The organism is Antribacter soli, from assembly GCF_021568775.1.
GTDB classification, from domain to species: Bacteria; Actinomycetota; Actinomycetes; order Actinomycetales; family Cellulomonadaceae; genus Antribacter; species Antribacter soli.
In genome coordinates this window covers 1-57,325 of the sequence record NZ_JAKGSG010000040.1, presented here as the reverse complement: position 1 = coordinate 57,325, position 57,325 = coordinate 1, and the positions used below count along the sequence as shown (strand labels likewise).

At 70.9% G+C, this 57,325-nt stretch carries 54 protein-coding genes and 1 tRNA gene (1 of these 55 cut by a window edge); 26 read left to right on the top strand and 29 right to left on the bottom strand.

Going from position 1 to position 57,325, the window contains the following annotated elements; genetic code table 11:
• From L1785_RS14555 to L1785_RS23405, 4 genes are all read left to right on the top strand, one after another.
• On the top strand, positions 1-645 hold the 3' portion of the coding sequence (locus L1785_RS14555; RefSeq protein WP_236089993.1) for an MBL fold metallo-hydrolase. The gene continues 102 nt to the left of window position 1, outside the view; the window shows 645 of its 747 coding nt (coding positions 103-747); the start codon falls outside the window, past its left edge; the stop codon is at positions 643-645.
• Between the two features lie 334 nt (positions 646-979).
• Positions 980-1,255: a hypothetical protein gene (locus L1785_RS14550; RefSeq protein WP_236089992.1), complete on the top strand. Its 276-nt coding sequence runs from the start codon at positions 980-982 to the stop codon at positions 1,253-1,255.
• A 369-nt stretch (positions 1,256-1,624) separates the two neighbouring features.
• Positions 1,625-2,959, top strand: coding sequence for an AAA family ATPase (locus L1785_RS14545; protein ID WP_236089991.1), 1,335 nt, complete (start codon positions 1,625-1,627; stop codon positions 2,957-2,959).
• Positions 2,959-3,555, top strand: coding sequence for an RloB family protein (locus L1785_RS23405; RefSeq protein ID WP_372461869.1), 597 nt, complete (start codon positions 2,959-2,961; stop codon positions 3,553-3,555). Before L1785_RS14545 ends, L1785_RS23405 begins: the two co-directional genes overlap by 1 nt.
• A 335-nt stretch (positions 3,556-3,890) precedes the next feature.
• On the opposite strand, the gene L1785_RS14540 is transcribed toward L1785_RS23405, so the two are convergent.
• From L1785_RS14540 to L1785_RS14525, 4 genes are all read right to left on the bottom strand, one after another.
• Positions 3,891-5,162: a tetratricopeptide repeat protein gene (locus tag L1785_RS14540; RefSeq protein ID WP_236089990.1), complete on the bottom strand. Its 1,272-nt coding sequence runs from the start codon at positions 5,160-5,162 to the stop codon at positions 3,891-3,893.
• Between the two features lie 275 nt (positions 5,163-5,437).
• A complete protein-coding gene (locus tag L1785_RS14535) occupies positions 5,438-6,502 on the bottom strand; it encodes a protein kinase domain-containing protein (protein WP_236089989.1) in 1,065 nt (354 codons plus the stop codon).
• A gap of 177 nt (positions 6,503-6,679) precedes the next feature.
• The gene (locus tag L1785_RS14530) at positions 6,680-7,201 is read right to left on the bottom strand and encodes a nucleoside/nucleotide kinase family protein (protein WP_236089988.1); all 522 of its coding nucleotides are present in this window, start codon (positions 7,199-7,201) and stop codon (positions 6,680-6,682) included.
• 11 nt (positions 7,202-7,212) lie between these two features.
• Entirely contained in the window at positions 7,213-8,046 is an 834-nt protein-coding gene (locus L1785_RS14525; protein ID WP_268915302.1) for a GntR family transcriptional regulator, read from the bottom strand.
• 183 nt (positions 8,047-8,229) lie between these two features.
• On the opposite strand from L1785_RS14525, the gene L1785_RS23250 reads away from it, so the two are divergent.
• From L1785_RS23250 to L1785_RS14450, 14 genes are all read left to right on the top strand, one after another.
• Positions 8,230-8,508, top strand: a complete 279-nt coding sequence (locus tag L1785_RS23250; RefSeq protein WP_236089987.1) for a DUF6284 family protein — start codon at positions 8,230-8,232, stop codon at positions 8,506-8,508.
• A gap of 15 nt (positions 8,509-8,523) precedes the next feature.
• Complete coding sequence (locus L1785_RS14510) at positions 8,524-8,730, top strand: hypothetical protein (RefSeq protein WP_236089986.1); 207 nt, start codon at positions 8,524-8,526, stop codon at positions 8,728-8,730.
• Positions 8,730-9,113, top strand: coding sequence for a hypothetical protein (locus L1785_RS14505; protein ID WP_236089985.1), 384 nt, complete (start codon positions 8,730-8,732; stop codon positions 9,111-9,113). The genes L1785_RS14510 and L1785_RS14505 overlap by 1 nt, the downstream gene beginning before the upstream one ends.
• On the top strand, positions 9,113-11,350 hold the full coding sequence (locus L1785_RS14500) for an FtsK/SpoIIIE domain-containing protein (RefSeq protein WP_236089984.1): 2,238 nt from the start codon (positions 9,113-9,115) through the stop codon (positions 11,348-11,350). The genes L1785_RS14505 and L1785_RS14500 overlap by 1 nt, the downstream gene beginning before the upstream one ends.
• A 5-nt stretch (positions 11,351-11,355) precedes the next feature.
• Positions 11,356-12,426 carry a hypothetical protein gene (locus L1785_RS14495; RefSeq protein WP_236089983.1) on the top strand — a complete coding sequence of 357 codons (1,071 nt, stop codon included), beginning with the start codon at positions 11,356-11,358 and terminating at the stop codon, positions 12,424-12,426.
• A 258-nt stretch (positions 12,427-12,684) separates the two neighbouring features.
• A complete protein-coding gene (locus L1785_RS14490; RefSeq protein ID WP_236089982.1) occupies positions 12,685-13,668 on the top strand; it encodes a bifunctional DNA primase/polymerase in 984 nt (327 codons plus the stop codon).
• A 13-nt stretch (positions 13,669-13,681) separates the two neighbouring features.
• Positions 13,682-13,960, top strand: coding sequence for a hypothetical protein (locus L1785_RS14485; RefSeq protein WP_236089981.1), 279 nt, complete (start codon positions 13,682-13,684; stop codon positions 13,958-13,960).
• A gap of 16 nt (positions 13,961-13,976) precedes the next feature.
• On the top strand, positions 13,977-14,423 hold the full coding sequence (locus L1785_RS14480; protein ID WP_236089980.1) for a hypothetical protein: 447 nt from the start codon (positions 13,977-13,979) through the stop codon (positions 14,421-14,423).
• A complete protein-coding gene (locus L1785_RS14475; RefSeq protein ID WP_236089979.1) occupies positions 14,420-14,623 on the top strand; it encodes a hypothetical protein in 204 nt (67 codons plus the stop codon). The genes L1785_RS14480 and L1785_RS14475 overlap by 4 nt, the downstream gene beginning before the upstream one ends.
• A 16-nt stretch (positions 14,624-14,639) precedes the next feature.
• On the top strand, positions 14,640-14,858 hold the full coding sequence (locus L1785_RS14470; RefSeq protein WP_236089978.1) for a helix-turn-helix domain-containing protein: 219 nt from the start codon (positions 14,640-14,642) through the stop codon (positions 14,856-14,858).
• Complete coding sequence (locus L1785_RS14465; protein ID WP_236089977.1) at positions 14,855-16,681, top strand: AICE element replication initiation protein; 1,827 nt, start codon at positions 14,855-14,857, stop codon at positions 16,679-16,681. Before L1785_RS14470 ends, L1785_RS14465 begins: the two co-directional genes overlap by 4 nt.
• Positions 16,671-17,894: a tyrosine-type recombinase/integrase gene (locus L1785_RS14460; protein ID WP_236089976.1), complete on the top strand. Its 1,224-nt coding sequence runs from the start codon at positions 16,671-16,673 to the stop codon at positions 17,892-17,894. Before L1785_RS14465 ends, L1785_RS14460 begins: the two co-directional genes overlap by 11 nt.
• Before the next feature lie 438 nt (positions 17,895-18,332).
• On the top strand, positions 18,333-20,249 hold the full coding sequence (locus L1785_RS14455) for a hypothetical protein (protein ID WP_236089975.1): 1,917 nt from the start codon (positions 18,333-18,335) through the stop codon (positions 20,247-20,249).
• Between the two features lie 90 nt (positions 20,250-20,339).
• Positions 20,340-21,323: an HNH endonuclease gene (locus tag L1785_RS14450; protein WP_236089974.1), complete on the top strand. Its 984-nt coding sequence runs from the start codon at positions 20,340-20,342 to the stop codon at positions 21,321-21,323.
• A gap of 75 nt (positions 21,324-21,398) precedes the next feature.
• Here the strand turns inward: L1785_RS14450 and L1785_RS14445 are convergent.
• The 3 genes from L1785_RS14445 to L1785_RS14435 all read right to left on the bottom strand — a co-directional run bounded on the left by L1785_RS14445 (position 21,399) and on the right by L1785_RS14435 (position 24,551).
• Positions 21,399-21,471: transfer RNA gene (locus L1785_RS14445), tRNA-Thr, on the bottom strand.
• Positions 21,472-21,603: 132 nt separating this feature from the next.
• Positions 21,604-22,431 carry a DsbA family protein gene (locus tag L1785_RS14440; protein WP_236089973.1) on the bottom strand — a complete coding sequence of 276 codons (828 nt, stop codon included), beginning with the start codon at positions 22,429-22,431 and terminating at the stop codon, positions 21,604-21,606.
• Between the two features lie 188 nt (positions 22,432-22,619).
• Positions 22,620-24,551, bottom strand: a complete 1,932-nt coding sequence (locus tag L1785_RS14435; RefSeq protein WP_236089972.1) for a protein kinase domain-containing protein — start codon at positions 24,549-24,551, stop codon at positions 22,620-22,622.
• A gap of 194 nt (positions 24,552-24,745) precedes the next feature.
• Here L1785_RS14435 and otsB point away from each other — a divergent pair, with 194 nt between their 5' ends.
• The 3 genes from otsB to L1785_RS14420 all read left to right on the top strand — a co-directional run bounded on the left by otsB (position 24,746) and on the right by L1785_RS14420 (position 29,777).
• Positions 24,746-27,076, top strand: a complete 2,331-nt coding sequence (gene otsB, locus L1785_RS14430) for a trehalose-phosphatase (RefSeq protein WP_236089971.1) — start codon at positions 24,746-24,748, stop codon at positions 27,074-27,076.
• 162 nt (positions 27,077-27,238) lie between these two features.
• Entirely contained in the window at positions 27,239-28,357 is a 1,119-nt protein-coding gene (locus L1785_RS14425; RefSeq protein WP_236089970.1) for an ABC transporter ATP-binding protein, read from the top strand.
• 130 nt (positions 28,358-28,487) lie between these two features.
• A complete protein-coding gene (locus L1785_RS14420; protein WP_236089969.1) occupies positions 28,488-29,777 on the top strand; it encodes a DUF4032 domain-containing protein in 1,290 nt (429 codons plus the stop codon).
• A gap of 62 nt (positions 29,778-29,839) precedes the next feature.
• Here the strand turns inward: L1785_RS14420 and rlmB are convergent, their stop codons facing one another.
• From rlmB to L1785_RS14400, 4 genes are all read right to left on the bottom strand, one after another.
• On the bottom strand, positions 29,840-30,847 hold the full coding sequence (gene rlmB, locus L1785_RS14415; protein WP_236089968.1) for a 23S rRNA (guanosine(2251)-2'-O)-methyltransferase RlmB: 1,008 nt from the start codon (positions 30,845-30,847) through the stop codon (positions 29,840-29,842).
• Positions 30,848-30,942: 95 nt separating this feature from the next.
• On the bottom strand, positions 30,943-32,352 hold the full coding sequence (gene cysS / locus L1785_RS14410; RefSeq protein WP_236089967.1) for a cysteine--tRNA ligase: 1,410 nt from the start codon (positions 32,350-32,352) through the stop codon (positions 30,943-30,945).
• A gap of 63 nt (positions 32,353-32,415) precedes the next feature.
• On the bottom strand, positions 32,416-33,693 hold the full coding sequence (locus L1785_RS14405) for a low temperature requirement protein A (RefSeq protein ID WP_236089966.1): 1,278 nt from the start codon (positions 33,691-33,693) through the stop codon (positions 32,416-32,418).
• A gap of 92 nt (positions 33,694-33,785) precedes the next feature.
• Entirely contained in the window at positions 33,786-34,955 is a 1,170-nt protein-coding gene (locus L1785_RS14400) for an alanine racemase (RefSeq protein ID WP_236090072.1), read from the bottom strand.
• A 190-nt stretch (positions 34,956-35,145) separates the two neighbouring features.
• Between L1785_RS14400 and L1785_RS14395 the strand changes: the two genes are divergently transcribed.
• Positions 35,146-36,591, top strand: coding sequence for a D-arabinono-1,4-lactone oxidase (locus L1785_RS14395; protein ID WP_236089965.1), 1,446 nt, complete (start codon positions 35,146-35,148; stop codon positions 36,589-36,591).
• Here the strand turns inward: L1785_RS14395 and L1785_RS14390 are convergent.
• The 4 genes from L1785_RS14390 to L1785_RS14375 are packed head-to-tail and all read right to left on the bottom strand — an operon-like array spanning position 36,555 to position 38,951.
• Positions 36,555-37,244 (bottom strand): TetR/AcrR family transcriptional regulator, encoded by a 690-nt coding sequence (locus tag L1785_RS14390; protein WP_236089964.1) that lies wholly within the window; start codon positions 37,242-37,244, stop codon positions 36,555-36,557. The genes L1785_RS14395 and L1785_RS14390 overlap by 37 nt on opposite strands.
• Entirely contained in the window at positions 37,241-37,762 is a 522-nt protein-coding gene (ispF, locus tag L1785_RS14385; protein ID WP_236089963.1) for a 2-C-methyl-D-erythritol 2,4-cyclodiphosphate synthase, read from the bottom strand. The genes L1785_RS14390 and ispF overlap by 4 nt, the downstream gene beginning before the upstream one ends.
• Entirely contained in the window at positions 37,759-38,415 is a 657-nt protein-coding gene (gene ispD, locus L1785_RS14380; RefSeq protein ID WP_308113339.1) for a 2-C-methyl-D-erythritol 4-phosphate cytidylyltransferase, read from the bottom strand. The genes ispF and ispD overlap by 4 nt, the downstream gene beginning before the upstream one ends.
• Before the next feature lie 53 nt (positions 38,416-38,468).
• Positions 38,469-38,951: a CarD family transcriptional regulator gene (locus tag L1785_RS14375; protein WP_236089962.1), complete on the bottom strand. Its 483-nt coding sequence runs from the start codon at positions 38,949-38,951 to the stop codon at positions 38,469-38,471.
• 326 nt (positions 38,952-39,277) lie between these two features.
• Between L1785_RS14375 and L1785_RS14370 the strand changes: the two genes are divergently transcribed.
• Complete coding sequence (locus L1785_RS14370) at positions 39,278-39,751, top strand: hypothetical protein (protein ID WP_236089961.1); 474 nt, start codon at positions 39,278-39,280, stop codon at positions 39,749-39,751.
• 207 nt (positions 39,752-39,958) lie between these two features.
• On the opposite strand, the gene pstB is transcribed toward L1785_RS14370, so the two are convergent.
• The 6 genes from pstB to L1785_RS14340 form a co-directional block, all read right to left on the bottom strand.
• The gene (gene pstB, locus L1785_RS14365) at positions 39,959-40,738 is read right to left on the bottom strand and encodes a phosphate ABC transporter ATP-binding protein PstB (protein WP_236089960.1); all 780 of its coding nucleotides are present in this window, start codon (positions 40,736-40,738) and stop codon (positions 39,959-39,961) included.
• A gap of 48 nt (positions 40,739-40,786) precedes the next feature.
• A complete protein-coding gene (gene pstA, locus L1785_RS14360; protein ID WP_236089959.1) occupies positions 40,787-41,740 on the bottom strand; it encodes a phosphate ABC transporter permease PstA in 954 nt (317 codons plus the stop codon).
• Positions 41,740-42,735, bottom strand: a complete 996-nt coding sequence (gene pstC, locus L1785_RS14355; protein ID WP_236089958.1) for a phosphate ABC transporter permease subunit PstC — start codon at positions 42,733-42,735, stop codon at positions 41,740-41,742. The genes pstA and pstC overlap by 1 nt, the downstream gene beginning before the upstream one ends.
• A 259-nt stretch (positions 42,736-42,994) precedes the next feature.
• A complete protein-coding gene (pstS, locus tag L1785_RS14350; RefSeq protein ID WP_236089957.1) occupies positions 42,995-44,107 on the bottom strand; it encodes a phosphate ABC transporter substrate-binding protein PstS in 1,113 nt (370 codons plus the stop codon).
• A 418-nt stretch (positions 44,108-44,525) separates the two neighbouring features.
• Positions 44,526-45,230 carry a response regulator transcription factor gene (locus tag L1785_RS14345; protein ID WP_236089956.1) on the bottom strand — a complete coding sequence of 235 codons (705 nt, stop codon included), beginning with the start codon at positions 45,228-45,230 and terminating at the stop codon, positions 44,526-44,528.
• Positions 45,227-46,441, bottom strand: coding sequence for a sensor histidine kinase (locus tag L1785_RS14340; RefSeq protein ID WP_236089955.1), 1,215 nt, complete (start codon positions 46,439-46,441; stop codon positions 45,227-45,229). The genes L1785_RS14345 and L1785_RS14340 overlap by 4 nt, the downstream gene beginning before the upstream one ends.
• A gap of 176 nt (positions 46,442-46,617) precedes the next feature.
• On the opposite strand from L1785_RS14340, the gene phoU reads away from it, so the two are divergent.
• Positions 46,618-47,274, top strand: a complete 657-nt coding sequence (gene phoU / locus L1785_RS14335; protein WP_236089954.1) for a phosphate signaling complex protein PhoU — start codon at positions 46,618-46,620, stop codon at positions 47,272-47,274.
• Between the two features lie 125 nt (positions 47,275-47,399).
• Here phoU and L1785_RS14330 read toward each other — a convergent pair whose 3' ends face one another.
• From L1785_RS14330 to nadC, 8 genes are all read right to left on the bottom strand, one after another.
• Entirely contained in the window at positions 47,400-48,140 is a 741-nt protein-coding gene (locus tag L1785_RS14330; protein ID WP_236089953.1) for a phosphoglyceromutase, read from the bottom strand.
• A gap of 52 nt (positions 48,141-48,192) precedes the next feature.
• The gene (locus L1785_RS14325; protein WP_236089952.1) at positions 48,193-48,633 is read right to left on the bottom strand and encodes a nitroreductase family deazaflavin-dependent oxidoreductase; all 441 of its coding nucleotides are present in this window, start codon (positions 48,631-48,633) and stop codon (positions 48,193-48,195) included.
• Positions 48,634-48,654: 21 nt separating this feature from the next.
• Positions 48,655-50,070, bottom strand: coding sequence for a glycosyltransferase (locus L1785_RS14320; RefSeq protein ID WP_236090070.1), 1,416 nt, complete (start codon positions 50,068-50,070; stop codon positions 48,655-48,657).
• Positions 50,071-50,132: 62 nt separating this feature from the next.
• Positions 50,133-51,215 carry a lactonase family protein gene (locus L1785_RS14315; protein WP_236089951.1) on the bottom strand — a complete coding sequence of 361 codons (1,083 nt, stop codon included), beginning with the start codon at positions 51,213-51,215 and terminating at the stop codon, positions 50,133-50,135.
• Between the two features lie 124 nt (positions 51,216-51,339).
• The gene (locus L1785_RS14310; RefSeq protein ID WP_236089950.1) at positions 51,340-51,672 is read right to left on the bottom strand and encodes a histone-like nucleoid-structuring protein Lsr2; all 333 of its coding nucleotides are present in this window, start codon (positions 51,670-51,672) and stop codon (positions 51,340-51,342) included.
• A 165-nt stretch (positions 51,673-51,837) separates the two neighbouring features.
• On the bottom strand, positions 51,838-52,065 hold the full coding sequence (locus tag L1785_RS14305; protein ID WP_236089949.1) for a hypothetical protein: 228 nt from the start codon (positions 52,063-52,065) through the stop codon (positions 51,838-51,840).
• Between the two features lie 22 nt (positions 52,066-52,087).
• Positions 52,088-53,623, bottom strand: a complete 1,536-nt coding sequence (gene lysS, locus L1785_RS14300; protein ID WP_236089948.1) for a lysine--tRNA ligase — start codon at positions 53,621-53,623, stop codon at positions 52,088-52,090.
• A gap of 179 nt (positions 53,624-53,802) precedes the next feature.
• Positions 53,803-54,753 (bottom strand): carboxylating nicotinate-nucleotide diphosphorylase, encoded by a 951-nt coding sequence (gene nadC / locus L1785_RS14295; RefSeq protein WP_236089947.1) that lies wholly within the window; start codon positions 54,751-54,753, stop codon positions 53,803-53,805.
• 151 nt (positions 54,754-54,904) lie between these two features.
• Here nadC and L1785_RS14290 point away from each other — a divergent pair, with 151 nt between their 5' ends.
• Both L1785_RS14290 and L1785_RS14285 read left to right on the top strand, forming a co-directional pair.
• Positions 54,905-55,711 carry a LamB/YcsF family protein gene (locus tag L1785_RS14290; RefSeq protein ID WP_236089946.1) on the top strand — a complete coding sequence of 269 codons (807 nt, stop codon included), beginning with the start codon at positions 54,905-54,907 and terminating at the stop codon, positions 55,709-55,711.
• Positions 55,708-57,279, top strand: a complete 1,572-nt coding sequence (locus L1785_RS14285) for a 5-oxoprolinase subunit B/C family protein (RefSeq protein WP_308113334.1) — start codon at positions 55,708-55,710, stop codon at positions 57,277-57,279. Before L1785_RS14290 ends, L1785_RS14285 begins: the two co-directional genes overlap by 4 nt.
• The last annotated feature ends 46 nt before the right edge of the window (positions 57,280-57,325 follow it).

Below are 57,325 nucleotides of genomic sequence, written 5' to 3'. Positions count from 1 at the left end.
GGTTCCGATCTGATCCAGCTCGCCGATGACGTGGACCAGCTCGGCATTCCGGTGGTCGCTGGGTTCTCCACCCATCCCCACTGGGACCACCTGCTCTGGCATTCCCGGTTCGGCGACGTGCAGCGCTACGCCACCCCCGCCGGCGCCCAGGCAGCCAGTGAAGCCCGAGAGCCGGCGCAGAGGATGGCGGCGGACAGCGCATCGGGCATCCCCCTCGAGCTGATCGGGCTCCTCACCCCGCTGCCCGCGGACGGGGGACCCCTGCCGGGCGAGATCGTCGAGCATCAGGCGCACGCCATCGGCCACGCCGCGGTCCTCCTCGCCGACCGTGGCGTCCTGCTCGCCGGCGACATGCTCTCCGACGTCCTGATCCCGCTCCTCGACCCTCGCCGCCCAGATCAGGTGGGCGCCCACGAGACGGCACTCGACCGGCTGGGTGAGGCTGCCCGGCACGTCGATGTCCTGGTCCCGGGCCACGGGGCCGTCGCCGAGGGTCCCGAGGTCGCGGCCCGCCTCGCCGCCGATCATGCCTACATCGACGCGCTGCGGCGAGGAGAGGAACCGGTCGACGCGCGTCTGCGTCAAGGCTGGCTCTCCGGCCCCCACCAGTCGAACCTGGAGCAGGCCCGACACTCATCCGGATGAACTTCGGCGTCATCGCGCCCATGGTCGCCACCCGGAGAGCCTCCGATCGGCGCGCGACGCGGACATCGAAGCGGCAGCACCGAGGCCCGGAATCCGCAGGATTCCGGGCCTCGCTGTCTCGTGTGGAGCCGCCTGTCGGATTCGAACCGACGACCTTCCGTTTCTGGAACGCTTGTTCTCACCCGATTACCGCTGGCGCTCGTCTCGCCTTGTTCGGCGCGGCGGCACGGCTGCGGCCGGTGCCATAGACGCACGTACATGTTCGTTGCGTGCAGACCATTCCGCTGGCTTTCTGCTGGGCCCGCGGACCGCCATGGGCATGGACACTGAGGATGTGACCGACGACGAACCGTTCCAAGGCCTACGGGCGGCGTACGACGTCGACCAGTGGCAGAAGATCCTGAACGCTCACGCTATCCCCGAGCGTCGGCTGCAGACCTCGGGTCACATCCTTGTGCGGGCTCGGATCGCGTGGGAGCACGACGGCGAGCAGTGGATTGACACTGTCGCGTTCGCCTGGACAAGCCGCCTCGTGCTTGTGCAGCTCGTCGACCAGCGCTACCTGTTTCGTGGCGTCTGGCTGGACCCGGGGGACGTCGAGCGCCGCTAGGGCGGTCGGGTCGACCCCTCCAGGGCGGGTTGTGGAATCTCCGAGAAGCCGGCAAGAAGGGTAACCGCGACGACTCCCACAGGCTCCACGCCGCAGAGGCAAGCGCGAGAGGAGAAGGGGCGCCCACCGCCAGGAGTCGAACAAGAAGGGGACGCCCGCGAGGACCGCCCCGAGGGCGGCCAGCGGGAAGCCTCGCGCATTCAAGCGCTGAGCATCCGCGCACCACCCGCACGAGTTGGCAGGGGCTAGTTTCCCCCCGTCAATGGAAGTCATCGGATCGGCCCCCCGGGAACGTCGGATCGGATGCACGCTCACGTCCTGGGCTGTCGAAACTCGACGCATCCGGGCACGAGCGTGCATAATACTTGCATGTTCATGCTCCGGTTCACCGTCCAGAACCATGGGAGCTTCCGTGACGAAGCGGAGCTCAGCCTGGTTCGAAGCAGTCTGCAGACAAGCCTGCCGAAGAACGGATCCTGGGAGCCGTACGTTGCGTCAATTGCGGCGATCTACGGTGCGAACGCCTCGGGAAAGTCACAGTTCGTCGACGCCATCCTCTATTTCAAGACGATCATCGCGGAATCCGCCACTTCGTGGTCTACCAGAAAGACGTTGGGCAGGTCGCACTTTCGACTCGACCACACTTCTGGGAAAGAGCCTTCAACATACGTAATGGACTTCCTGCACAACGGTGTCCGTCACGAATATGGGTTCTCTGTCACGCGTGATGCCGTGATCGAGGAGTGGCTCTACTCGTATCCGACCGGCCGGAAGAGGATCCTCTTCGAGAGGAATGGTCATGACCTCAACTTTGGGCGCGCGCTTGGCGGTGGCGAAGCGCTCTTGCGTCAAGCCCTGGGTCAGAGGGAACTTGTGCTCTCCAAAGGTCGGGTGGTGGGGAACGACCAACTTGGTGACCTTTGCAGCGCAATTGTCGACGGAATCGACGTTGCCAAGTTCGGTGAATCGGATCGCTTCACTCGCTTGCAATCGCTGATTGAAGAGGTCACCACCGGGGACTTTCGTATTGAGGATCTCCGAACGATGCTTAAGGTGGCCGACGTGGGGATCGCCGGTGCACAGGTAAAGGTCAACGAACGGCACCCCAAGGAGCTGCGAGTTCTCCGGGCGGTTTTCGAGGCGGTGCAGGAATCAGAAATCAGCGAGGAGGAGTTGGATAAGATCGCCGCCGAGGCTGCACGTGTGCTGCTCTTTGAGCACATCGGGGCCGACCATGACATCTACTCCCTGCCATCGGATCTGCAAAGTACAGGGACGCTGACGTGGCTCTCCCTCGCAGCCCCCGCGATTTCAGCGATGCGGCGCGGTACTCTATTCGTTGTTGACGAGTTGGACGCCAGCCTTCATCCCCAGCTCGCTCAGGTGATGATCCGAATGTTCGCCGACCCTGAAACCAATCCCCGACGTGCCCAGCTGATATTCACGACGCACGACACGTACTTTCTGTCGCCTACGTCTGAGTTGAACATATCCCCTGAAGAAGTCTTCTTTGTTGAAAAGGGGCGCGACGGTGCAAGTTCGATATTTTCCCTCGCCGACTTCCCACACAGAAGCGACCACAACTACTCGCGTCGGTACCTGCAGGGCCGATATGGGGCGGTTCCGGCAGTTGCGCCAGCATTCCTCGCTTCGCTTATCGAGCGAAATGCAATCCCTGAGGCCGCAACCGGGGAGCGCGGTTGATGGCCGCAAAGCGGGGTCGTAGTATTCAACGGCCGAACCGGCCACGCAAAGAACGGACTCGGATTCTCATTGTCGCCGAGGGACCCGTAACCGAGAGGCAGTATCTCCAGGGCCTAGTTCAACACTTTCGCAGGAGTGGAATCAGCGTCCGCGGACTTGATGTGAAAGGTCTGGGACAGGACCCTGAGAGGATCGTTCAACGTGCTATTGATGACCGCGATCGGGCCATAGGCGCCAATGAGGCCTTCGACGAGGTCTGGGCTGTCGTTGATGTTGACGAACATGCGAGCTTAGACAAGGCAATCGCACTAGCACGGAAACACAAGATTCCGATGGTCATTTCCAATCCCTGCTTTGAGATCTGGCTATTGTGGCATCATGAAGACTGTCGAAGGCATGAGACTCCCAAGTCGCTCAGCCGCCGACTGGAGAACTTCGGAATCGTCGACAAGAGCATTCCGTCAAATTTTCCGTACGGGAAGTTCGGCGACGCGATCCGGCGGGCGGTGGAAGCTGGGAACCCTGGGAGAACGAACATGGGCGGCAACCCTTCGACTTCGATGCCGGACCTGGTTGCCACCCTCCATCGGGAATGAGTCGAAGTCGTCGAGTCCTGTCAAAGCTTTCCAGCGCGTTTCTGGCGCCAAAGACTCTTCTCGTTCGCGAGCGACAGGGCGAAGCATCCCCGTCACGTTGCGTGGTCAACAGCTAGCGATCCGCTAATCTCGCCCGCCTGCCCACCGCCAGGCCGGCCAGATCCTTCGTAGCCCCTCATTCTAGAAGTGGCGGTCTCGTCGCTTTTCCGCCGGGTCTCGACGCCTCTCGTTCGGCGCACTCAGTGGCTGACGCCAGTGCCATAGATGCCCGTACCTGCTCGTTCGATGCTGGGGCATTGCGCTGGGTTTCTGCTGGGTTGGACCCCCGCTACCGCTTAGGTCTCGTCCGCTGTCAACCCGATCCGCTTAGCTACGCGATCGAGCACCGCCTGCGCACCCTTTTCACGGCTGGACTGGACCAGTGAAACGGCGTCCTCTATCACCCCGCGGTCCAAGTGCTCGTTCGCTAAGGACTCCTCTTGCAGCCAGTACGCGGCCGCAAGAGCCGCGAGACTCGTGAGCTTGTGCCCCTGGGCGGACTCCACCGCCTGACGGTACGCGGCTCGGCCCCGATCGATATTGCCAGATCGAAACTCGATCAGGCCTTGAGTGGCAGTGAATGACACGTCGTCTCCCGGTGCGAGTACGAGCAACTGACGAGCGCGTTCCAGGAGTGTGGTGGCCTCAGCCAACTCGCCGAGATTCGCAGCCGCAAATGCCGCGTTGTTCCAGAGGATCGCGTTATCTGGATTGGCAATCAGACCAGATTGCGCGGCCCTCCTGGACGTCTCGAAGTCCTCAAGGCCAACGGACGCCAAATATGACAGGTGCATAGCCGCGTCCGGGTCGAAGAGCTGATCGGCCTGCCACTTTTGTGCCGCGGACGCCGCTGGCTCCCATTCGCCACGGTCAAGGAGATCCAGCGCCTGGGCCTCGTGGCTGCCAGGAACCTCGACCATGGATTCCGGAAGTTCGAAAGCAGATCGCTGAGCCTCGAACTCTGCCTGAGCTACCGCGTTCTCGGTAGGGTTCTCCAGGCCTAGAGTGATCAGCCTTCTCCCGGACTTCCGGTTCCCAGAACTAAATTCAAGGCTCGCGAGACCGCATGCCAGTTCACTTGTGTCGCGCGCAGCATGCGAGCCGTCTAGCAAGCGCCCGGCACGCCGCATGAACGACCGCGGCGCATCACCCAGGATCGTAGCCACGGCGATATCGGCGGAAACGATCCACGGGTCCGACCATCGCTCTGCCCTATTGAGCACCCAACGGGCGCGATCGGGCTCGCCGACATGCACGTAGAACCGTGCAGCGGACCGGACGACGAAACGGTTTCGCGGCGCGAGGGACAATGCGACGGAGATGGACCGGTGAGCCCGTGCGAGTTCTCCAGACTCAGTTTGAGCGAGCGCAAGATCGGTCCACACGACGGCATTCCGCGGCGACCTCGCCAACACTTTCCGCGCATCTCTGACCACCACCCGGGGGTCGATCGGCGGTGGTGGAGCCGTTAGAACCAGTTCCTCCGCACTCCGCTCGGGATCGTATCGCCGCGCCGCTTCGTCGGCGACACTCCGCAGCGAGGTATCGGCACCCTCCGTGTCGATCACATGGCGCGCGATCCTCACTGCCCTGCGAGGATCCACCTGACCCTCAAGCACGCGGCTCAACAGGTCACTAGCCAGGTACCGCCCGGGGTGCAACTCAAACGATGCCAGGTCCGCCTCGATCTGGACGCGCGTCCGGGCGTCAAGATGGGCGGGGCCGGGGCTCTGTTCGCCGTCTGGTCCAAAGATGCCCAGTTCGCCGTTCCTCAAAGTGCGCGCGAATGCCCGCCATCGCGGCACTACATGTCGGTCTTCGGACACACGGAGGAGCACGCCCATTACCAGTTCGCCTTTACGAGCAGTTCGGCACGACGGGACAGCAGGTCGAACTCGGAAACGATCCGATTCATGGCGTACGGCTCGCCCCTGCGCCTTGACTCGGGATGGCCCCGATTCTCAATATCAGGGTCGGTGAGATTGGATATCAGCGAAGCAATTCTTCCCGCGAGGGGGCCTCCAATCTCGGCCTCTATCTGCTGGACGGCTGTGGCATGTGCGGCTTGCACGTACGGTAGAACCTCGTCGTAATCGCCTTGCCAGTTGTGCCAATTGTGGACGGGGTGCAGGAGGGCATGGAGGCGCGCGTTGAACGAGACACCCGTGAGGATGAAAGAGGCGAGGTTGCCAACCTGGTAGATGTCGCACGCCAAACGTCGCTTTTCAAACGAGTCGTGGGCCTCGCGATACAGTTGCTCCGGCGGCGCGTATGCCGGGTCTCCTGCGATCGTAAGGGAATCGTGCCAGGCCGCCACGTTTCGGTCACTTGCCCTGCCGAGATCCGCGAGCTTCGAGTCATTTGCATTTGGCGAATTGCTTCCAAAAACAAGAAGATTGCTCGGCTTAATGTCCTGGTGCGCTACACCGATGCCATGGAGCTGCGCCGCCCCTGTTGCCGCATTGTGCGCGAGTCGCAATTTGACCACAAGATCGAGACTCTGTGAGAGATCCAGCGCCTTCCGCACATCGGATTCGGCAAGCTCGAAGACGATGTACGATACCGGCACAAACCCCCACGCGGCCGTATACACAGATCCGTGCGAATAGGCCCTTACGATCTTGCTTAGACGCCCGGCACTGCATCGCTCCACGAGTTGACGCTCAAAGGTATAAGCCTCCGTCATCGCCTGCATGGTCGCCGGTGGGTCGGGGGTTGAGAGCGCATATTCGTAGTTCAGTACTTTAATAAATCCTTGGCGGCCCTGTGCGTCAGAACCCTTGTATGAGAGTGAGAAATTTCCGCCGGTCTGTGCAGCAGTCATCACGACTTCTGAGTCGATTCGCCAGCCATCGTTCAATTGGAGTCCGACGATCGCACTAGGAAGCGGCGCAATTGGTGTGCTCATGGTTCCTTCATTAGATGGCCCGGTCCGAGCGTGCAGCACGTCCTCGGTACGGTACCCGCGAACGGCACTGATGCCACGGATCTGGGGCGACGATTCACCCGTACTCGGGCCTGCGCGCGACTCCCAGCGCGTCACGGGAGGGACAGTCGATCGGGCGCGGGGCGCACTCGGCCAACGCTACGCGCCGCGAACGGCCATGGCGATCAGTGCTGCGGCCGTTTCGGGCGCGAACCGACCCGTGTTGATTGCAAGGTCCGCGCCGAGGAGGCGAGGCGTGTTGTCCCACACCCTCAACCGCTCCTGGACGTCCTTCGCTCCTCGGCCTGTGAGGCGTTCCGCCGTCGTCTCGCGAGGGCACCACAGGTCAACGACAACCCACGCCGGACCAGCGGCGCGTTGGATTGCCTCGACAGCGGCCGGTTGGCCGACATGTACCACCGGTGACCCGTCGGCAAGAGCCGACCGGAGGGACGGCCCATCGATGGCGTAGACAGCTCCGTACGCCCGGTTCTCCCAGATCACGTGCCCCGCAACCCGCAGTTGGTCCAGCTCCTCCGCGCTGGTGAGTCTGTAGCCCTCTCGCCGACCCGACCCGACCTTGATCCGCGCGTAGTGCTGGAACCTGTCCGAGAGCTTCGTGAGCGCCCGCTCGATGGTGTCCTTCCCGGCGGCGGGCGGGCCGTAGAGGATCACGCCCACGGAGCCGCCTGTCATGCGTGCTCGACGACGTTGGCGAGCAGTCGCATGGCCTGCGCCTGCAGCGGCTCGCTGGAGGCCGAGTTGTTGATGACCAGGTGCTCAGCCTTGGGCCGAAAGTCGACGTTGATCTTCGAGAGGTAGCCGTCCCAGTCGCCGAGCTTGATCGAGTCCCTTGCGGCACCGCGGCGGCGCAGGTAGGTGTGCATCGTCTCGACGTCGCAATCCACCCAGACCAACGTGACACCTACGCCACGGGTGCGGAGCTGCGTGGTCACGCGCTCGATCCACGCCTTGTCGCCGAACTCCCTGACGAACGGTGCTGTGACGATGGGTCCAACCCCGACCTCGGCGTTCTCCAGGGTTGCGTCGATCAGCGCCTCGTACTCCCGCGGGCGAACGCGCTCGAGGTAGACCTCAGAGTCTCGGTCGTGCGGCGGTAAGCCCATGACCTCCAGGGCGGTTTCCACTACGGGCCTGGTGATCGTGTCCTTGTCGATGATCGGCGCTCCAGTCAGGCGCGACAGGACGCGCCCGAACTCGGACTTGCCACTGCCGGCGTAGCCACCAACGAGGAAGGCGTGAGGCGGTCGCCCTGTGCGCGCTGCCGGGCGGACGACGCCGCTGCGCACGACGCGACGAGAGCGGGACTGGTTCTCGATCAGTCCCTCAGCGGACAGCAGCTTCATGGCCTCGTTGATCGTGAAGACGCTGACGTCCATCTGCTCAGCGAGGGCCCGCGTGGAGGGCAGCGCTTCCCCGTCGCGGAGCACCCCGGCCTCGATGTCGTTGCGGATGGTCCGCGCGACGCGGGCCTTCTTGCCGTCGATGTCGTCGTGGCTCGCCATGCGGTGCGCCTCCTGGGTTTGGGCTATCAGTTGGACGGTCGAGGGCCTAACAACCGCCTAACAGTTGATCATCCACCGACAGGCGGAACCGCGCCAAGTCCAGACTCGTCACACCTAACAGTTGACACGGTCAGCAGACCAGTTGTTAGATGTGGGTCAGCCGAGCCTGTGAGGAGGCCCACAGTGAGTACCGAACCGTCCCGCCGCGAACTGGACGCCATCGCGTCCGAGTGGCCGGTCATCGAGGCCGAGTTGGCCGTTGTCGAGGCGGAGTGCCGCCTTGCCCTTTCGTCGGACGCTCTTGCGGTCCGGGCGCACCGTCGTGCGGTGAAGGCCCTGGAGGCCACCGCCCGCACTCGCACCACCCGGGCCGCCCGTGTGGCGGTCGAGAAGGTCCGCCGTGTGGCGGGCGCCGGTTCCCGTTCCATGACCGTCGCTGCCGTGGCGTCGGTCGCTGCCTGAAAGGAGTTGGTCTCGATGGTCACCATGTCGCTGTTCTTTGTCCTGCTCGTCGCGGTCGTCGTTGGTGTCTGGCTGAAGAAGCTGTCCAACGGCTCGCTGATCCTTGGCATCCTGTTCGGCCTGTCGCTGGCCGCGACGTCGTTCGGCGCTCCGGTGTTGGACGCGTTCCAGTCGCTGCTGAACGGTCTGGTCTCGGGTGTCGCGTCGGTGGCGGGTGCCTGATGGGTTCGCCGATCTTCGATGAGGCCGCCCGGCAGTGGGTGGCGATGCGCGCTGAGTTCGACCTGGTCGTCCAGGCCGCCTATGAGGCCGCCGAGGAGGTGACGAACGCGTGTCTGCTCAACCGTCGCGGCAGGGCCGCCGGTATCGACTCGTTCTCGCTGATGACCGGGCCGTACGCCCGTGTGGAGGCGTACGGCTCGCGTGAGCTGGTCGAGCACTTCGAGACCGTGGGTCGCCCGTCCCTGGAGCGGTTTGAGCGTGAGTGGCTGGCCGCCCGCACGGAGTGGCCCGCCGACGCCGCCGTGGACGTCCCGGCGGCGTGGCTGGCCGAGTGGGAGAGCACCGCACCCGTGCACGACGAGAACGCTGGGAGGGCTGCCTGATGGAGAACCGCACGCCGGACGACGGCGAGCTGTACGCGATCGTGTACGGCACCGAGGACGAGCCCGGCCGCGAGGTCGAGGCCCGGGGGCTGAACCAGGGCGCCGCGCTGGTCCAGCACGGTAATGACCTCGACGCGCTCGGTCACGAGCTCGCCGCCCTCGACGCGCTCGACGGGGAGGTCATCGACCCCGAGCGGGTCGAGGACGTCCCGGCGCGCCGGGTGCCGCGGGTGATCGAGCACCGCGACCACGACGGGCGCCGTGGTCCGCGCCGGGGCGAGGCGTTCGAGCGCGCGGTACTGCCGGACTGGCTAACGTCGCGTTCGGCGCTGGTGGGTTCGACGTCGTGGGCCTGCCGGTACTACGGCAAGGCTGGCGCGTTCCACGGCGTGCGCCTGCCGCTGTACGCGCTGCGGGTCGCGGCTCGCTCACCGTGGGGCGCGGCCCGGATCACCGCCGCCGTGTGGCGGTGGGTCGCCGACTCCGAGCACCGCGACGCCCGCCGCGCGCTGCTCACCTCGGGCGTGACCGCCGAGGGCTACCTGAGGATTCGCGAGGAGCGCCGCAACCAGGCTCGCGGCCGCGCGTTCGTTGCAGGGTCCGGGCTGGCCGTCCTCGCGTCGGGCGGCGTGGTCGCGGCTCAGGCCGACCCCATGACGCAGGCCATCGCCGTGGCCGCCTCGCTCGGCGTGCTGGGCCTGGTCGGGCGGGCCAAGGACGGGCGGATCACATCCCGGGCGATGGACAAGGCCGAGGCCCCGCGCCTGACCGCTGACCTGATCGCCGCCGCGCTGACCTCGTTGGGCCTGTCCTCGATCAACGGCCCCGCGGGCAAGGACCCCAAGGCCATCCGGTTCCTGGCGCTGGTGCGTGACGGTGCCGGGTTCCGCGCGGACATCGACCTGCCCGCCGGCGCCACGGCCGCCGAGGTCATGGACCGCCGCGAGAAGCTCGCATCGGGTCTGCAGCGGCACGAGTCGCAGGTCTGGCCAGAGCGTGACCCCGAGGCGCACGCCGGGCGCCTGGTGCTGTGGGTCGGGGACCGCCCGCTGTCCAAGGCCCGCCCCGCGCCGTGGCCGCTGGTCAAGGCGGGCCGCACGAACGTGTTCACGCCCATCCCGCTGGGCGTGGACCACCGCGGCCGGAAGGTCACCACGACCCTGATGTACGCATCCGGTGTCGTGGGCGCGGTGCCCCGCATGGGCAAGACGTTCAGCCTGCGCCTGATCGAGCTCGCCGCCGCCCTGGACCCCCGCGTCGAGCTGCACGTCTTCGACATGAAGGGCGGCGCGGACCACCTGCCGCTGGCCGACGTCGCGCACGCGTTCCGGGCCGGGGACGAGCCCGAAGACATCGCGTTCATCCTGGCCGACCTCAAGGCCCTGGTGGCCGAGATGCGCCGCCGGTACAAGGTGCTGCGCGGCCTGCCGCGCGAGGTCTGCCCCGAGTCCAAGGTGACCGACGAGCTCGCGGGCCGCCGTGAGCTCGCGTTGCACCCGATCTTCCTGGCGATCGACGAAACGCAGATCGCGTTCGAGCACCCCGACCACGGCTCGGCGATCTCCGACCTCGTCACCGACCTGGTCAAGCGCGGTCCCGCCGCCGGAATCATGGTCTGGTGCGCCACCCAGCGCCCGGACGCCAAGTCCATCCCCGTGGGGATCAAGGCCAACGCGATCCTGCGGCTGTGCCTGAAGGTCTCCGACCACACCGCCAACGACATGGTCCTGGGCACCGGCGCCTACTCCACCGGCATCCGGGCAACGATGTTCTCCCGCTCGGACCTGGGCACCGCGTGGCTCGCCGGTGAGGGTGACGACCCCGTCATCGTCCGCACGAGCTACGTGGACGCCGACGGCGCCGCCGCCATCGCCGCCCGCGCGCGTGTCGCCCGGGCCGCCGCCGGGCGCCTGACCGGCATGGCCGCAGGCGAAACCCCCGCCGACCTGGACCTGTCGTCCGTGCTCGACCACCTGATCGCGGCCTGGCCCGGCACCGAGCCCAAGGTCTGGGCCGACGAGCTCGCCGCCCGCCTCACAGAGCACCTGCCCGGCGTCTACGCCGGATGGACCGCCCAGAACGTCACCACCGCGCTCAAGCCCTACGGCATCCGCGCCGTGCAGCACAACCGCGTCGTAGACGGCCGCCAGGTCAACAAGCGCGCCATCGCCCGCAACGACGTCCTGGCCGCCCTCGGCAACACCATCGACACCCCGCACGACGACAAGGAGGACTGACCACCATGACCACCACCCCCGCCCCCGGCTCCCGCCGCCTCGTCCTGGCCGGTGCCGTGTCCGTCGCCCTCATCTCAACCGGCTCCGCCTACCTCGCCATGGTCGCGTTCGGCCTGGACGTGCTCGGCATGAGCCCCGCGGTCGCGTTCACCACCGCAGGCGTGTTCGAGCTGTCCCTCATCACCGTGGCCCTCCTGGCCCGCGAGGCCGCCCGGGACAACCGCCCCGGCGGAACCCTGCTCACCCTCACCTGGGTCCTGTCCTCCGCGTCCGGCGGGTTCGCCGCCTGGCACGAGCTCTACATCGGCCACGAGGCCGGAGCCGCGTTCTTCCGGTTCCTCGTCCCGCTCCTGGCCGCCCTGATGTGGCACCTCGCCCTCATCGGAGACCGCCACCTCGCCACCGGCCGCACCTGGACCCAGGTCCGCGCCGGAGGCCGGATGCACGCCCTGTTTCTCGCCACCGAAGACCTCTACCGCGCCCAGGCCGCCGACGACGGCACGCACACCGCCCGCCGCCGCATCGCCCGCGCCGAAGCCGCCCGCCGCCGCGCCCGCGCCGTCGCGCTGCGCACCGTCCCGCCCGACCAGATGCGCGCCACAGTCACCGCCTGGCTGGACTCCATGCGGGCCGTGGGGGAGGGCACTGCGGACACCGCGTCCCTGTTCACCGAGGACACCGCCCGCCTGGCCCGCATCCTGACCGCCCCCATGTCCGGGCTGTCCGTCCCGGACACCCGCCACCTGTCCGCCCCCGTGTCCGCCGACCTGTCCGCCCTCGTGTCCGGGTCCCTGTCCGCCCCGGTGTCCGCCGCCGGACAGACCCGCCCCGTTGTCCGGGCGACCGTCGGCCCGGCTGTCCGGACCGATAAGCCCCGCACCGTCCGCCGGTCCGTCCGCCCCGCCGGACCCGCCAACGCCGACAAGGCCGCTCGCCTGGCCATTGTCTCCGCCCTCGTTGCCGAGGACCCCGCCGCCGACTCCGCCGCCGCCCTCGCAGCTCTCACCGCTGCCGGGCACGACGTCACCGACCGCACCGCCCGCCGCGACCTGGAGACCGTCCGCGCCGGGGCGTAGCGGTAGCACCCGCGCTGCCCCGCCCGGCCGCCGCAGGCCGGGCGGGGGCTAGGCCCCCGGCCGCTAGCCCTAGCACTCCCGCTAGCCCGGGAAACCGCCAGATACCGCCGATCTAGCGGGTTAGCGACCCGCCACCGCAGCCCCGCAAACCCCGTCTACCCGCCCGCTCAGGGACCGGTCCGCGCGCTAGCGCTAGCCATGCCCCCTGCGTGAGCCATGCCCAAAACAGAGCTGGACCAGCACGGAGGGACGCTCGACATGACCACCACGAACCGCGCGAGCTCGACGCCGAACGGCGCGCTGCTCGCCTCCGCCCTGGAGTACGCCGCCCGCAACTGGCACCTGTTCCCCCTCATCCCCGGCGGGAAGCGCCCCGCCGCACCGCGGCACCCCGAGCACGAGTGCGACCGCCGCACCGACTGGTGGTGCCGCAACGGGCACACCGGCTGGCAGCAGCGCGCCACGACCGACCAGGGCCGGATCACCCGCGCCTGGTCCAGCCGTCCCTACGGCATCGGGATCGCGACCGGCCCGTCCGGGCTGCTGGTGATCGACACCGACACCCCCAAGCCCGGCGCCCGCACCCCCGCCGAGTGGACCGGCCGCGCGACGTCGGGCGAGGACGTGCTGTCCGCCCTCGTCGCTGATCACGAGCCCCTGCCGGACACCTGGACCGTCCGGACCCCGTCCGGAGGCATCCACCGGTACTACACCCGTCCGGACGGCATCGAGTTGGGCAACACCGCCGGGCGCCTCGGCTGGCTGATCGACACCCGCGCGACCGGCGGCTACGTCGTCGCCCCGCCGACCCGGACCAACACCGGCGTCTACGACGTCGTCAGCTACGCCGCCCCCGCACCCCTGCCCGGATGGCTGACCGATCTGCTCACCGGCCCGACGATGCCCGACCCCGGAAGCCGCACAGCGCGCACCGTCCCGGCCGACCTCGACCGCGTCACCGGGTACGTCCGGGCCGCCGTCGAGGGGGAGACCGCCCGCGTGCGGGAGGCGACCGAGGGCACCCGGAATCACTCGCTGTTCATCGCCGCCGTCGCGCTCGGGCAGCTCGTTGGCGGGGGCGCGCTGACCGAGCACACCGCCACGAACGCCCTCCTCGACGCCGCCGCCGGGCACGTCACCGCCCGGGCGTTCACCGACGCCGAAGCCCTCGCGACCGTCCGGTCCGGGCTGCGCCGCGGCGCCCGCACCCCCCGCACGATCACCGCCCGCCGGGCTGCCTGAGAGGAGAACCACCATGCACACCACCACCCCGCGCACCACCGCCCCGGGCACCTGCGAGGTGCGGCTCATGGTCTGGGACGTGTGGGACGCCGACCTCGCCGACGGGATCTACCACCTCGAGGACCCGTGCGGAGCGCCCGCCACCCGGACGGTGCACACCTACTGCCCCGGCTGCGGGCACGACACCCACGAGAGGGCGTGCGCCTGGTGCGCCGAGGCACCGGCCGAGTTTGACGGCGCCTGCCCGGCCTGCGGGTACGGCCCCGCCCACTACACCATCCGCCCGCTCTGACCCGCAGGAGACAGCCATGAGCACCGACCTGACGCCGCTGGAGCGCGCGGCCCGCGCCGCCTACACCCGCCCGGACTCCGCCATCCCGTGGGAGCGGCGCTCCCCGGCCCGCCGCGCCTACTGGCGCACCGTCGCCCTGCGCGCCCTGGACGCCGCCCTGGACCTGGACCACCTCGCCCGCGTGCTCGCCGTCGAGCTGCACGCCATCCCGGCCCGGGACGTCACGCCCGGGCCGGGCGAGTCCTGGCGCGACGTCGCCGAGCGCCTCGGCCACCACCTCGCCACGGCCGTTCGCGCCCGCATCCTCACCGTCCCCGTGGTGCGGGTCCTGCCCGACGACGCCCCGGGCCGGGTCTATGGCGAGGGCTACGACGGCCGACCGCTGGACGACCGCACCGAGGCCGAGAAGCGCGAGGCCGCCGACCGCTCCGAGGCCGACGACGTCGAGGGGGACCAGCGATGACCACACGGCCCACGCACTGCACCGGCTGCGGGTATCCCGTGCACTCCGCCGGCACCCGCGCCGACGACCGACCCGCCGAGTCCCGGCTCTACCGGGGCAAGGGCCTGTGCACGACGTGCGCACCCGCCCGGGCGACGTCGGGCCGCTTCGGCCGGTTCCAGCTCCGCCCGTCGCACATGACCACGAGCCCCAACGCCTGAACTGGAGGAACACGCCATGACCGCACAGACCATCCGGCCCGTCCGCGCTGTCCCCGTGCTGCTCACGCCGCAGGAGGTGGCCGACATGCTCCGCATCCCGGTGCGGACCCTGTACGGGCAGCGCTCCGCCGGACGCCCGACCCCGCCCGGGGTCAAGATCGGCCGCCACCTGCGCTACCGCCTCGCCGACGTCGAGGCGTGGATCGATGAGCAGTTCGGCCGGAGCGCAGCATGAGCGCCCCCCGCAAGGACGAGAAGGTCACCGACCAAGCTCCGGCCGAGGGCACGGCCCCGGCAGAGACCGCGGCGGGCGAGGCTTCGGCCGAGCGGAAGTCTGCCGCCGCGATCCTGGTGGACCTGGCGTTGGAGCGCTACGACCTCGGCTGCACCCCGGACGGGGAGCCCTACGCGGTGCCCCGCACGGGCGGGAACGTGGTGCGGATGCTGCGCGGCAAGGGCTCGCTGCGCGCCGAGCTCGCCAAGGCCTACCGGCAGCACACCGGCGCAATCGCTGGTGGGCAGGCCCTCGCGGACGCGCTGCTCGTCCTGGAGGGCACCGCCGCCGAGTGCGAGCCCGAGGCAGTGCATGTCCGCGTCGCCGAGCACGACGGCGCAACCTGGATCGACCTGGGCGACACCACCGAGCGCGTGGTCCGCGTGGACGCACGCGGCTGGGAGGTCGTGGCCGAGTGCCCGGTGCTCTTCCGCCGGAGCGTCCTGACCGCGGCGCTGCCGACTCCGGAACCGGGCGGGAGCCTGGACGAGCTGTGGGAGCTGCTGAACGTCACTCCGTCGGACCGGCCGCTCGTGCTGGGCTGGCTCGTGGCGGCCCTCGGGTGGGCGCGCATCCCGCACCCGATGCTCGCCCTGCTCGGGGAGCAGGGCACCGGCAAGAGCTCGGCGACCCGGAACCTGGTTCAGCTCGTGGACCCGTCCCCGGTGTCGGTGCGCAAGCCGCCCAAGGACGTCGAGGCGTGGGTGACCGCCGCCCAGGGCTCCTGGGTCGTCGGGCTGGACAACATGTCCACCATCCCCGCGTGGCTGTCGGACTCGCTGTGCCGGGCCGTGACCGGTGACGGCGACGTGCGCCGCCAGCTCTACAGCGACGACGGGCTTGCCGTGTTCTCGTTCCGCCGCGTGCTCGTGATGAACGGCATCGACGTCGGCGCGATGGCGCCGGACCTCGCGGACCGGTCCATCGTGGTCAACCTCGACCGGATCACCGAGGACCGGCGCCGCCCCGAGTCCCAGCTCATGACCGCGTGGGAGGCCGCGTGGCCGCGCGTGTTCGGCGCGCTGCTGTCACAGGTCGCCGTGGGCAAGGCCCGCATCCGGTCGGTGCGGTTGGACGCCATGCCTCGCATGGCCGACTTCGCGATGGTGCTGGCAGCGCTGGACCAGGTGCACGGCACCAACAGCCTGGCCGCCTACCAGGACCAGGCCAACAGCATGGCCGCCGACGCGGTCACGTCGGACCCGTTCCTCGCCGCCATCACCGAGCACGTCACGACCCATTGGCAGGGCACCGCCGCCGAGCTGCTGGGCATCGTCCAGCCCGACGGCGCCCTGCCGCGAACCTGGCCGCGCAACTCCCGGGCTGCCGCCGGTGTCCTGAAGCGCAACGCACCCGCGCTGCGGTCCGCGGGCTGGGTCGTGGACGACCTCCCCGGTCGTACTCGGCAGAAGGTCGCCGTCTGGCGGCTGGTCCCACCTGAGATGACCGGGGAGGAACACCCGCAACACCCGCACACCCGCAACCACGCCGCTGACCAGGGCGAATTCTCCGGAAACGGTGCAGGTGTACCCGCGGGTGTTGCGCGGGGCGCGGGTGTCAAACACCCGCACACCCGCGAACACCCGCACCGACACCCGCAGGCGTTCCCGCAGGTCAGACCCCACGTTGCGGGTGTTGCGGGTGTTGCGGGTGTCGCTTCCCCCTCATCTCAGGACGCCCCCTGCCCCGACTGCGGCGAGCCCCTGACCGGCCCGGGCTACACGGCCCGGTGCCGCCCGAACCACACCCTCACCACCCTGGAGGTTGCACACCATGTCGCGTAAGCCGCTGCCCGTGGGATCCCACGGGAACATCAACCGCACCCCTTACCTGGGTCGCGTGCAGCTCGTCGGTGAGGGCAAGAGCTGGTACACGCCCGGCGGGGAGCTCGTGCCCCTGAGGTCGATCCGCTGGGCCGCCCGCTGCCGGTTCCGGGACAACGACGGACGCACCCGACCTGTCGAGGCATGGGGCGCCACTGGTGCCGAGGCCGAACGCCGCCTGCGTGACGAGCTCACCGCCCGCAAGCGCGCTGCCTCGGACACGATCACTGCGGACACGCGTCTCGAAGTCCTCGCCGACTATTGGCTCCGGACGAAGGTCGATCCGAGCAAGCGAGCCGTGAACACAAAGCAGCGCTACCGGTACACCACCGAGCAGTACGTCATCCCCGGACTCGGCGGGCTGCTGCTGCGCGAGTGCACCGTCTCGCGCTTGGAGGCATGGGTTGCCGGTGAGGTCGAGAAGCACCAAGCGACAGCGCGAATCGCGCTCAGTTGCTTGAAGAGCATGTTCGACGTCGCCGTTCGCGAGGACGCCATCACGGCGAACCCCGCGACCTCGGTAACCCCGGTACCGGCCACCGCTTCCAAGGACGTGCAGGCACTATCGGTCGAAGATGTCGTCACGCTGCGCGCCGCCCTCTTGTCCGACGCCAAGGCGAGGGCGCAGGACCTCGGCGACTTGGTCGACGTCATGCTCGCCACCGGCTGCCGCATCGGCGAAGCCCTCGCGCTGCGCTGGGTAGACGTCGACCTCGACAAGCACGTGGTCTACCTGACCGGGACGGTCGTTCGTGAGGAGCGTGTGGGCCTGTTCCGGCAGGACACGACCAAGGGCAAGAAGGCCCGAGGACACCTCATCCCCGAGTTCGCCGTGACGATGCTCGAACGCCGTGCAGCCGAGGTGCCGCCGGGCGAACTCGGGCTCGTCTTTCCCTCGGTGCGCGCTGGGCTACGGGAGGTGTCCACCGTCGATCGCCAGTGGCGCACGTTCCGCGTGCATCACGCCGAATGGAGCTGGATCACGCCGCACACATTCCGCAAGAGTGTCGGGACCGCCGTCGAGCGTGGCGCCGACATCGAAGCCGCAGCCGCTCAGCTCGGGCACACGCGGACCGCGATCACTGCCAAGCACTACGTTGCCACGCCCGACCTCGGGCCGGACCACCGGGCGATCCTGGAACGGTTCGGCGAGACACCGGCACACCTCGGCTAATCACCGGAAGTGAGCGCCAACGGAAGGGGGCGGGGGCCAGCCCCCGCCCCTTCACATCGCCGCTGCCCGACCTTCAGAAATGCTGGCACGGCGGACCGCCGGCAATCACCACGGCGTACGCGCGTCCCTCAGCTCGCGGCGCACACCCGTAGGCGACGCGGCTTCTTTTTGAAGTCTTGGCACGTTCTCGAACATGCGTGTTCGACAATGGACCGCCGAGCTCGTCGTCGGCGTGTCGCGGGTTGGCACGTCCGACACCACATCGTTGTCCGACTCTGCTCCGACGGTGCATGTTGGCCCGGCTCGCCCGCCCCTCCTCGGGCCTGTTTCGGAAGTGGTCTGTGACCTGCAGTGATGACTACCCTGGTGACCGCAGTTGTGAGAGCCACGTCATCGTCGTGACCATGGCCATGCCCGCGCGATCGGAACCCGCCAATGATGACCGAGTACAACGTCAGCGACCACTGGTCGGATGACGATCCCGAGTGGCTGAAGTCCCTCGTCTCGTCCCTCTACCGCCGTCACGGGGTCAGTACCGTCCTGCCGCTAACTGTCATCGTGGACGAGATCGTCGAGTGGCTGGACCTCGCGAGCGGCGTCGACGCCTGGAAGAAGTCCGCGAACCGCACTTCGCTGTGGCTCGACGTGGACGAGTCGGTCGGAGCGGTCGGCCCCTCGCTTCGCGCGAGCATCGCGGGACCTCTCGCCCAGTTCCAGGCCGCCTTGTCTCACCTCACGGGTAGCCCAGGCAGTGTCCTGGCGCAGCCGCCAGGCACACGCACCGATGCGTTGTGGACGGACGTGACCGGCGCCGCACGAGATCTCTTGACCGCCCTCGAGGCAGACGACGCGGCCGGCGCCAGCTGGGACGACCTGGTGGCCACAGCCCGGGACCGTGCCCTGAAGGGCAGGGAGTACCGGCCGATCGCGGAGCTTCTCTTCGACCAGCTGCGGAGGCGCGGCCTGAGCGCGGAGGCGACGTTTAGCGACCTTGTGGACTTGGTCGCCTTCGGCCGGGAGCCCGAAGACGTCCCGATCGGCCAGAAGGACGTAGCGCTCGAGGAACGGATCGCGCGCGCCCGCGCGCTCGTGAGTACGGCGGCCAAGATCGAGCCGATCGTGGTGTGGCTCGGCTACGAGGGCCGTGCCTTCCCACAGCTCAGCGCCGGGCGGGTTTCCTTCATGGACGCGCACTGGCACGTCCCGAACGCGCGCCCCGGGCGCCAAGACTTCGAGCACAAGGCGGAGCTCTGGGAGCTGGTGCAGCACGGCTACCTGTTCAAGGTGGCTGAGCGCATCGACGAAGAGTCCGACGTGGACTTCCTCGTTCGCGTGGACCTCGGCGAGACCACGGCGGCAGGCGCGGTGACGCGGGCCGTCGACATTGTCAACACGATCCTGAACGTCTCCATCCACAACGCCGGCGGAATCCGCCCGGGCCTCTCCCAGCACGCCCTCCTGCGCTCCGGCCGCCCGGGTTCTTCCACCCTCATGATTTCCAGTCGCGCGACGGGCTTTCCCGACGACCACTACGGTGCGAACCTCACCGCTGAGGCGATCGCGACGCACGGACCGCGGATCGCAGAGGCACTCAGCCGCGAGGAGCTCCCTCGATTTCTGGCTGCCGCGCTCGAGGTCCAAACCACCGCCGACCACCCGTTCAGCCGCGACATGGCGCTCCGAAAGCCCTCCGAGGCGGACCTCCGCAGCGTGATCCCGCTCGCCGACCGGGTGGTGCAGCACGTCGCTGCGCACGCCGCGCTCGATCCGAACGACGCGTTCGATCTGCTGGGCCAGCACTGGCCGCACGCCCGGTGGCTGACCGACGTGCGGCGGGCCGTTCACCTGTGCCTGTCCGGCGGCGGCGAGCGACAGGAGCTCCGCAACGAACTGACTCGCGAATGGCTCGCGAGAAATCCGGTGCGCCCTTGGATCCTGCTCGTCGCTGACCGCGCGGCAGATCTGCATTCGATGTGCCGAATCGAATCCGAGCGCGCATGGATCGCCCGGATGCTGCACAGCGTGAGCGACTTCGCTGCTTACCGCGAGCTGATCCAGGAGTACACCAATGAAGGTGACGTGCTGGAAGCCAGGCGCCGCCGCGTGCGGAACGCTCTCGTGCACGGCAACCCAGCAAACTTCGCAGTTGTTGAGTCCGTGCGCGAATACGCCAACTTCCTGAGCGGCACCGCGCTACAGCTCGGCCTCGAGTCGTACGTCGAGGGCACCGCACCGGCCGTAGTGCTTGCGGAACGAACCGAGGAGTACAGCGCGATGCAGTCCGGTCAGGACGCTGCCGCGTACTGGCGATCCCGGCTCGCCGCCGAAGCCGTCGCGACGCCCAATTCGTTGTAGAGGACCAGGCGGGGCGGCATGCCTCCCGGCCGCACCCACGACCCCATAGCTGCCGACCTGCCGGTCACAAGCCCTAGTACCGTCACCCGTATGGCCCTTGCAGACCTGACCGATCCGGAAGCGGTGCGCCGGGCGATTGCGGAGTTCGATGCGATCGGGCGCGATACTTTCCTCAAGAGGTACGGATTCGACCCCGCCAAGGACTACTTCATCGTCGTCGACGACAAGATGTACGACTCAAAGGCCATTACGGGTGTCGCCCACCTGTACCAGCACGGGGAGCTCCTGACAGCCGACATGTTCTCTGGCGGCAGCGCCACTGTGGCGAACCGTGTCGGCAAACTCGGCTTCGAGGTCACCCGTCCGGTAGGCCTGCCCGACTGGTCCACCGATGAGCTGATGCTGGCGCTCGACCTCTACCTACGGGCCAACGGCAAGGCCACTGCGCAGGCCGTCGCGGACCTCAGCGCCGAGCTGCGATCGCTACGCATCTTCCCTGACGAGGTCCGGTCCAACGATCGCTTCCGCAACCCGTCTGGCGTCACGCTCAAGCTGTACAACTTCTCATCGATCGACCCTGCCCATGCAGGTCAGGGGATGGCTCACGGAGGTGCTGGGGACGTCCGGGTGTGGGAAGCCTGGGCACACCGACCAGACGAGCTCAGGGAGGCCGTCGCGCTGATCCGCGCTTACGGCGCGACTGACGATGCCCCCGAGGCCACCGGTGAGGAGGAAGAGTACGGGGCGACGGAGGGTCGGATTCTCTACCGCGAGCACCGCCGCTACGAGCGAGACCGAAACCTTGTTGCCAGGAAGAAGCAGGCTGTTCTCAAGAAGGCGGGCAGCCTCGCCTGCGAGGTCTGCGACTTCGAGTCGTCTGAAACGTACGACGTCGAGGGTGTCATCGACGTCCACCACGTGGTGCCGCTCCACAAGATCGGCGTCAGCGTCACGACCTTGAACGACCTCGCACTGGTCTGTCCAACGTGCCATCGCGTGCTCCACAAGCACCGACCGATCATCACGCCGGCCGAGCTCCGAGAGAAGCGCACAGAGCAGTTCGGCGATGGATAGCGCTGGGATTCCGCTGGGGCGACGCCTTGTAACGAAACAGCGAGGCCCGGAATCCAAGGGATTCCGGGCCTTCTGAGCCGCCTGTCGGATTCGAACCGACGACCTTCCGTTTACAAGACGGGAGCTCTACCAGCTGAGCTAAGGCGGCGAGGGCGGGTGCCCGCGCGGGGCAGCCACGGCAGCCCAGAACGCGGGACCAGCCTAACGTGTCGGCGCGGCGGTCAGCCGCCGCGGGGCTGCGTCGTCGGCCCGACGACGCAGCCCCGTGCTCAGCCGAGCGTCAGTTGCCGGACTCGCCGGTGATCGCCGTGGTCAGGTTGCCGACGGTCCCCCAGTCGGCGAAGCGCTCGCCGCCGACGAGGACGGTCGGCGTGCCGAAGGAGCCGGTCTCCGGGTTCAAGAGATCGGGGTCGTCGACAGCCACCTCGGTGGCGGCGGTGACCCACTCGCGGAAGGTGTCGTCGGCCTCGCCGTCGGTGATTCCCTCTGCGACGTCCGCGGCAACGCCGGCCTGCACCGCGAGGTCGCCGAGCTGGGCGTCGGTGAGGCCCGTGGTGTTCTCCTCGGGCTGGTTCGCGAACAGCAGGTCGTTGTACTCGGCGAACGCCTCGGGCGCGCGGTCCGCGACCCACGCCGCAGCAGCGGCGGAACGCGTCGAGTAGTCGGTGCCCTGCGACGCGCGGTCGAGGATCGAGACCGGGTGCACGACGAGCGTGAGGTCGCCGTCCTCGCGCATCTGGTCGATGCTCGCCCCGTTGATCGACTCGAACTGCCCGCAGATGGGGCACATGTAGTCGAGGTACACGTCGAGCCGCTCGGCGCCCTCGTTCTGCGTGCCGGCCGCGCCGGACGCACCCACCGGGATGCCGGTCTCCTCGATCACGCCGGCGGGGAAGGCGCTGACCTTCTCCATCGCGGACTTGCCGCTCTCCTGCATGATGAACCAGATCGCGACGCCGAGGAGGACCACGAGGCCGCCGAGGACGCTCAGCGTGGCGACACGGAAGGTCTTCTCGCGCGCCTGCTGCTTCTTCTGCAGGGAGAGGGCCTCGGCACGCGCGGCGTCGCGGCGCTGCGCCTTGGTCTGGTTGGACTGGCTGGTCGACATCGGGGTCCTTCGGGTCGGCGCGGCGTTCTGCGACGGGTCGGCGCGGCGCACGGGGCGCCTACCCCGCCAGGGTACTCGGATTACCTGAACGTGGACTGAGACAAACCAGCACGCGATGGACACGGTTGCCCGACGTCGGCCGTTCAGCCGGCTCCCCTCGCCGCCACGAGGCGTCCCGGGGACGGCCGCTAGCGCAGCTCGGGCCGCCCAGGGAACGGCCACCAATCGACCACCGGAGCGCCCTCGAAGATGGCGGACACGATGAACCACGCAGCGACCAGCGCGAGGACGACGAACGCGACGGCCCCGACGGCGCCGGGCGCCAGGATGGCGAGCAGCGGCCGCGCCCCGACGCGGGTTCCCATCGCCGCCGGACCGAACCAGGCGACGAGCACGACGACCACGGTCGCCAGGAGCAGCACCCACGTGTCGGTGACGGGGTCGTTCATGCCACCGGCCGACCGAGCTTCCACCGTGTTCACGGGGACGAGGATGAGTCGTCCGGGTGCGAGCAGCCAGAAGCCGATGATGACGACGAGCACGCCGGCGCAAGCCGCAACCAGCACCGAGGGCAGCACGGCGAACGCGGCCCGGACCAGGTGCCAGGGAGCTGCGAGCACCGCGACCAGACCGTCGCCGCGTCGCGTCGCGCGGCGCTCCCGCCGTCGGTGGAACTCGTCGACGGTGATGCCGGTGAAGCGCGACAGCAGCACGAGCCCGACCAGGGCGGCGAACGCGGTGCCGGGCCGCGTTGCGCCGATCAGCACGAGGGGGAGGGCGAGCGCGGCGACGGTGCCGGGACGCCGGGCGAACATCCGGCGCGACGCGGCCATCACCGGCGGCACGACGACCGGCACAGCGCCCGAACCCGTCGCGACCACCGCCGCCGGCCCGCGACCTCGATAGGCGCGGACGGGCTCGTCCTCCGGCTCCGGCGGGACGTCGCCCACGGCGCGGTACCGGTCCTCCCCGAGCGGCCTGACCGGCATGCCCACGGCGCGACCGGTCACGGATCGTCCGGAGCGTCCGCTCGCGGGGCTCGTCGGAGAACCCGCCGCGACCGCTCCGGCAGCGCCCAGGGCCGCGGCCGGCGTGTCTCCTTTCGGCAGCACCGCCGTGTCGCCCGCGGCGGCGAGCGCCGCGGCCGCGTCGGCGCCGCCGACGAGGCGCAGGGTCCCGCCGCCGGCTCCCCCCGCACCGTCGAGCACCTGAGTCGCCCCGGCGCCGAGGACGTCCGTCGCCGACCCGAGCTCCTGCGTGTCGTCGCCGCCGGCCCCGGCGAGCACCGCCTGGTACTCCTCGGACGCGCGCCGCAGGGCACGCGCCACCTCGGTGGGCCCCCACCGCTTCTCCGGCTCCGCCCGCAGCGCGGCGCCCAGCGCCCGCGCGGAGCGGGACGGCAGCCCGATGAGGTCGACACGCCCCTCCCGCGAGCGCCGGAGCACGGCCTCGGTGGGCCGCACGCCGAACGGCGGCCTGCCGGTGCCCGCGAAGGCGAGCACGGCGGCCCAGCTCCACCAGTCGGTGTCCGGGCCCGGCTCGGCGCCGTCGAGGAGCTCGGGTGCGAGGTAGCCGGGCGTCCCCATGACGAAGCCGGTGCGCGTGGCCCGTGCGTCGCCGAGGTTCTGCGCGAGCCCGAAGTCGATGAGCACGGGTCCGTGCTCGGAGATCAGCACGTTCGACGGGGTCAGGTCGCGATGCACGACGCCGGCGCTGTGGACGGCCTCGAGGGCGTCGGCGAGCTGGTCGGCGAGCTCGAACAGGTCGCGCGCGTCGAGGGCGCCGCGGTTGTCGACCTCCTCCTCGAGGGTCGGGCCCAGGACGAGCTCGGTGACGATGAAGGCCTCGGCGCCGTCGAGCTCTGCATCGAGCACGGCGGCGACGGCGGGGTGGCGCAGCTTCTGGAGGGCGCGCGCCTCACGGCGCAGCCGCTCGCGGGCGGACGGGTCGTCGAGGTGGCGGTGGAGGAGCTTGATCGCGACCGGGTTGCCACCGTCGTCGTGGGCCCGGTAGACGGCGCCCATGGCGCCCGAGCCGATGGGTGCGTCGATGGTGTAGCCGCCGACGACGGCGGGCACCTCTGAGGGCTGATTCGCTTCAGCGGGCTGCGCCTCGGTCATCGCCCCCACCCCCTCTCATGGTGCACACGGTAGCTCCCGGAACCTGGCCTTGCTCGCTGCAACCCGCCCCTGACCAGCAGCTGGACGGGTGAATGACTCCGGGCACTCCCAGCCTCGTTACTGTGGAGAGGACGTCGATATCGTTACCCTAGAGACGACATCACATTGGTAATACGAAACTAAGGGGTAGTCCATTGCCAGGCAAAGACGGATACGACCTCGTCGTGGTGGCCAACCGGCTGCCCGTCGACTTCAGCGTAGGCCTGGACGGGAGCCTGTCCTGGCAGCGTTCCCCGGGGGGCCTCGTCACGGCCCTCGAACCCGTGATGCAGAACGCCGACGGCGCCTGGATCGGCTGGTCCGGTGCCCCGGACCTGAAGCATGAGCCGTTCGACGCCGAAGGGATGCGTCTCGTCCCCGTCACGCTGAGCGCCACCGAGATCGAGCGTTACTACGAGGGCTTCTCGAACGACACGCTGTGGCCGCTGTATCACGACGTGATCGCCCCGCCCACCTATCACCGGCAGTGGTGGGACGCCTATCGCCGCGTGAACCAGCGCTTCGCGGACGCCGCGGCCGAGCAGGCGGCGGACGGTGCTGTCGTCTGGGTCCACGACTACCAGCTCCAGCTCGTCCCCCGCCTGCTGCGCGACCTGCGCCCGGACCTGCGCATCGGGTTCTTCGACCACATCCCGTTCCCCCCGGTCGAGCTGTTCGGCCAGCTCCCGTGGCGGCGGCAGATCATCGACGGCCTGCTCGGCGCGGACCTGGTCGGCTTCCAGCGCAACGGCGACGCGGCGAACTTCGTCCGGGCCGTCCGTCGCCTGACCGACCACGCGACGCGCGGGCCGATCATCACCATGCTGGACTCGGAGGGCCGCCAGGGCCGCCACGTCCGGGCCGGGGCGTTCCCCATCTCGATCGACTCGGCGAGCTTCGACGAGCTGGCCCGCCGGCCCGAGGTGCAGAGCCGCGCCAAGGAGATCCGCGCCGACCTCGGTGAGCCCGAGATCCTCATGCTCGGCGTCGACCGCCTCGACTACACCAAGGGCATCCGGCACCGCATCAAGGCGTACGGCGAGATCCTGGAGGACGGGCGCCTCGACGTGGAGCACGCGACGCTCGTGCAGATCGCGAGCCCGAGCCGGGAGAACGTGGGCGCCTACCAGGAGCTGCGGGAGCACGTCGAGATCCTCGTCGGCCGGATCAACGGCGAGTTCGGCGAGCTCGGGCACTCGGCGATCCACTACCTGCACCACTCGTACCCGCAGGAGGAGATGGCGGCCCTGTACCTCGCCGCCGACGTCATGCTCGTGACGTCCCTGCGCGACGGCATGAATCTCGTCGCGAAGGAGTACATCGCTGCCCGCTCCGACGACCGCGGTGTCCTCGTGCTGTCCGAGTTCACCGGCGCGGCCGACGAGCTGGCACCCGGCCCCCTGCTGGTGAACCCGCACGACATCGACGGCCTCAAGGACATCATCGTCGCGGCCGCGACGATGGACCCGCGTGAGCAGCGCCGGCGCATGCGCCGCCTGCGCCGCAAGGTCCTCGCCGACGACGTCGCGAAGTGGTCCGCCGGCTTCCTCTCCGTCCTCGGCTCGATCCCCGTGCACCCTGTCACCGCGGAGCCGCGCTCGGCCGACCCGCGCCACGGCAGCCTCCCGGAGCACCTGCACGCCTTCACGTCGGCTCCCGCCCCCGTGACCGAGAGCGACGCCGAGCACTACGCGGAAGGCGAGCCGACGACGTCGGGCACCGGCGCGAAGATCGCGTGGCTGGTGGCGCTCGACTTCGACGGGACCCTCGCCCCGCTGGTCGACGACCCGAAGACGTCGGCCATGACGCGGGCCGCGCGGGCAGCGGTCGAGCGGCTCGCCGGGCTGGCCCGGGAGCTGCCCGTGCGGATCGCGCTCGTCTCGGGCCGCGACCTGCAGGACCTGGCCGATCGCACGCACGCGCCCCGCGGGACCTTCCTCGTGGGCAGCCACGGCGCCGAGGCCGGACGGACCAGCGCGACCGGCGTCGAGTCGGTGCCGCTGCGCCTGACCCCTCAGCAGTCGCAGCAGCTCGACTCCCTCGTCGCCGGGTTCGAGGCCGCCGTGGTGGACCGCGAGGGGGCGTGGGTACAGGTCAAGCCCGGCGCCGCCGTCGTGCACACGCGCCTCGCGGGCGTCGACGACGCCTCGGTCGTCACGGTCGCGGCCGACGAGGTGGCGGCCAACCTGGGCCTGACGCCCATGCACGGCAAGGACGTGGTCGAGGTGTCCGTCGTGACCACGTCGAAGGGCGAGGCCCTGCGGCGTCTGCGCGAGTCGGTCGCCGCCGAGTGCCACACGGGTCACGTCCGCGTGCTCTACGCAGGCGACGACACCACCGACGAGCACGCGTTCGCCGCCCTCGAGCAGGGCGACCTCGCGATCAAGGTCGGCATGGGCGATACGCTGGCAGGACACCGCGTACAGGACTCCGACGCCCTCGCCGCAGTCCTCGAGGACCTGGCCGACGCCTTGACGTCGACCTGACCGCATCCTGACCTATCACGACCGGGCACATGGTGGAGAATCACCCGGCTCAATGTAGGATCGCGCTGCAACAGTGTCACCGCGGACACGCGAGTGGAAGCAACGGCACCCGACCACAACGGATCGTCCGGCACGTACCTGCCGGTGGAGGGATGTATCACCATGGCCACGGTCACTTTTGACCACTCGACCCGGGTCTACCCGGGGACCGAACGCCCTGCTGTCGACCAGCTCAACCTGCACATCGAGGACGGCGAGTTCCTCGTCCTCGTGGGCCCGTCGGGCTGCGGAAAGTCCACCTCCCTGCGCATGCTCGCGGGCCTGGAGGACGTCAACGGCGGTCACATCTTCATCGGCGAGCGCGACGTCACCGACGTCCAGCCGAAGGACCGCGACATCGCGATGGTGTTCCAGAACTACGCTCTGTACCCGCACATGTCCGTCGCGGACAACATGGGCTTCGCGCTCAAGATCGCCGGCACCCCGAAGGCGGAGATCCGCCAGCGCGTCGAGGAGGCTGCGAAGATCCTCGACCTGACCGAGTACCTGGACCGTAAGCCGAAGGCCCTGTCCGGTGGTCAGCGTCAGCGTGTCGCCATGGGCCGCGCCATCGTGCGCCAGCCGCAGGTGTTCCTCATGGACGAGCCGCTGTCGAACCTCGACGCCAAGCTCCGTGTCCAGACCCGTACGCAGATCGCGTCGCTGCAGCGCCGCCTCGGCGTCACCACGGTCTACGTCACGCACGACCAGACCGAGGCCCTGACGATGGGCGACCGCATCGCGGTCCTCAACGCGGGCATCCTCCAGCAGGTCGGCACGCCGCGTGAGATGTACGACAAGCCGTCGAACGTGTTCGTCGCGGGCTTCATCGGCTCCCCCGCCATGAACATCGGTCACTTCACCGTGACCGACGGCAAGGTCAGCGTCGGCGCCGCGGACATCCCGCTCGAGCGCTCCATCGCCGACAAGATCACCGAGGCCGACGCCGGCAAGATCACGCTGGGCTTCCGCCCGGAGGCTCTCGACGTCGTCGGCTCCGGCACCGCGGGCGCGTTCGACGTCGAGGTCAACCTCGTCGAGGAGCTCGGTTCCGACGCGTTCGTGTACGGCTCGCTCAAGTCCAAGGTGGGTGCGGGCGACCTGGGCGCCGGCGACTCCAACCAGGTCATCGTGCGCATCGACCCGCGCAACGTCCCGGCCAAGGGCGAGACCATCTCCGTCGCCATCCAGGCCGGCCAGACCCACGCGTTCTCCGCCTCCACGGGCGAGCGCCTGAGCTGACGTTCCACCAGCCGAGGTAGTACGGGCCGAAGTAGGACGGGGCGCGGGACAGCCCGGGCATATCGCCCGGCGCTGACCGCGTTCCGTTCTACTTCGGCCCGTAACTCTGCGACCGGACGTGAAGGACCCCATGACCACCCAGAACCTCCAGATCACGGCCGCGGCGCCGGACCCGGCCCTGCTGGACCTGCCGTGGGAAGTCCCGCTCGAGGACTGGCCGGCCGAGGTGCTGGCGGCGCTCCCGCGAGGCATCTCCCGGCACGTCGTGCGCTTCGTGCGGATGTCCGGACGCGTCATCGCGATCAAGGAGATCGGCGAGTCCGTCGCGTACCGCGAGTACGAGCTGCTGCGTCAGCTCCGCCGCCTCGACGTGCCCTCCGTCGTGCCCGTCGGCGTCATCACGGGCCGCCGCTCGCCGGACGGCGAGCACCTGGAGGCCGTGCTCGTGACCGAGCACCTCCAGTTCTCGCTGCCCTACCGCGCGCTGTTCTCCCAGGCCCTGCGGCCAGACACGGCGACCCGGCTCATCGACGCCCTCGCGGTGCTGCTCGTGCGGCTGCACCTCGCCGGCTTCTACTGGGGTGACGTGTCCCTGTCCAACACGCTGTTCCGCCGCGACGCCGACCGCTTCTCCGCCTACCTTGTCGACGCCGAGACGGGAGACCTGCACCGCGCGCTCTCGCCCAAGCAGCGCGCCTACGACCTCGACCTCGCCCGCACCAACATCATCGGCGAGCTCATGGACCTGGCCGCCGGCGAGCTCCTCGACGAGGAGACCGACGAGATCTCCATCGGCGACGCTCTCGTCTCGCGGTACAGCGAGCTGTGGAACGCCCTGACCTTCGCCGAGGCCTTCCAGGCCGACGAGCGCTGGCGCGTCGCGGCCCGCATCGACCAGCTCAACAATCTCGGCTTCGACGTCGGCGAGCTCGAGATCACCACCGATATCGACGGCACCTCGGTCCGGATCCAGCCCAAGGTGGTCGACGCCGGGCACCACTCCCGCCGCCTGCTGCGCCTCACCGGGCTCGACGTCCAGGAGAACCAGGCACGCCGCATGCTCAACGACCTCGACTCGTTCCGCGCCGCGTCCGACCGGCAGGGCGACGAGGAGGAGTTCGTGGCGCACGACTGGCTGCGCCTGGTCTTCGAGCCCACCATCAGCGCCGTGCCGCGCGACCTGCGGCGCAAGCTCGAGCCCGCCCAGCTCTTCCACGAGATCCTCGACCACCGCTGGTTCGTCTCCGAGCAGGCCCGCCGGGACGTGCCGATGGTGGAGGCCACACACTCCTACGTGGAGAACGTGCTGCGGCACCGGCCGGACGAGAAGGCGATCCTGGGCCTGGCGCCCGGCGAGAGCCCGATCGAGGGCGAGGACGAGCTGGGCGGCCAGGGCGCGGGCGACGAGCTGTTCGGCTGACCTGCTCCCCGCCGAGGCAGTCGGTCGGTCCAGACCGACCGACTACCTCGGCGAGAGCGGGGTCACTTCGCCGCCTCTTCCTTGCGGCGACGCGCCACCTCGTACAGCGCGATGCCGCCCGCGACCGCCGCGTTGAGCGACTCGGTCGTCGCCGCGATCGGGATCGACGCCACGACGTCGCACGCCTCGCGCACCAGACGGGACAGACCCTTGCCCTCGGAGCCGACCACGAGCACGAGCGGGTCCGCCGCGAACGCGACGTCGCCCACCTCGGTGTCGCCACCGGCGTCCAGGCCCACGACGAAGCAGCCGGCCTTCTTCAGCTCTTCGAGCGCCCGCGTCAGGTTGGTCGCACGGGCGACCGGCACACGTGCCGCCGCCCCCGCCGAGACCTTCCACGCCGACGCCGTGACGCCGGCCGCCCGCCGCTCGGGCACGAGCACGCCGTGGGCACCGAACGCCCCGGCGGACCGCAGCACCGCCCCCAGGTTGCGCGGGTCGGTCACGCCGTCGAGGGCGACGATCAGCGGCGGCACGCCCGCCGCGGCCGCCGCGTCGAGCAGGTCGTCGACGTCCCGGTACACGTATGGCGGCACCTGCAGGGCGACGCCCTGGTGCACGGCACCGTCGGTCATCCGGTCGAGCTCGGGCTTCGTGACCTCGAGCAGGTTGTAGCCGCGGCCGGACGCGATCTGCAGGATCTCGCGCGTGCGGTCGTCGGCCTCGAGGCGGGTCGCCAAGTACAGCGTCGACACCGGCATGTCGGTCCGGAGCGCCTCCAGCACCGCGTTCCGGCCGGCGACCACCTCGAAGTCCCGCGCGCCCGTGCGGCCGGAGCGGGGCCCGCCGGGCGCGCCCGAGCCGCCCGACCGGCGTCGGCCGCCGGCTACCTCACGCTTCTCCGCCTCGGCCTTGCGCTTGTGGGCCGGGTGGTACTGCCGGTCCTCGGCCTTGGGCGTGGGGCCGCGGCCCTGGAGGGCCTTGCGGCCGTGGCCGCCCGTGCCCACCTGGGGGCCCTTCTTGGAGCCCGCCTTGCGGACCGCGCCGGGGCGCTTTGCGTTTGCTGCCATGGTGTCTCGTCTCTGCGCCGGTGGTCAGGTCGTGCGAGACCACCGAGGGTTGTCGTGCGGCGGCCGCCCCGGAGCGGGGCGGCCACCCGTTGATGTCAGTTCGCGAGCGTCCAGCGGGCGCCGTCGGCCGAGTCCTGGACCGTGATCCCGGCGGCGCTGAGCCGGTCCCGGATCGCGTCCGAGGTGGCCCAGTCGCGCGCGGCGCGCGCGGCGGCACGGGCGTCGAGCTCGGCGCCGACGAGGGCGTCGAGCGCGGTCGCGTACCGGTCGTCGGCGGCCGTCGTCCACTCGGCCGGGTCGAGCCCGAGCACGGAGAGCATCGCCCGCAGCGCGACAAGCTGGGCGCGGGCCGCGCCGTCGTCGCCGTTCGCGAGGGCCGTGTTGCCCGCCCGCAGGTGCTCGTGCACCACGGCAAGCGCCGCCGGGACGTTCAGGTCGTCGTCCATCGCGACGGTGAACCCGTCAGGCAGCTCGGCCTTGGCGACCTCCTCGGCCGCCGCGTCCCCGACCCGCTCGGTCGCGCGGGCGACGAAGCCGGAGAGCCGCTCCCACGTGGTCCGGGCCTCGTCGAGCGTGTCCGGGGACCACTCGAGCATCGACCGGTACTGGACGGACGCGAGGGCGTACCGCACGACCGCCGCCGGAGCCTGCGCGAGCAGCTCGGAGACGAGCAGCCCGTTGCCGAGGGACTTGGACATCTTCACGCCCGACTGCGTCACCCACGCGCAGTGCATCCAGCGCTGCGCGAAGCCGTAGCCAGCGGCGCGGGACTGCGCCTGCTCGTTCTCGTGGTGCGGGAACCGCAGGTCCAGGCCGCCGCCGTGGATGTCGAACGTGTCGCCCAGGTAGCGCTGCGCCATGGCGGAGCACTCCAGGTGCCAGCCGGGGCGGCCGCGGCCGAACGGCGTGGCCCACGACGCGGTCTCCGGCTCGCCCGGCTTCGCGGACTTCCACAGCGCGAAGTCGTGCGGGTCGTGCTTGGCCGTGTCCGCGTCGTCCCCACCCTCCGGGTTGAGGTCCTCGAGGCGCTGCCGCGTCAGCTCGCCGTACGACGTCCACGACCGCACGTCGAACCAGACGTCGCCGTCGCCCGTGGCGTACGCGTGACCGCGCTCCACGAGCCGCTCCATCAGCTCGACCATCTGCGGCACGTGCTGGGTCGCCCGCGGCTCGTACGTCGGCGGGAGCACGCCCAGCGCGTCGTACGCGGCCGTGAACACGCGCTCGTAGTGCGCGGCGTGCGCCCACCACTCGACGCCCGCCGCCGCGGCCTTGGTCAGGATCTTGTCCTCGATGTCCGTGACGTTCCGGATCAGCGTGACGTTGAGACCCTTGCGCAGCAACCAGCGGCGCAGCACGTCGAACGCGATGGCCGGGCGGAGGTGGCCCACGTGGGGAGGAGCCTGCACCGTGGCACCACACAGGTAGATGCCGACCTCGCCCGGAGTCAGGGGAACGAAGTCGCGCACGTCCCGTGTCGCGGTGTCATAGAGGCGAAGGCTCACCTGTCAAGGGTACCGGGCCGGGCGTCTCGGTGTGCGGACGCCCCGGTCGACGGCGGTGCCCGCTCAGGCGGGGTCCTCCGACGCCTGAGACTCCTCCTCCAGGAGCTGTGCGACGTGCCGGTGACCCACCGTCTCGTACCCCACGACGGTCACCGCGGGCGCGAGCATGACGATGAGCAGAGCCCACGCCATCGAGGCGCCTGCCGCGACGGCCGCCACGGCCGCGCCCAGCATGGCGACCCCGCCGAGCGCCAGCCACAGGTGCAGCGGGTCGATCGTGCGCACGAGCACCCAGTACAGGGCGTAGTCCGCGACGACGAACAGCATGACGGGCACCGCCACGGCGAGCACGGTCCCGATCGGGCCGAGGTGCGACTCGCCCGCGAGGTAGAACGCGGCGACGTGCAGGCCGGCGCCCACGCCCGCGAGCGCGGTGAAGACCGCCAGGTGTCCGTATCCCCAGCGGAACGAGCGATCGCGGTGGCGGTGCAGCATCTCGCCGGCAGGGGTGATGTAGTACGTCCACCACAGCCCGAACGTGAGCCCGATCCCGGCGACGACCACGAGGACGGCGTCGAGCGTCCACCCGTCCTCGCGGATCACGGCCGACAACGAGGCGACCGTGCCGATCACACCCTCGCCGAGGGTGATGATCGCCAGCAGTCCGTACCGCTCGGCGATGTGGTGGGGGTGCCACGGCGTGATGGGGCGTCCGCGGGTGCGCTCGGCGAGCCAGGGACCGAACATCTCCACCACCGAGAGCGGCACGGCGATCGCGAAGAACGTCGCGACGCTGACGGGAGCCAGCACGAGGACGATCCACCCGGTCTGCGTGAGGACGAGGCTGCGGACGTACGTGAGCGCGACGCCGCGGTACTCCGGCGCCTGCCGGGCGACCCGCAGCCACTGGACAAGCATCGCGAGCCGCATCACGACGTAGCCGGCCACCATCACCTCGTTGTGGACGCGCTCGCCCTCCACGAGGGACTCGAACATCGCGGGCAGGCCGAGGGCGAGCACCACGACGCCGATCATCTGCACCATCGTGGTCACGCGGTAGACCCAGTCGTCCGTGTCGAACGCGGACGCGAACCACGAGAAGTTGATCCACGCCCACACGATCGCGAACATCGAGAACGCGAAGCCGAGCACGCCCGCCCCGGCGTGCTCTTCGACCAGGAGGTGCGCGGCCTCCTCGCCCGCCACGCCGAACGCGACGACGAAAGACAGGTCGAAGAGGAGCTCCAGGGGCGTGGCGGTCCGGAAGGTCTCGCGGGGGTCCCGACCGGACATCTGCCGCACCCTGCGGACCGCTGGCGCGGCGTCATGACTCGCGTTCATGGCGTCATGGAACCACGCCGTCGCCGCCTCGTCACCGCCGGCCCGGGCGGTAACCCCGATCAGCCGACGCCTTCTCTCGTCCGAGCCTGCGGTCAGCCGAAGGCCTTGCCCTCCCCGCGGTAGGTCGGCACCGTCTCGACGACCTGGTCGCCACGGACAAGGTGGACCTCCGTGAACCGCTCGGCGAGCTCGCCCCCCTTCGCGTGCCGGAACCAGGCCCGGTCCCCGGTCCGCAGCGGCGCCCCGCCCCGCCGTCTCAGCGGGGTCTGCACCTCCCCCGCCCCCTCCGTGCCGCTCAGCTCCCAGCCGGGCGTCACGACCCGCGGCAGGCGGTCCCGGCCCGACGGGCCCGACGCGATGTAGCCGCCACCGAACGCCGTCGCCCAGCCCGGCCCGGGCTCGCGCACCACGTCCAGCCCGAACCAGGCCGCGGGCCGCGGCGTGAACGCGCGGTACCCGTCGAACAGCCCGGGGACGAACAGGCCCGAACCGGCCGTCACCTCGGTCACCCCTTCGGCCCCGGCCGAGACCTCGAGCGACCCCGTCCCGCCCGCGTTCACGAGGTCCAGCCGGTGTCCGACGGCGGAGCTCACCTCCGCGACGACCAGCGCCCTGCGGCGGCTCACCTCCCGGACCGACAGCCGCTTCACGAGGCGAACGGCCGCGCTGCTGTCCTGCAGGCCCGCGACCTGCGCCTCGTAGAACATGAGGCCGCGCACGCGCAGGCCCGGCGTCGCCTCCGCCCGGTGCGCCACCGAAGCGACGTCCGCCGGCTCGCGCAGCGGGGACCGGCGCACGCCGAGGTGCGCGGTCAGCGGCCCGGCGCCGAGGCGCAGCGACGAGTCGACGTCGAGGCACACGCCGACGTCGTCCCCGCCCGGCCCCTCGACAGCCGCGGCGATCAGCTCGAGGTGGGCTCCGGAGTCGGCCATCAGGGTGATCTCCCGACGCGCCACCGGGTCCGCCGCGAGCTCGGCGAGCGCCGCGCGGTCCACGGTCGGGTAGCCGACCAGGACGTCCCGCACGCCCTCGCCGACCAGCCACAGGGCCTCCCGCAGGGAGTACGTCATGACGCCGGTGAATCCGGCCGCCAGGCCGCGGGTCACCAGGCTGCGCACCCGCACCGACTTGCTCGCGAGGCGCACCGGGACACCTCCGGCGCGGCGCAGCAGGTCGGCCGCGTTCCCGTCGAACGCGTCGAGGTCGACGACGGCGACCGGCGCCGGCAGGTGCGCCGTCGCCGCGGAGAGCCGCGCGGTCAGGTGCTCGAGGGGTTCGAGCGGGCCGCCGCCGGATCGCGCCGGAGCGGTGGGGTTCGGAGCGCCGGACTTTGCCGGTGCGTCGGAGGGGGACGCCACGCGACGAACGTACCGCTCCGCCCGCCGCGGAGGTAGTACCCATCGGCGCAGATGGGGGCTCCTCGCGGGGACTTCGGCGTGGGATAGTGCTCCCGTGGCAGCCCCTACCTCCACGCCCGTGCCCGCCGGCCCCTTCCGGACCGGCCGCCCCTGGACCAACTGGGCCCGTACCGTCTCGGCCACGCCCGCGCGCACCGCGGCGCCCCGGGATGAGGCCGAGCTCGCCCAGGTTGTGACCGCGGCGGCCGGCGACGGCCTGCGCGTGCGCGCCGTCGGCGCCGGCCACTCCTTCACGCCGGCCGCCGCGACGGACGGCCTGATGCTGAACCTGGACGCCGTCTCGGGGCTGCTGCGCCTCGACCGGGGGCCGTCCGACGCCACGCTCGTCACCGTCGGCGCCGGTACCCGCCTGCACGACCTCAACGCGCTGCTGGCGGCGCGCGGCCTGGCGATGCGCAACCTCGGCGACATCGACCGCCAGTCGGTCGCGGGCGCGATCTCTACGGGTACGCACGGCACAGGCGCGCGGCTCGGCGGCCTCGCCACCCAGGTCCGTGGCCTGCGGGTGGTGGGCCCGGACGGCACGGTCCGTGAGACGGTCGCCGGCGACGACCTCTTCGAGGCGTCCCGCCTGGGCCTCGGCGCGACGGGCATCCTCAGCGCGGTGACGCTCGAGGTGGTACCCGCGTACGACCTGCGGGCCCAGGAGGAGCCGTGGCCCCTGGAACGCGTCCTGGAGGGGCTCGACGACCTCGTCGACGGCAACGACCACTTCGAGTTCTACTGGTTCCCGCTCACGCGGCGCGCGCTCACTCTGCGCAACACGCGGCTGCCGCGGGACGAGGCAGCTCCCGACGACCCGAGCATGAACGCCGCGCTGCGGCGGGTCCGCTCCGCGGCCAGGTCTGCGCGGTCCGCCGCCCGCGCGACGGCACGCGTCGCGACGCGCGCTCGGAGCTGGGTGGACGAGGAAGCGCTGTCGAACGGTGCGTTCGGCCTGGTGAACCGGGTCGCGACCGCGTACCCGCAGACGACGCCCCGGCTCAACGACTTCTCGGCCCGGGCCCTGAGCGCCCGCACGTACACCGCGCCGTCGTACGAGGTGTTCTGCTCGCACCGCCGGGTCCGGTTCCGCGAGATGGAGTACGCGGTTCCGCGGGCAGCGCTGCGGGACGTGCTCGCCGAGCTCGACGCCTGGCTCCTGGCAAGCGGGGAGAACGTCCCGTTCCCGGTCGAGGTGCGGTTCGCCGCGCCCGACGACGTCTGGCTCTCCACCGCGCACGGCCGCGACACCGCGTACGTCGCGGTGCACCAGTACTGGCGGCTGCCGTTCGGCCGGTACTTCTCCGCGGCGGAGCAGATCCTGGCCGCGGCGGGCGGTCGCCCGCACTGGGGCAAGCTGCACACCCGGACCGCGTCGGAGCTGGCGCCGCTCTACCCGCGGTTCGCGGACTTCCAGCGCGTGCGAGCCGAGGCCGACCCGGACGGGGTGTTCCGCAACGCCTACACGGACCGGGTCCTCGGCGCGGGCGCCGGCTGAGGCCTGACCGGATCAGCCGGCGCGCCGTCGGACCGCGCGCCGTCGGCCGGCTTCACGACCGGGTGGTCCATGTACCCCAGGACGATCCGCCCGAGCTCGTCGAACGCCGCCTGAGCAGCGTCGTCGTCCTGGTCGACGAGCCACGCGAGCTCGATGCCGTCGATCTGCTGCGCGACGAACCGCGCCAGGAACGTCGGGTCCGTCCGGTACTTCACGCCCGCCTTGTCCGCGAGCCGGTCGAGGTATTCGCGGGTGAAGGCGACGCTCTGCGCGAGGTGGGCCTGCGCAACCTCGCGCAGCACCGGCGTGCGGGCGCCGTTCGTCGCGAACTCGAACGTCAGCAGCCGCATGTGCCGGTTCTCCTTGAGGCCCGTGAGCAGCGACTTCGCGGCGGCCTCGGCGAGCGTCTCGGCGTCGTGACCGGCCTCGAGCGCGTTGAGCACCGGCTCGGAGGCGGCGAGGGCGATCGCACGGCCCATGGCCCGCAGCAGGGCGTCCTTGTCGTCGAAGCAGTAGTGCACCGTGCCGAGGGAGATGTCGGCCTCGCGCGCGACCTGGCGCACGGTGACGGCCTCGACGCCGTCGCGCATCGCGACCCGCAGTGCCGCCTCGACGATCTCTGCCCGCCGCTCCTCCAGCGGCTTGCGCTTCACCGCCCCTCCTCCTCGGGCACGGGGAGCGCCACGACGAGCGCGGTCGCGATCGCGGCGACGCCCTCGCCCCGGCCTGTGAGCCCAAGCCCGTCGGTGGTGGTCGCCGACAGCGACACCGGCGCGCCCGCGGCGGCGGAGAGCGCCGCCTGCGCCTCGTCGCGACGGGACCCCACGCGTGGTCTGTTGCCGATCACCTGGACTGCCACGTTCCCGATCATGTACCCCGCGGAGCGAACGCGCCGGGCGGCCTCGGCCAGGAGGGTGGTCCCGGAGGCGCCGGACCACTCCGGCCGGGAGGTGCCGAAGTGCGAACCGAGGTCGCCCAGGCCGGCGGCGGAGAAGAGCGCGTCGGCGGCGGCGTGGGCCGCCACGTCGGCGTCGGAGTGACCGGCCAGGCCCCGCTCGCCCGGCCAGTGCAGGCCACCGAGCCACAGCTCACGGCCGGAATCCTCGGGAGCGAACGCATGGACGTCGACCCCGACCCCGGTGCGCGGGATCGGGGGTTGGGGGGCGGTCATGCTGCCTCCTGGAGGACGAGCTCGGCCAGCCACAGGTCCCGCTCGGTCGTGATCTTGAAGGCGAGGTCGTCGCCGGGCACGATGTGCACCTTCTCGCCGAGCGCCTCGACCAGCCCCGCGTCGTCGGTGGCCGCGAGGTGCTCCGCCGCCGCTCGGACAGCGCCGGCCTCGTGCGCGCGGACGAGGAGGCCGCGCTCAAAACCCTGCGGGGTCTGGACCGCACGGAGCAGCGAGCGGTCGGGGGTCCCGACGACGAGCTCGGCGCCGGGGCCGGGAATCACCTGCTTGATCGTGTCGGTCACGGGCAGGCCAGGGACGACGGCGCGGTGACCCGACCTGACGGCCTCGACGACACGCCGCACGAGAGAAGGGGGAACGAGGGGACGGGCCGCGTCGTGCACCAGGACGACGTCGTCCGCCGCGCGAGCCATGCGAAGCCCGGTGGCGACGGAGGCCTGTCGGGTGGCGCCGCCTTCGACGACGCGCACAGGCACCTCGATGTGCGGGTCACGAGCCACGACCTCGGTCACCACCGCGGCAAGGCCCGCCGGGGCGGTGACCACGAGACCATCCACGACGCCCGACGCCGCGAGGCGACGGGCGGCGTGCAGGACGAGCGGCAGGCCACCCAGCTCGACGAGGGCCTTCGGCAGGTCACGTCCCAGCCGGGTTCCCGAGCCTGCGGCTGTCAGGATCGCGAGGGTCGTCAGCTGGCGAGCACCTCGTCGAGGATCGCCTCGGCCTTGTCCTCTTCCGTGTGCTCGGCGAGCGCGAGCTCGGAGACGAGGATCTGCCGGGCCTTTGCGAGCATGCGCTTCTCACCTGCGGAGAGGCCGCGGTCGGCGTCGCGGCGCGACAGGTCGCGAACGACCTCCGCGACCTTGATGACGTCACCGGACGCCAGCTTCTCCAGGTTCGCCTTGTACCGGCGCGACCAGTTGGTGGGCTCCTCCGTGTACGGTGCGCGAAGCACCTCGAAGACGCGGTCGAGACCCTCCTGCCCGACCACGTCGCGCACACCCACCAGGTCGACGTTCTCCGCCGGGACCTCGATGGTCAGATCACCCTGGGCGACCTTGAGCTTCAGGTACATCTTCTCTTCGCCGCGGATGGTGCGGGTCTTGATCTCTTCGATCAGCGCCGCTCCGTGGTGCGGGTAGACAACCGTCTCGCCTACTGTGAACGTCATCTGCAGATGTCCCCTTTCCCAGGACACCAGGTTACCACGCCATGATCTGGACAACTCACCCGCTTGGTGTTTGCCCGGAGCCATCAGTGGAGCGTTTCTGCAGGTCACGGCGTTGCCGCGGACCGTTGATGGGGTATCACACTCCGCTCGCGACCGGCCGTGACGTTTCATTCGGCACACCGTGACGGGCCGTCCGGCGTCCCCGGCCGGGCGCGGGCACCTGTCGGCGCCCACTAAGATGGCGCGGGGTGCGCACGCGCCGGCGAGCCGAGCGCTCCCGCGGGTGCCGTGCACCGTTCGAGCCTACGAAGACCAGGGAGTTCACCGTGTCCCGTCGCGCCACCACCACCGCTCGCGTCGCCGCCCTCGCGGCCAGCGCCGCGGCGGGCGCCCTCCTCCTGGCGGCCTGCGCCCCCACGACCACGACGCTGAACTACGCGCCGTCGGACGGCGTGCGTGTCGACCTCGCCGACCTGAAGCTGCGCGGGATCAACCTCCTCGTGGTCTCCGAGGGCGACGGCGAGCCGGGCAACCTCCTGGGTGCGCTGACGAACCACACCGGCGACGCCGAGACGTTCCGCCTCGAGGCCGAGGGTGCTGCTCCTGTCACGATCTCCGTGGACGCCGGGGAGACGGTCTACCTCGGCACCGCCGACGGCGAGGACGTGCAGCTCGACGTCGTCGACGCGATCCCTGGCGGAAGCATCCCCGCGGTCCTGACCGCCGGCGACGAGTCGCAGGAGTTCGAGCTCCCCGTCTTCGACGACACCCTGCCGGAGTACGCCGACTACCTCCCCTGACGGGGGGACCGGCGGGCCGACCAGGACCTGGGTAGCGGTAAGAGCCCCGGTTCCGCGACCCAGGTCCTGGTCGGGGCCGCCCGCTGCCCGGCGCCGGTGGCGCACCTCCCGCGGAGCCGGCCGGTCCGCCGTCGGGCACCCGCGTAACGGAACGGGCGGCTCTCCCGAGGGAGAGCCGCCCGTTCCGTATCCCCCAGACGGGGAAGGTCACCCGAAGCGGCCCGAGACGTAGTCCTCCGTCGCCTTCTCGCTCGGCGCGGAGAAGATCGTCGCGGTGTCGTTCATCTCGATGAGGCGGCCCGGCTTGCCCGTGCCCGCGATGTTGAAGAACGCCGTCCGGTCGCTCACTCGCGCCGCCTGCTGCATGTTGTGCGTGACGATGACGATCGTGTAGTCCTTCTTCAGCTCCTGGATCAGGTCCTCGATCGCCAGCGTGGAGATCGGGTCCAGGGCCGAGCACGGCTCGTCCATCAGGAGCACCTGGGGCCGCACCGCGATGGCGCGGGCGATGCACAGGCGCTGCTGCTGGCCACCCGACAGGCCCGAGCCCGGCCGGTCGAGACGGTCCTTGACCTCGTTCCACAGGTTGGCGCCGCGCAGCGACCGCTCGACCAGGTCGTCCGCGTCGGTCTTCGAGATCTTCTTGTTGTTGAGCTTCACGCCCGCGAGGACGTTCTCCCGGATGGACATCGTGGGGAACGGGTTCGGGCGCTGGAAGACCATGCCGACCGTGCGACGCACCGCCACCGGGTCCACCTCGGGGCCGTACAGGTCCACGCCCTCGAGCTCGACCGAGCCCTCCACGTGCGCCCCCGGGATGACCTCGTGCATGCGGTTCAGGGTGCGCAGGAAGGTCGACTTCCCGCAGCCCGACGGGCCGATGAACGCCGTCACCGACTTGGGCTCGATGGTCATCGAGACACCCTGTACGGCCATGAAGTCGCCGTAGTAGATGTTGAGGTCCTTCACGTCGATGCGCTGGGCCATGAGAGTGATCCTGTCTTGTGCTGCGGCTGAGGGGAAGGGGCCTGCGCGTCAGCGCAGCTTCGGGGAGAACCAGCGGGTCACGAGGCGGCCCGCGAGGTTCAGGAGCATGACGATGAGGACGAGCGTGAGGGCCGCGGCCCAGGCACGCATGTAGTTGATGTCCGGGATGCAGTCGAGCTGCCCGTCGCGGCACGTCGCCACACCCTGCGCGTACTGCCGGTAGATGTAGACCGGCAGCGACATCATGCGGTCGTCGAACGGGTTGAAGTTCAGCGAGTCCGTCGTGCCGGCCGTGATCAGGATCGGGGCGGTCTCGCCGATGACGCGGGCGACGGCGAGCAGGATGCCGGTGGTGAGGCCGGCGACGGAGGTGCGGAGCACGATCTTGATGATCGTCAGCCACTTCGGCACGCCCAGGGCATAGGACGCCTCGCGCAGCTCGTTCGGGACGAGCTTGAGCATCTCCTCGCAGGAGCGCACCACCACCGGGATCATCAGGACCGACAGCGCCACGGCGGCGATGATGCCGAGCTTTGCGCCGGGCCCGAGGAAGATGGTGAACAGCGCGAACGCGAAGAGGCCCGCCACGATCGACGGGATGCCCGTCATGACGTCCACGAAGAACGTCACGGCGCGGGCCAGCGGGCCGCGTCCGTACTCGACCAGGTAGACGGCCGTGAGCAGGCCGATCGGCACCGAGAGGACCGAGGCGCACAGGGTGATCACGAGCGTGCCGATGATCGCGTGGTACGCGCCGCCGGCGTCCATGCCGCCGAAGACGCCGCGCATGGTGACCGACAGGAAGTACGGGTTGAACTTCGACGCACCGTTGACGACGACCGTCCACAGCAGCGACACCAGCGGCAGCATCGCGAGCCCGAAGGCCCCGTAGACCAGCATGGTCATGATGCGGTCGGTGCGCTTACGACCCTTGTCGCCGCTGGTCAGGAGCGAGCGGATCTGCTCGGTTTCGTCGGACGTGCCGACCGTGACGGCGCTCATCAGTTGGCTCCCGAGAAGTCCTTGCGACGCGCCACGATCGCGCGCGCGGCCATGTTGACGGCCAGGGTGATGATGAAGAGGGCGAGGCCCGTGGCGATCAGCACGTTCACCGCGAGGCCGCTCGCCTCGGGGAAGCGCGACGCGATGTTCGCGGCGATGGTGGTCAGCTCGCCGGCCCCGAAGATCTGCAGCGAGTACCCGAGGCCCGTCGACAGGATCATGAGGACCGCCATCGTCTCGCCGAGCGCGCGGCCCAGACCCAGCATCGCGGCCGAGATCACGCCGGAGCGGCCGAACGGCAGCACGGCGGTGCGGATCATCTCCCAGCGCGTGGCGCCGAGTGCCAGGGCCGCCTCTTCGTGCAGCTTGGGCGTCTGCAGGAACACCTCGCGCGAGACAGCAGTGATGATCGGCAGGATCATGACGGCGAGCACGATGGACGCGGTGGCGAGCGACCGGCCCGTGGCGGTCGCCCGGAACTCGACGAACGGCAGGACGTTGAGAACCCCGACGAGCCACACCCAGAAGTCGGCGATCAGCGGCGCGAGCACGCGCCCGCCCCAGAGGCCGAAGACCACCGACGGGATGGCCGCCAGCAGGTCGACGACGTAGCCGATGCCCGACGCGATGCGGCGGGGCGCGTAGTGCGAGATGAACAGCGCGATGCCCATCGCGATCGGCGTCGCGATGGCCAGCGCCATCGCCGCGGCGAGGAGCGTGCCGAACACCAGCGGCCCGACGTACTGCGCGATCGACGTGACGCCGGCCGGCAGCTTGCCGTCTGCCAGCAGCTCCGCCTGGCTCGCGGTGAATGCGGGGAGCGCACGCGCCACGAGGAACGCGGCGACCGCCGCCAGCACGCCGAGCAGCAGGACGCCCGCGCCGGTGGTGATCCAGCGGAACACCCTGCTGAATCCGCGCTCCGTGTCGCCGCTGGCGCGCCGGCGTCTCGGCTCGTGCCTCGTGGCGTGGGCGGGCGGGCTGGCGGTGGTCATCTCGAGGGGCTCCTCGGCTCGCTGGGGCTGCGGTGGGAAGGGCGGGCCGTGCTGGACGCGGGCTCTGGGGACCAGTGTCCGGTACGGCCGTGGGGGGGGGGGGGGGGGGGGCCGCGGGGGGGGGGGGGGGGGGGGGGGGCCCGGGCCGGGGTGGGGGGGGCCGGGGGGGGGGGGGGGCGGGGGGGGGGGGCGGCCCGGGGGCGGGGGGGTGGGGGGGGGGGCCCCCCCCCCCGGCCGGGTGCTGCTCAGGATGACAGCGTCAGCCGACCGTGATCGCGTCGATCGAGGCCTGGACCTGGGTGGCGGTGTCGGCCGTGATCGGGGAGCTGCCCGCCGCGCTGGCGGCGGCCTCCTGGCCCTCCTCCGAGGCGATGTAGCCGAGGAACGCCTTGACGAAGTTGCCGGTGGCCTCGTCCGTGTAGTTCAGGCAGACGACCTCGTAGGAGACGAGCACCAGCGGGTAGGCGCCCGGCTCGGTCGTGGTGCGGTCGATCTTGATCGCGAAGTCGTGCTCGTGGCGGCCCTCGACGAGGGGCGACGCGTCGACGACGGCGGCGGCGGCCTCCGCGGAGATCGGCACGAACTCCTCGCCGACCTTGATCGCGGCGGTGCCCAGCTCGCTGACCTTCGAGGCGTCGGCGTAGGTCACAGCACCCTCGGTGTCGGTGACGACACCGACGACACCCGAGGTGCCCTCGGCCGAGTCGCCGGACTCGAGCGGCCAGACGCCGTCGGCCTCGTACGTCCACACGTCGGGCGCGGTGGCGGCAACGTACTCGGTGAAGTTCTTCGTGGTGCCCGAGTCGTCGGAGCGGTGCACCGGCGTGATCGTCGTGGCCGGGAGCTCGACGCCCTCGTTCGTGGCGGCGATCGCCGGGTCGTTCCACGTGGTGATGGTGCCCGCGAAGATGCCGGCGATCGTGGCAGGGTCGAGGTTCAGGGAGTCGATGCCCGGCAGGTTGAACGCCACGGCGATCGGGGAGACGTACACCGGCAGGTCGATCGCGCCGTCGGGGCCGCAGACCTCGGTCGAGGAGGCGATCTCCTCGTCCTTCAGCGCGGAGTCCGAGCCCGCGAAGACGACGCCACCGGCGAGGAACTGCTCGCGGCCGGCGCCGGAACCCGCGGCGTCGTAGTTGATCGTCACGTCGGGGTACTGGCTCTGGAACCCGGCAACCCAGGCCTCCATCGCGGACTCCTGCGAGCTGGCGCCGGCGCCCGAGAACTCGCCCGAGATCTCGACGGTGGGCTCGTCGGCGGCCTCGTCAGTGGACGAGGCGACAGGGTCGGTGTTGCCGCAGGCCGCCAGGGAGAGCGCAACCGCGCCGACCATCACGGCGGAACCAGCGCGGGAGAATCGGCTGAGCTTCACGTGTCGTTCCATCCTGTTCACGAAGATCGTGGTCTCTGCCGGCGAGCGCCGACGTCACGGACGGTAGGCACGCCGGATGACCTGATCCCCAGGACGAGGTGAACGGAAGATGAACAGTGCACCGAGTGGAGAGTGAAACCCGCCACTCTACTCACGTTTCGTTACCCTGTCGTGACGAACGGCACCAAGAGGATGCCCGACGGCGGAGCTCACCTTCCGTCCGGAAGGCGAGCTCCGCCGTCGGGCACCTGGGTCGTGACGACCCTGCGCTCCGCTCCCGGCGCGTGCCTCGTCCCGCGGCCCGCACCGTGCGCTGCGCTCCGGGTCATCCCTCAAACCTGACGGGTCGTGACGACCCTGCGCTCCGCTCCCGGCGCGTGCCTCGTCCCTCGGCCCGCACCGTGCGCTGCGCTCCGGGTCATCCCTCCGAGTCGGCGAGCTTGTACCCCAGGCCGCGGACGGTCAGCAGGTACCGGGGCGTGCCGGGGTCGGGCTCGATCTTGGAGCGGATGCGCTTCACGTGGACATCGAGGGTCTTCGTGTCGCCGACGTAGTCCGCACCCCAGACCCGGTCGATGAGCTGGCCGCGCGTGAGCACGCGGCCGGCGTTGCGCAGCAGGAGCTCGAGGAGGTCGAACTCCTTGAGCGGGAGCGAGACCTGGTGGCCGTCCACCATGACGGTGTGCCGCTCGACGTCCATGCGGACGGGTCCCACCTCGAGGATCCCCGCGCCGTCGTCGTCGGCGGCCTGGCCCTCCGTCGGCTGGCGGCGGCGCAGCACCGCGCGCATGCGCGCCAGCAGCTCGCGGAACGAGTACGGCTTGGTGACGTAGTCGTCGGCGCCGAGCTCCAGGCCCACGACCTTGTCGATCTCGCTGTCCTTCGCCGTCAGCATGATGACGGGCACGTCGCCGCGGATGCGGAGCTCTCGGCACACCTCCGTGCCCGAGAGGCCGGGGAGCATGAGGTCCAGGAGCACAAGGTCGGCGCCGCCCTCGTCGTACGCCGCGAGCGCGTCGTGGCCGTTCGCGGCCTCCACCACCTCGAAGCCCTCCCGCGTCAGCTGGTACGTCAGCGGGTCGCGGTACGACTCCTCGTCCTCCACCACCAGGATGCGCGTCACGCATCCACCTCCTCGTTCGTCGCGGTCGTGCTCGTGGTCGTGTCGGCGGCCGGCCCCGGCGGGTTCCCGGACGGTGCCGGGATGTCCGCGGACGGGATCCGCAGGGTGAAGGTCGAGCCCCGGCCGGGCTCCGACCACATGGTGACATCGCCGCCGTGGTCGGCGGCCACGTGCTTGACGATGCTCAGGCCGAGACCGGTCCCGCCGGTGTCGCGCGACCGGGCCTGGTCCACGCGGTAGAAGCGCTCGAAGACGCGCTCCTGCTCCGGCTCCGAGATGCCGATCCCCTGGTCCACGACGGCGATCTCGACCAGGCCGTTGCGCTCGGAGACGCCGACGCCGACCCGGGTCGCCGGGCTGCTGTAGGCCACCGCGTTGTCGAGAAGGTTGCGCACGGCGGTGACCAGCAGGTTGTGGTCGCCGTACACGACGCAGTCCAGCGACCCGCCGAGCGTGATCGCGATGTTCTTCGCCTGGGCCGTCGTCCGGGCGCGGTCCACGGCCTCTTCCACCACCTCGCGCACCGGGACGGGCGACGGGTTCTGCAGCGCGCCCGCAACCTGCAGGCGCGACAGCTCGATGATCTCCTGGACGAGTGCGGACAAGCGCGTGGCCTCCCTCTGCATGCGCTCGGTGAAACGCCGGACGGCCACCGGATCGTCCGCGGCGTCCTGGAGGGTCTCGGCGAGGAGGGCGAGTGCACCCACCGGAGTCTTGAGCTCGTGGGAGACGTTGACGACGAAGTCGCGGCGGATGGCCTCGACGCGGTGCGCCTCGGTGCGGTCCTCCGCGAGCACGAGCACGCGATCCAGGCCCAGAGGGGCGACGCGCACCTGCAGCAGCACGGTGCCCGAGCCGATGGGCCCGCGGGGCAGCTCGAGCTCCAGCTCCCGGATCACGCCGTCACGGCGGACCGCGCGCACCATGTCCTTGATCGCAGGGTGAACCAGCGCGTCGTTGCGCACCACGCCCAGCGCGTAGGCCGGGGGCGAGGCGCGCACGACCTCGTCGTCCTCCGCCAGCACGACGGCGGCGGAGCGCAGCACCGAGAGCACCCGCACGAGCCCCTCGTCGAGCTCGGCCGGTGGGCTCTCGGGGAGGTTGCGCTGCTGCCGCTCGGAGACGCGGAACGCAACAGCCGCGACCACACCCACGACGACGCCGAGGGCACCGACCGCAACCAGCGACGCCCCGGTGATGAATCCGTCCACCACTCCAGCGTAGGCGGGGTCACGGCGGGGTCACGGCCGAGAAGGTGGATGCTCCCGATCGCGTCGCTTACTGTTCATCCCGAGGGGGACATTCGTTCACCTGGAGGTTCACGGCCCGGTGCGATGCTGAGGTTGCGCGTGGTGTCGGCCGTGCGCCCACCATCGAGAGGAATGTGATGCGAGAGATCTTCGACGCCGAGCTGCGTCAGGTCGGCGAGGACCTTGCCGAGATGAGCCGGCTCGTGGAGTCGGCCATCACCAGAGCCGGCAAGGCCTTGCTGGAGGCGGACCTCGAGCTCGCCCAGGAGGTCATCGCCTCCGACAAGACGATCGACCAGATCGAGGCATCGCTCGACGAGCGATGCGTGCACATCCTCGCCCAGCAGGCGCCCGTCGCGACCGACCTCCGCGTCGTCGTCAGCGCACTGCGCATGAGCGCGTCGCTCGAGCGCATGGGTGACCTCGCCCGGCACGTCGCCCAGGTGGCCCGCGGCCGGTACCCGGCGCGCGCCATCGTGCCCGCCGCAGAGGAGACGTTCGCCCGCATGAGCGAGGCCGCGATCCGTGTGGCCCAGCGCACCACGACGCTGCTCACGACGCGCGACCTCGAGGTCGCTGCGGCGATCGAGCGCGACGACGACCTGCTCGACGAGCTGCACGCGGAGACCTTCAACAAGCTCCTCGCGCCCGAGTGGGACGGCACCGTGCAGGAGGCGATCGACATCACGCTCGTCGGCCGCTACTACGAGCGGTTCGGCGACCACGGCGTGTCCGTGGCCAAGCGTGTGACGTTCCTGGTCACGGGCGACTTCGCGGAGGACCACCTCTCCTGAGCCTCCCCGTTGTGGGTATGGGCACGGCGTGACTCCCCGGCGCCCCCCGTTGGTGGGTAGGGGCCGGGCGTCCGCTCGGAGCCCGAGTTCACGCCGTGCCCATACCCACAGCGAGGTGCGCCGGGTCAGCGGCCCTGGTTCGCGACCGCCGCGATCGCGTCCTTCGCCGCCTCCGGGTCGAGGTACGTGCCACCCGGCTTGACCGGGAGGAGCGTCTCCTCGTCGAGCTCGTAGACCAGCGGGATGCCCGTCGGGATGTTCAGGCCGGCGATCGTGTCGTCGTCGATGCCGTCCAGGTGCTTCACGAGCGCCCGCAGCGAGTTGCCGTGCGCGGCGACGAGCACCGTCTTGCGCGCCTTGAGGTCGGGGACGATCTCCGCCTCCCAGTACGGCAGCGCGCGGTCGAGCACCTGCTTGAGGGCTTCCGTGCGAACCACGGGGGCGTCGGCGTAGCGCGGGTCCGAGTCCTGCGAGAATTCCGAGCCCAGCTCGATCTCGGGCGGCGGCACGTCGTACGAGCGGCGCCAGAGCATGAACTGCTCCTCGCCGAACTCGGCCAGCGTCTGCTTCTTGTCCTTGCCCTGCAGCGCGCCGTAGTGGCGCTCGTTGAGGCGCCAGGAGCGCTTCACGGGGATCCAGTGCCGGTCCGCGGTGTCCAGGGCGAGGTTCGCCGTCATGATCGCGCGGCGAAGGAGCGACGTGTGGACCACGTCCGGCGTCACGCCGGCGTCCTTCAGGAGCTCGCCGCCGCGCTTGGCCTCCTCGGTGCCCTTCTCCGACAGCGCGACGTCCACCCAGCCGGTGAACAGGTTCTTGGCGTTCCACTCGCTCTCGCCGTGGCGGAGCAGCACGAGGGTGTAGGTCATGGCACCATCCTGCACTGTCCTCCGGGCTGTGGCAGGCAGTCCCGAAGGGTGGTCACCGATCCTCGCGCTCGAGCACGAACACCGGGATCTCGCGGTCCGTGCGCTTCTGATACCGGGCGTAGTCGGGCCACGCCGCGACGGCGCGCTCCCACCACACGGCCTTCTCGTCGCCGGTGACCTCGCGGGCCACGTACTCGTGCTTCGCGGGCCCGTCCTGCAGCTCCACCTCGGGGTGGGCGACGACGTTGTAGTACCAGACGGGGTGCTTGGGCGCGCCGCCCAGCGACGCGACGACCGCATAGACGCCCTCGTGCTCGACCCGCATCAGCGGAACCTTGCGGACCTTCCCGGTCTTGGCCCCGCGCGTCGTGAGGATGACGCACGGCTTGCCCATGAGCAGGGTGCCCTCGGTCCCACCCGACGCCTCGTATCGCTCCACCTGCCTGCGTGCACGCTCGGACGGGCTGGGGCCGTACTCTCCGGTGATCGGCATGTCGCCATTCTCACCTCCGGATCAGCGGGTGGCGCGCACCTTGCGGGCCTGCTCGTACACGTCGAGCATCTGCCGCGCCGCCGCCTCCCAGCCGAACCGCGCCGCCGAACGGCGCGCGCCGGCGGCGAGCCGTTCCCGGCGCTCGTCGTCGCCCAGCAGATCCGCCAGGACGCGCGCCCACGTCGCCGGCTCGTGGTCCGGGACGAGGACGCCGGAGATCCCGTCCTCCACGACGGTCCGCAGGCCGCCGACGGCAGCCGCGATCACGGGCGTGCCGCTCGCCTGCGCCTCCGCGGCGACCAGCCCGAACGACTCGTTGTGCGACGGCACCGCCACCAGGTCGGACGCCCGGAAGTACTCCACGAGCGTCTCGCGCGGCACCGGCGGACGCACGACGACGTCGTCGGCCACCCCCGCCTGATAGGCCAGCGCCTCCAGCTCCCGGACCGCGGTACGACGACCCGACGGCCCGCCGAGGACCACCAGCAGGGGCCGCTGCACGACGCCGGACCGGTCGCCCCGCGCGGTCCCGCCGCCCGGGGTGCCGTCCGCGGTGCCGTCCGTCCCGGGCCACTCCCCCAGCGCCCGGACCAGCACGTCGGGGCCCTTGAGGAGCTGAACGCGACCGGCGAACAGGACCACCGGCCGGTGCTCCGGCAGGTCGAGCCGACGGCGAAGGGCGCGGCGCGCCTCGGCGCGGGCCGCACGGCCGTCGTCGGCCGCGGCGGCGGCAGCTCCGACGTCCGGGACCACGCCGTCGTCGGCCGCGGCGGCGGCAGCTCCGACGTCCGGGACCACGCCGTCGTCGGCCGCGGCGCCGGGGACCGCGCCGAGCGGCGAGAACACGTCGAGGTCCACGCCCGGCGCGACCACGTGCACACGCGCGGGGTCGGCCGCGTAGTCGCGGACGAGGTCTTCGGCCTCCTGCTCCGTGGAGGCGACGAGGGCGTCCGCCTCCGCGACGACCTGCTCCTCGCCGATGATCCGGCCCCGCGGTTCGGGTGAGTCGCCGGGCGCGAGCGCGGCGTTCTTCACGCGCGCCATCGTGTGCATGGTGTGTACCAGCGGGACGTCCCACCGCTCCGCGGCGAGCCAGCCGACCTGCCCCGACAGCCAGTAGTGCGTGTGCACCACGTCGTACCAGCCCTCGGGCCGGTGCGCCTCGGCCCGCAGGACGCCCGCGGTGAAGGCGCAGAGCTGGCCCGGCAGGTCGTTCTTGTCCAGGCCCTCGAACGGCCCGGCCGGGATGTGCACCACCCGGATCCCGGGCTCGGCGTCGACCACCTTGGGCTGCGCCGACGTCGTCGCCCGCGTGTAGATCTCGACCTGCACGCCGTGCCGCGCGAGCGCGCGCGACAGCTCGAGCACGTAGACGTTCATGCCGCCGGCGTCGCCGGTGCCGGGCTGCTCCAGCGGCGACGTGTGGACCGAGACCATCGCGACCCGCAGGGGGCGCGGCGCGTCGGGCTCCGCGAGGTGAGGGGGCACCGTGTCGCGCACTACGCCTCCAGCACGCAGGCGGGAGGCACCGGCAGGCGGAGGGTCCCCACGACCTCGCCCTTGCCGGTCCCGCGGTCGACCGTGACCGACAGCAGCGCGTCGGTCCCCTGCGCCGCCACGACGACGAGGTCCTGGTCCGGGCCGTCCAGGACCGCGTGATGGCGCGGCCACGTGGCGGCCCCCAGCGGCACGTCCGCCAGGTGCTCCAGCCGCAGGTGCCCGACGACGTCCCCGTCGCCCTCGCCCTCGGCGGGGCTCACCGCGAGCACCGCGAGCACGTCCGGCCCGCGCACCCCCGTGTAGACGCGGCGCCCGTCCGGGCTGAGCGTGACGTGCGCCGGGAAGCCCGCCGACCCGTCGGCCGAGGTCGCGCCGGTGAGCGGGACGGAGCCGGCGTGCCGCAGCGCACCCCCGTCGTCGGGGACCAGCACGTGCAGGCGGCAGTCGAGCTCTCCGGCCACGAGCACCGTCCCGTCCGCACGCTCCACCAGGTGCCGCGGCCCGGTGCCGGGAGGCAGGGTCGCGACGACGCTGCCCTCACCCGAACCGTCGAGCGGGTACGCCCGCAGCTCGTCCGTGCCGAGGTCGCTGACCAGCACGCGGTCGCCCTGCACGTGCACGTAGTGGGCGTGCGGCCCCTCCTGCCGGTCGGTCTCGGGACCGCTGCCCGTGTGCTCGAAGATGCGGCCCTCCCCCGTGAGCCGGCCGTCGGCGTCCACCGGCCACACGCCGGCCGTGCCGCTGGAGTAGTTCGCGACCCAGACGTGGTCCGTCGTCGCGACCACGTGGCACGGGTGAGCTCCGCCGGAGTCGACGGTGCCGGTGGGAGCCGGCCCTCCGGCGTCGGGCAGCGCGAAGGCCGTGAGCGCGCCCTGGTCCGTCTCCGTGACCGCGTAGAGCGCGCGCCCCGACGGGTGCAGGGCGAGGAACGACGGTGCGGGGACCTCGACGACGCGCTCGGCGGGGCCGAAGGCGCCGGCCGCGTCCACGGCGACGCGCCACACGCCCTCGCCGGTGCCGGCGGCCGCGTCGCGGCGAGGGTAGCTGCCGATCCACAGCGAGCGGGACGGGGAAGAGGCCATGTCACAAGCGTAGGTCCGCGCGGGCGCCCGCCGGACGGCCGTCCACAGCCCCGGCCCGCGGCTGTGACGCAAGGAACCCCGGCGACGTCGATGACGTGCCGGGGCTCCGAGGACAAGCGTCGTGTCAGGCGTGCGCCTTGTCGTACGCCTCCTGGATCTCCGTGGAGATCCGTCCGCGGTCGCTCACCGCAAGACCGGTCGACTTCGCCCACTCGCGCACCGCAGCCGTGTTCGACGAACCGCGCGAGCGGCGGGCGGCCGGGCGGGCGGCCGCAGGACGCGACGACGCCTTCCGGGCATGCCCGACCCACATGGCGAAAGCCTCACGGAGCTCGGACGCGTGCGCGGCGCTGAGGTCGATCTCGTAGGAGACACCGTCGAGACCGAAAGTCACGGTCTCCTCGGCGACCCCGCCGTCGATGTCGTCCACCAGAACAACCTGAACCTTCTGAACCATCTGGCCCACCTTTCCGCGCCAACCCTTTTAAAGCTCGTGCAGTTCGTGAGCATGCCCTACCGGGCCATTATCTGTCAATAATGCCACGGGAAAACGCCCGCGCGAAAATCGGCCCGGCGGGTGGTTCACCCACGATGATCGCCAGGGCATCAACGGAAAGGTCCGCTAGTGCCCGGCCTCATTTCCCGCGGACGGCCGGGCTGTGCCGTCATCAGCAGGCTGCACGGCCGGTTCTGCGGACCGTTCTGCGGACAGCCGCTCGCGGTCCATTCGGTCCAGTGCGAGCCGCTCGTCACGGTCGGCGCGAACGATCTTTCGCATCGCGAACCAGAACAGCAGGCCCACGCCCGCCGAAGGGACCAGAGCCGCAACACTTGCCCAGAAGGTATCCATCACCACATCCTCGCGCTGGTCGTCAGGCCTGTGGCTTGACGAGCGGGAAAAGAATCGTCTCGCGGATTCCGTGACCGGTGAGCGCCATCAGGAGACGGTCGATACCCATGCCCATGCCGCCGGCCGGCGGCATGGCGTGCTCCATCGCCTCCAGGAAGTCCTCGTCGACGCGCATGGCCTCGTCGTCGCCCGCCGCGGCGAGCAGCGCCTGCGCCTCGAAGCGCTGCCGCTGGATCACGGGGTCCACAAGCTCCGAGTAGCCGGTCGCCAGCTCGAAGCCGCGCACGTAGAGGTCCCACTTCTCGACCTGGCCCTTCGAGGACCGGTGGTCACGGGTGAGCGGGGAGGTCTCCACCGGGAAGTCACGGACGAACGTGGGCGCGTACAGGTGGTCGCCCACCTGGTGCTCCCACAGCGTCTCGACGAGCTTGCCGTGGCTGATGACCCGCTTCGTGGCCAGCTCGATGCCGAGCCGGTCCGCGAGCTTCTCGAGGTGCTCCACCGACGTGTCCGCCGTGATCTCCTCGCCGAGCGCCTCCGACAGCGAGTCGTACATCCGCAGGCGCGGCCATTCGCCGCCCACCTCGTACTCGGTTCCGTCGGACAGCGTGATCAGCGTGGTGCCCAGCACCTCCTGGGCCGCGGTCTGCACGAGGTCCTGCGTCAACGCGCCGATGGTGTCGTAGTCGCCGTACGCCTCGTAGGCCTCGAGCATCGCGAACTCGGGCGAGTGCGTGGAGTCGGCGCCCTCGTTGCGGAAGTTGCGGTTGATCTCGAACACCTTCTCCACGCCACCCACCACGGCGCGCTTGAGGAACAGCTCCGGCGCGATGCGCAGGAACAGCTCCATGTCGAAGGCATTCATGTGGGTCGAGAAAGGACGCGCAGTGGCGCCGCCGGCCTGCGTCTGGAGCATCGGGGTCTCGATCTCCAGGAAGCCCCGACGGTGGAAATTATCGCGCAGGGAACGCACCACACCGGCACGGAAACGCACCATGTCGCGCGCGGCCGGGCGAGCAATCAGGTCCACATAGCGACGGCGGACCCGCGCCTCCTCGGAAAGGTCCTTGTACAGCACCGGGAGAGGGCGCAGCGACTTGGCGGCGATCTGCCATTCGTCCACGAACACGCTCAGCTCACCGCGGCGCGACGAACCGATCCGGCCGTGCACGAAGAGATGGTCACCGAGGTCGACGTCGCTCTTGAAGTCCGCGAGTGATTCCTCGCCCACCACGGCCTGGCTGAGCATCGCCTGAAGACGATTTCCCTCACCGTCCTGAAGTGCGACGAAGCACAGCTTCCCGGTGTTGCGCAGGAACACGACACGGCCGGCAATGCCTGCGACGTCGTCCGTCTCCTGCCCCGCCTCGAGGTGACCGTATCCCTCGCGGACCGCCGCGATCGTGCGCGTCACCGGGACGCCCACCGGATACGCCTCGACACCCTTGGCGAGCAGGCGCTCGCGCTTCTCGCGCCGGATCCGGAGCTGCTCGGGCAGGTCGTCGGTCTCGGGAGCGTCGGCGGGCACGCCCGGCGTGGAGCTTGGGTCGGTGGTCACCCCGCAATCCTACCGAGGCGGCCCGACCCGCCTGCAGCCCGGTACCGGCCGGCGGGCACGTGAGGTGCCCCACGTCGGGGCGGCACCCCCTTTCACCCGGGTGCCCTCCCGTTGAGTGCGGGACATCTGCTGGGTCCGAGGCCCCGGACCCAACAGATGTCCCGCACTCGACGACCGGGTCAGGCCGGGCGCAGGTCCAGGGCGAGGTCCAGGATCGGGGCGCTGTGCGTGAGCGCGCCGACGGACAGATAGTCGACGCCCGTGGCGGCGACCTCTCGGGCACGGTCGAGCGTGAGGTTGCCGGTGGCCTCGAGCTCGACGTGCGCAGGGACGCCGTCGCGGCCCTCTCGCGCGCGTACCGCGGCGACGGTCTCGGCCAGGACGGGCGTGGGCATGTTGTCGAGCAGGAGGAAGTCCGCGCCGGCGTCGAGCGCCTCGACGGCCTGGGCGGTCGTGTCGGCCTCGACCTGCACCAGGACGTCGGGGAACGCGCGGCGCACGGCCTCGATCGCGGCCCGCACCGACCCCGCCGCGACGACGTGGTTGTCCTTGACCATCGCGACGTCGTACAGGCCCATGCGCTTGTTCGTGCCGCCACCAGCCCGCACCGCGTACTTCTGCAGGGCCCGCAGGCCCGGCGTGGTCTTGCGCGTGTCGAGGACCTGAGCACCCGTGCCCGCGAGCTCGCGCGTCCACGCGGCCGCCGCCGTCGCGACCCCCGACGCCCGGCTCGCCAGGTTCAGCAGTGTCCGCTCGGCGATGAGCAGCACCTGCGTGGGGCCGCTGAGGGCGGCGAGCACCTGGCCCTTCGCGACGGCCTCGCCGTCCTGCGCGTGGAACGTCACTGCCGGCTCGCCCAGGCCCAGCCGTCGGGCCACCTGCGCCAGGACCTCCGGCACCACGACCAGGCCGGCCACGACGCCGTCCTCGCGCGCCACGAGGTCCGCCGTCCCCGTGGCCGACGCCGGGACGGTCGCCTGGGTGGTCACGTCCCGCCCCGGAGCGGGGCCGAGGTCCTCGTCGAGGGCGAGCTCGACCACGCGAGCGACCCACGCCGGGTCCAGACCCGGCTCGACGGCGGACGGGGCGGCGAAGACGGGCAGCGTGCCGGGGGCGTCGGAAGTGCTCACCGGCACACGGTACTTCGCGCGGCGGAGCGGGCGCCGTGGCGGGCCAGGGCCGGGCGCGGCTCCGTCGGGCGTGGGCACGACGACGCGGCCTGTCCCCTGCCGGGCCGGCCGGCCGTTGCGGATACGCAACGCGCGAGGTCAGACTGACCACATGCCGTCGATGGACCTCAACAGCGACCTCGGCGAGGGGTTCGGCCGCTGGACCCTCGGCGACGACGAGCGCATGCTCGCGATCGTCACCAGCGCGAACGTCGCGTGCGGGTTCCACGCGGGCGACCCTGCGACCATCCGCCGGACGGTCCAGGGCGCGGTGGCCCGCGGCGTCGCGCTCGGCGCGCACGTCGGCTACCGCGACCTCGCTGGTTTCGGCCGACGGAACATGGACGTGCCGAGCGACGAGCTCGAGGCCGACGTCGTCTACCAGGTCGGCGCGCTCAAGGGCCTGGCCGCCGCCGAGGGCGGCACCGTCACGTACGTCAAGCCGCACGGTGCCCTCTACAACACGGCAGCCGTGGACGAGCGGGTCGCGACGGCGGTCGCCGTCGCGGTCGCGGCCGTCGACCCCTCGCTCGTGATGCTGGGGCTGCCCGGAAGCGCGGCCCTCTCCGCGGCCGGGGCCGCAGGCCTGCGCACCGCGGCGGAGGCGTTCGCCGACCGGGCGTACACGCCAGAGGGGCGCCTCGTCCCGCGGCGCGAACCGGGCGCCGTGCTGCACGACCCGGACGACGTCGCCCGGCGCATGCTGCGCCTGGTCACCGAGGGCGTCGTCGTCGCCGTCGACGGCACCGTGGTGCCCGTCCAGGCCGACTCGATCTGCGTGCACGGGGACTCCCCGGACGCGGTCGCCATGGCGGAGCGCATCCGCGCGGTGTTCGACGCCGAGGGCGTGCGCCTCGCGCCGTTTGCGCTGGGCCTTCCGGCGTCGCGCGCCGCCGCGCCGGGTACGCCGGGCGGGTGAGCGTGCGGATCCTCACCGCCCGGGACGACGCGCTGCTCGTCGAGGTGGACGACCTCGACCAGGCGATCGCCCTGTTCGAGTCACTCGCGGAGAGCCCGGTCGCGGGCGTCGGCGAGCCCGTGCCGGGCGCGCGCACCCTGCTGGTCCCCTTCCGGCCGTCGGCAGTCAGCGCCGCCGGGCTCGCGGCGGAGCTGTGCCGGCGGTCGCTGGTCCGACGTCCGGCCGCGGCGGCCGGCACGGTCGAGATCCCCACGGTCTACGACGGCGAGGACCTCGCCGAGGTCGCCGGCCTCCTGGGCTGGAGCCCCGAGGAGCTGGTGCGCCGCCATACGGCGGCCGCCTGGACCGTCGGCTTCGTCGGCTTCGCGCCTGGCTTCGCGTACCTGACCGGCGACGACGCCGCCCTCCTGGTTCCTCGGCGTGTCACGCCACGCACCCGCGTGCCCGCCGGATCGGTCGCGCTCGCAGGCCCGTACAGCGGCGTCTACCCGCGGGAGAGCCCGGGCGGGTGGCAGCTCGTCGGGACAACGCGGGTCGCCGTGTGGGACGCCGACCGCGAGCGCCCGGCCCTCCTGCGGCCCGGGGACAGGGTCCGCTTCGTCCCGGTCCCGGCGCACGCCGTCGGACCCGCCGCCCGGTCGAGTCCTGAGGCGACCGGTCCGACGTCGGAGAACGGGCCGGCGCTCGAGGTCGTCGCGGCCGCCGTGAGCCTCGTCGAGGACCTCGGGAGGCCCCGCGGGGCCGGCGCCGGTGCGTCACCGTCCGGCGCCCTGGACCCGGCTGCGCTGCGCGCGGCGAACCGGGCCGTGGGCAACGAGCCGGGCGCGGCCGCGATCGAGGCGGCGTACGGGCTGCGGGTCCGGGCCCGAGGGTCGCTGGTCGTCGCGACGGCCGGCGCACCGGCACCGTTGACCGTCGTCCCGGCGTCGGGCGTCGAGCGCCGCCCCGGCCCCAGGGAGCCGTTCCTGCTGCACGACGGCGAGGAGCTCGTGCTCGACCCGCCCGACCGTGGCGTGCGGACCTACCTCGCGGTCAGGGGCGGCCTGGACGTGCCGCCCGTGCTGGGCAGCCGGTCCACGGACGTGCTCGGCGGCCTCGGGCCCGCGCCGCTCACCGCAGGGACGGTGCTCCCGGTCTCGACCCCACGACACGGCCTGCCGGCGGTCGACCCGGCTCCCGCAGAGTCGGACGCTGACCCGCTGCCCGCGCCGGGCGACGTCGTGCGCCTGCGGATCGTGCTCGGACCGCGCGACGACTGGTTCGACGCGACCGCGATCGAGTCCCTGACCGGACAGGACTGGCTGGTCACGGAACGATCCAACCGGGTGGGACTCCGGTTGTCCGGCGAGGCGCTCACCCACGCGCGGGAGGGCGAGCTGCCGAGCGAGGGCTGCGTCACCGGGGCGATCCAGGTGCCGCCGGACGGGCAGCCGGTGCTCTTCCTCGCCGACCGGCCGGTTACGGGCGGCTACCCGGTCGTCGGCGCGGTCGTGGCCGAGGACGTACCGCTCGCCGGCCAGCTCCCGCCGGGCGCGCGGGCGCGGTTCGTCCTCCGCGGCCCCGTGTGATCGGTAGTTCGTCGCATGATCGGCAGCTTGAACTGCCGATCATGCG

Bases quoted from the DNA above. Each gene is read 5' to 3' on its own strand.
- L1785_RS14505 (WP_236089985.1), top strand. From the start codon at position 8,730: ATGGGTTCGCCGATCTTCGATGAGGCCGCCCGGCAGTGGGTGGCGATG.
- L1785_RS14375 (WP_236089962.1), bottom strand. From the start codon at position 38,951: ATGACGTTCACAGTAGGCGAGACGGTTGTCTACCCGCACCACGGAGCG.
- L1785_RS14450 (WP_236089974.1), top strand. From the start codon at position 20,340: ATGGCCCTTGCAGACCTGACCGATCCGGAAGCGGTGCGCCGGGCGATT.
- L1785_RS14425 (WP_236089970.1), top strand. From the start codon at position 27,239: ATGGCCACGGTCACTTTTGACCACTCGACCCGGGTCTACCCGGGGACC.
- pstA (WP_236089959.1), bottom strand. From the start codon at position 41,740: ATGAGCGCCGTCACGGTCGGCACGTCCGACGAAACCGAGCAGATCCGC.
- L1785_RS14305 (WP_236089949.1), bottom strand. From the start codon at position 52,065: ATGGATACCTTCTGGGCAAGTGTTGCGGCTCTGGTCCCTTCGGCGGGC.
- L1785_RS14330 (WP_236089953.1), bottom strand. From the start codon at position 48,140: ATGACCTACACCCTCGTGCTGCTCCGCCACGGCGAGAGCGAGTGGAAC.
- L1785_RS14440 (WP_236089973.1), bottom strand. From the start codon at position 22,431: ATGTCGACCAGCCAGTCCAACCAGACCAAGGCGCAGCGCCGCGACGCC.
- L1785_RS14535 (WP_236089989.1), bottom strand. From the start codon at position 6,502: ATGAGCACACCAATTGCGCCGCTTCCTAGTGCGATCGTCGGACTCCAA.
- L1785_RS14320 (WP_236090070.1), bottom strand. From the start codon at position 50,070: ATGGTCTCGGTCCACACGTCGCCGCTGGAGCAGCCCGGCACCGGCGAC.
- L1785_RS14420 (WP_236089969.1), top strand. From the start codon at position 28,488: ATGACCACCCAGAACCTCCAGATCACGGCCGCGGCGCCGGACCCGGCC.
- phoU (WP_236089954.1), top strand. From the start codon at position 46,618: ATGCGAGAGATCTTCGACGCCGAGCTGCGTCAGGTCGGCGAGGACCTT.
- pstB (WP_236089960.1), bottom strand. From the start codon at position 40,738: ATGGCCCAGCGCATCGACGTGAAGGACCTCAACATCTACTACGGCGAC.
- L1785_RS14475 (WP_236089979.1), top strand. From the start codon at position 14,420: ATGACCACACGGCCCACGCACTGCACCGGCTGCGGGTATCCCGTGCAC.
- L1785_RS14485 (WP_236089981.1), top strand. From the start codon at position 13,682: ATGCACACCACCACCCCGCGCACCACCGCCCCGGGCACCTGCGAGGTG.
- L1785_RS14290 (WP_236089946.1), top strand. From the start codon at position 54,905: ATGCCGTCGATGGACCTCAACAGCGACCTCGGCGAGGGGTTCGGCCGC.
- L1785_RS14435 (WP_236089972.1), bottom strand. From the start codon at position 24,551: ATGACCGAGGCGCAGCCCGCTGAAGCGAATCAGCCCTCAGAGGTGCCC.
- L1785_RS14495 (WP_236089983.1), top strand. From the start codon at position 11,356: ATGACCACCACCCCCGCCCCCGGCTCCCGCCGCCTCGTCCTGGCCGGT.
- rlmB (WP_236089968.1), bottom strand. From the start codon at position 30,847: ATGGCAGCAAACGCAAAGCGCCCCGGCGCGGTCCGCAAGGCGGGCTCC.
- L1785_RS14460 (WP_236089976.1), top strand. From the start codon at position 16,671: ATGTCGCGTAAGCCGCTGCCCGTGGGATCCCACGGGAACATCAACCGC.
- L1785_RS14455 (WP_236089975.1), top strand. From the start codon at position 18,333: ATGACCGAGTACAACGTCAGCGACCACTGGTCGGATGACGATCCCGAG.
- L1785_RS14315 (WP_236089951.1), bottom strand. From the start codon at position 51,215: ATGGCCTCTTCCCCGTCCCGCTCGCTGTGGATCGGCAGCTACCCTCGC.
- L1785_RS14325 (WP_236089952.1), bottom strand. From the start codon at position 48,633: ATGCCGATCACCGGAGAGTACGGCCCCAGCCCGTCCGAGCGTGCACGC.
- L1785_RS14525 (WP_268915302.1), bottom strand. From the start codon at position 8,046: ATGGCGAGCCACGACGACATCGACGGCAAGAAGGCCCGCGTCGCGCGG.
- L1785_RS14465 (WP_236089977.1), top strand. From the start codon at position 14,855: ATGAGCGCCCCCCGCAAGGACGAGAAGGTCACCGACCAAGCTCCGGCC.
- pstC (WP_236089958.1), bottom strand. From the start codon at position 42,735: ATGACCACCGCCAGCCCGCCCGCCCACGCCACGAGGCACGAGCCGAGA.
- L1785_RS14500 (WP_236089984.1), top strand. From the start codon at position 9,113: ATGGAGAACCGCACGCCGGACGACGGCGAGCTGTACGCGATCGTGTAC.
- L1785_RS14545 (WP_236089991.1), top strand. From the start codon at position 1,625: ATGTTCATGCTCCGGTTCACCGTCCAGAACCATGGGAGCTTCCGTGAC.
- L1785_RS14310 (WP_236089950.1), bottom strand. From the start codon at position 51,672: ATGGTTCAGAAGGTTCAGGTTGTTCTGGTGGACGACATCGACGGCGGG.
- L1785_RS23405 (WP_372461869.1), top strand. From the start codon at position 2,959: ATGGCCGCAAAGCGGGGTCGTAGTATTCAACGGCCGAACCGGCCACGC.
- L1785_RS14405 (WP_236089966.1), bottom strand. From the start codon at position 33,693: ATGAACGCGAGTCATGACGCCGCGCCAGCGGTCCGCAGGGTGCGGCAG.
- L1785_RS14490 (WP_236089982.1), top strand. From the start codon at position 12,685: ATGACCACCACGAACCGCGCGAGCTCGACGCCGAACGGCGCGCTGCTC.
- L1785_RS14470 (WP_236089978.1), top strand. From the start codon at position 14,640: ATGACCGCACAGACCATCCGGCCCGTCCGCGCTGTCCCCGTGCTGCTC.
- L1785_RS14480 (WP_236089980.1), top strand. From the start codon at position 13,977: ATGAGCACCGACCTGACGCCGCTGGAGCGCGCGGCCCGCGCCGCCTAC.
- ispF (WP_236089963.1), bottom strand. From the start codon at position 37,762: ATGACCGCCCCCCAACCCCCGATCCCGCGCACCGGGGTCGGGGTCGAC.
- L1785_RS14510 (WP_236089986.1), top strand. From the start codon at position 8,524: ATGGTCACCATGTCGCTGTTCTTTGTCCTGCTCGTCGCGGTCGTCGTT.